Source organism: Lentzea sp. NPDC051208 (genome assembly GCF_040682435.1).
Taxonomy (GTDB): domain Bacteria; phylum Actinomycetota; class Actinomycetes; order Mycobacteriales; family Pseudonocardiaceae; genus Lentzea; species Lentzea kristufekii.
In genome coordinates, this window is record NZ_JBFBAW010000024.1 from 55,785 (window position 1) to 112,200 (window position 56,416).

A 56,416-nucleotide genomic window follows, 5' to 3' on the forward strand; every position below is an offset into this window, starting at 1 on the left:
GACCGTTCGCACCGCTGCAGTTCTTCAGGCCCTTGGGGCCTTCGGCACTCTGCGGCTCGTACTTCGCCTGGCCACAGAGGTCGACGGAGACGTCTCCCCTGGCGCACTGCGCCGAACGACTGGCAGGCGACGACACGTAGCCGTGCGCGCTCGCCGAACCGACCGGCGTGATCAAGACGATGGCAGGGACAGCGGCCATGAGCAGCGCCGCTTTGCGCATGATTTTCATTCGTCCGAACTCCTTGGATCGTTCCCAAACGGGGTGACCCGTAGGCAGGGGGCGGGAACCGGGAGCGCTCTAGATCGCTCACCGATCCAGTTTCGGTCTGTGGTCTAGACCATAAACCGGGATTCGGAAAACGGTCAAGCGATCATCGGGCACGAACGAAAACTGCTTTCTGCCACCGGGTTCACGGCTGTCTGACAACGTTTACTCAGCCATTCGGTTCACCGGATCGGTCCAGCCGGCCCATTGGTACGAACTCCGCACATTGGGTATCCCCGTGCCATGCGCGAATTCGACGAGCCCAGCAGGGCGGCCGGCCCCGGCGTTGTCACCGACGGACCCGCAGGTGCCCCCACTGTCCTCGTGATCGATCCAGCAGGAGAGGCCGTCCACAACGAGATCCCGGCGACCTGGCGGCCGTTGACCGAACACCTGCGGATCGTGTGGCTGCGAGCCCCCGCGGCGCCGACCTGGAAGTCCACAGTGGACACGGTGCTGACCAGGCACCGCGACGAGACGCGGTCCGTGCTGGACGTCGTCACCAGCGGACCGCTCGCGGCCGACGTGATCGACCTCGTGGGAGCTCACCGCGAGCTCGTGCGCTCGGTGCTGCTGGTGGACCCCGAGGTCCAGGTGGACGCCCCGTTCGCCCAGGTCATCCCCCACACCAACACCACTCCGGTCCCGCTCCCGCTCGGCCACCCCGACGTCGTCCAGGGTGTCCTCGCGGCACTCGGCCTCCACCGAACCACTTAGGCCGCCGAACTTTCGCTGAACCGGACACTTCGGCCACCCGTATCCCTCGGCAGGGAACACGAGACGGGAGGCTTCATGCGAGCGCGTCTGCTCATCATCGTGCTGGGGCTGCTTGCGCTGACGGGCTGTTCGTCGGTCGGCGGCAGCAGCTCGGGCGAACCGGCGGCCAACGAGGCGGATGCGACGTTCTCGTTGCGCATGATCCCGCACCACCGCCAGACGATCGAGATCGCCAAGGTCGCGATGCAGAAGTCCAAGGACGAGTTCGTCGTCAACGTGGCCGACAAGATCGCCACGGCCGAGGCGGGCGAGATCGAGCAGATGGCCACCTACCTGCGCAGCTGGAACATCCAGGTGCCCGGCGACGACGCCAACGCCACGCACAAGATGGCGGGCATGATGACCGTCAAGGACGTCGAGGCGCTGAAGTCCGCCACCGGCAAGCAGTACGACGACCTCTTCCTCGCCACCCTCTCCCGGCACCTCCGCAGTGGCGTGGACATGGCGAAGGACGCCCAGGCCAAGGGTGAGCACATCGGTTCCAAGGCGCTGGCGGGCAAGATCATCGTGTCGCAGACCGAGGTGCTGGACCAGATCAGCGCCAAGCAGAAGTCCTGACACCGCAGCAGGACCAGCACGCCCATCACACGTCCACGGCCGCCATGGCAGTGGACGTGTCGGCGTGAGCCCGAAATCCGGTCGGCCCCGGCCCTCACGCTGAATACCCTCCCCGGCATGTACCCACAGGTGGAGCCCTACGCCCAAGGCATGCTCGACGTAGGAGACGGCCAGCGAATCCACTGGGAGGCCAGCGGCAACCCCGGCGGCAAACCGGCGTGCGTGTTCCACGGCGGCCCAGGATCAGGTTCAGACCCCAGATGGCGCGAGGACTTCGACCCGGATCACTGGAACCTGATCCTCTGGGACCAGCGCGGCAGCGGTCGAAGCACGCCCCCGGTCGCAGATCCGGCGACCAGCATGGAACACAACACCACCCAGCACCTGATCGACGACGCCGAGAAGCTCCGCGAACACCTCGGCATCGACAAGTGGCTGCTGGCCGGCGGTTCCTGGGGTTCGACCCTCGTCCTCGCCTACGCCATCCAGCACCCCACCAGGGTCAGCGAGATCATCATCCCGGCGGTGACCACCTCCCGTCCCGAGGAGCACGCGTGGATCACCCGCGGCCTCGGCATGTTCTTCCCGGACCACTTCGACGCGTTCCGCGACGGCGTCCCGGAGGAGGACCGCGACGGCAACCTGGCCCTGGCCTACAACAAGCTCCTCAACTCACCTGACCCGGCGGTCAGGGACAAGGCCGCCTGGGACTGGAGCAAGTGGGACCTGTCCACGATCACGGGTGGCGACAACGACTTCGAAGGCACGAGGTACGCCGACCCCGTCACGCGCTACCGGCTCGCGCGGACCGTGACCCACTACTGGGGCAACGAGGCGTTCCTGGAGCCGAACCACATCTTCGACAACCTCGGCAGGCTCGAGGGCATCCCCGCCGTGCTCATCCACGGCCGCAACGACTTCGGCGGGCCGTTGTACACGGCGTGGGAGGTGGCCAAGCGGTGGCCCGACGCCGAACTGGTCATCCTGAACGACGCCGGGCACGTCATCATGGAGGGCAACAGCATGGACGAGGCCATCACCGCCGCCATCCACAGGTTCCGCTAAGCACTGCTCCGGAAGTCCTGTCTCCGTCGAACGGACCGTTCACCGCTCGGATTTTCCGCACGCGGGGCGCTTTCGTGCGGTGTGACCGCACGAAAGCGCCCCGCGTGCGGAAAATCCGAGCGGTGAACGGTCCGTTCGACGAGAGAGACGGGACTTCCGGAGCAGTGCTTAGACCGGGAGGGGCCTCATCCTGTCCGGCATGTGCGCGCGGAGCGTGTCGTGCAACGCCGACACCTCGTCGGCGTCCAGCAGAACGGACCCCGTCTCGCACGCCAGCACCGCCTCACCGGTGCGCTGGTCGGGCACGTACCGCAGTGCCACGTCCGGCACCGTGCACGACTCCGCCTGACGAATCGCGGTCAGCAACTCCGACACCCGTTCGTACCCCAGCCGCGCGCTCCAGCGCGACGCGGCCGGGGGACGGACGAACAAACGGAGGCCTCCGGTGGAGCGGCGAACCTCGACGCACGACAACACCGTCACGACCTCCTACCCAAGCCTCAGCAGCGAGACTAGTCGGCGATGTCCGGTTTCAGCGTCGAGTGTCACCCGTTCGGTTCATTGGTAGCAGGGCTTCTCGAACTTGAAATCCTTTGCCGTCGAGCCGGTGAAGAAGTCCTCCACCAGCGTCACTCCGGTCGGAGCGGCGTCGTCGGGCCGGTAGAGGGTCGTCTGACGGAACAGTCCGTCCTGGGGCGAAGCGGAGAAGTTACCTGCACCCGAAGGAAGCATGCCCTCGTAGTCCACGGACGTCAGCTGGCGCACGGCGGCGAGCACACCGGCCCGCGTCAGGTCCTTGTTCGCCGCCGCCTTCTCGAGCGCGGCCTTGAGCGGGTACGCCCACACCCAGCCCGCGGTGTAGCCGTCGTTCGGCGTCACGCCGGGCAGTGCCGCGCGCATCGCGGTGTGGCCGACGGACTCGGTGCCCCACGACTTCCACGGCGCGGTCTGCATGTACAGCGCCTTGATCGCGGGAGCGGCCGGCGACTTCAGCAGGCCGGGGTTCCACGTCGGCGAGGTGCCGATGAACTTGCCCTTGAAGCCGCGGGCCGCGGCCTGGCCGATGATCACGGCCGCGTCGGTCGGTCCGGTCGTCAGGATCACCAGGTCCGGCTTCTTGGACACCACGGCGTCGATCGCACCGCCCTGGTTGTCCTGGCCGGCCGTGGTGGTCACGTTCTCGAACGTCAGCCCGCGCTTCTCGGCCGCGATCTTCGTCCCCGCCGCCGCGTCGTCGCCGTAGTCACCGGCGTTGTGCACGGCCATGACGGACTTGACGCCCATCTTCTCGGTGGCGTAGTCGACCGCGTTCATCGACTCGACGCAGTAGTTCGCGCCGGACTCCAGCACGACCTCCTGGTGGCCCCACAACGAGGTCCAGGACGCCGGCACGGAGACCATCGGGGTCTTCTCGAGGTCCGGCAGGATCGCCACGGTGGTGGGCGAGCCCAGCGTCTGCGTCAGCGCGAGGACGCTGCCCTTGATCTCCTGGTAGACCTGGTTGTGGATCTGCGGGTTGTACTTGTTGTCCTTGACGTACTTCGTGACGTCGACCTCGTAGCCGCCGATGCCGCCCTTGTCGTTGACGCGCTTCCAGAACGCCTTCTGCGAGTCCGTGATCGGCACGGCCAGCGTCTTGAACGGGCCCTCGGTGAGGTCCGAGATGGTGCCGAGGTAGATGCAGCCCTTGGACTTGTCGACGGCGTTGGGGCACGCCTCCTTCGTCACGCCGGCGTCGACCTTGATGCCACCCGTGCCCTCCTGCGGCGCGGCCCCGTCCCCACCCCGACACGAGGCGAGAAGCAACGCCCCGACAAATATCACTGCAAGTCTCTTACCAGACATGGAGATTCTCTCCTCAGTACGAGAACGGCCAGGTGCGCCAGTAGTTGCGGACGCGGACCCAGATGCCGAACAACCCGCGTGGCTCGACGATGAGGAACACGATGATGAGCACGCCGTAGAGCACGGCTTCCAGCTGGAAGACCGTGATCACGCCGGTCGCGTCACCACTGATGAACGGCAGCACCGCGGGCAGTTCCCTGGTGATGCGTGGCAGCAGAGTGATGAAGAGCGCGCCCATGATCGCTCCGGAGATGGTGCCCGCGCCGCCGATGAGCACCATCGCGATGTACTGCACTGACAACAGCAGGCTGAACGAGCCGGGATCGAAGAACCCGTTCACCACGAACAACAACGCGCCCGCGACACCCGCGTAGAACGAGGACACCGCGAACGCCAGGACCTTGTACCTGGTCAGGTCCACGCCGATCACCGACGCGGCCAGGTCCCGGTCCCGCACCGCCGCGAACGCACGCCCGACGCGCGAGCGCACGAGGTTCCGCGCCAGCACACCGAAGATCACCAGCAGCACGAACATCAGCAGGTACAACTGCTGTGCCGCCGTGAACAACGCGCTGTCCTGATCCAGCCGCACCCCGAACAGCTCGGGCACGGCCGCGGGCCGGCCGACGCCGGGCCCGCCGGTCAGCGACGTCCACTCCCGGAACACGTGCTCTCCCAGGAAGACCAGCCCCAGCGTCACGATCGCGAGGTAGAGGCCCCGCAACCGCACCGCCACCGGCGCCACCAGGACGCCGAACAACGCGGCCACCAGACCCGAGGCCAGCAGCCAGATCGGCAGCGACGTGATGCCGAACCCGATCACCCGCCCGGTCTCGGGACCGCTGAGAGCCGCGGCCGTGTAGGCACCGATCGCGAGGAAGAACGCGTGGCCCAGCGACACCTGGCCCGCGTACCCCGTCGCGATGTTCAGCCCGATCGCGCCGATCGCCGCCACGAACCCGGTCGCGAGCAGCTGCAACAGGTCGTCGGTGATCATGAACGGCATGACCAGGGCGAGCACGACGAGGCCGCCCGACCACGCGCGTTTGGGACGCGTGTTCAGGAACGCCATGTCCTGCCCGTAGGAGGTGTACAGCTCAGGACGGCCCTTCACAGGCGTTCCACCTCTCTCCTGCCGAACAGTCCGTACGGTCTGACGAGCAAGACCAGCAGCATCAAGGCGTACGGCGCGACGAGCGCGAAGTTCGACCCGAGCCACGGCGCGAGGTCGCCCTGGTAGGTGCCGACGAGCGACTCGACGACGCCGACCGCGAGCCCGCCGACCACCGCGCCGCCCAACGACTCCAGGCCGCCGAGGATGATCGCGGGCAACGCTTTCAGCGCCACGATCCAGAGCTGCTGGTCGACCCCGGCGCCCGTGGCCACGAACACGCCGGCGAGAGCGGCGAGCCCGCCCGCCAGCGCCCACGACAGCGCGAACACCGATCCGACCGAGATGCCCTGTGCCAGCGCGACCTCCTGGTCGTAGGCCACCGCCCGCATGGCGAGCCCGATCCGCGAGTAGCGGAAGAACAGGAAGAGCAGCGTCGTCACGACCGCGGTCGTCGCGATCATCACGAGGTAGCGCTGCTGCACCTCCGCTCCCAGGAAGCTGATCGTGTTCAGCCCCCACGGATCACCGACCTGCCGCACGTCGAGACCGATGAACGCGTTGGTGACCACCCTGACCACGACGTCCACGCCGATGGTGATGATCGCGACCACGAACACCGGTTTGCCGACCATCGGCCGCAGCACCGTGCGTTCCACGCCCAGCGCCAGCACCGCGATCACCACGGCGGCGACGAGAACCGCGCCGACGAACGACACCGCGGGCGAGAGGTACGAGACCAGCACCGCGCCCGCCAGCATGAACGCCGGCTGCGCGAAACTGATCACCTGCGTCGACTTGTAGATGATCACGAAGCCGAGCGCGAGCAGCGAGTAGATCGACCCGGTGCCGAGGCCCCGGATCAACGACTGGAGAAACTCATCCATACATGCTCTCCACGAGGTCGTCGAACATCTTGCCCAGCGCGGATCTCTTGACCTTCTGGGTCGCGGTCAGCTCGCCGTCCTCGTGGTCGAGCTCCTTGGGGAACATCCGGAACTTCTTGATCTGCTCGACCGTGGCGAACCTGCCGTTCACCTCGGTCACGATCTTCTGCACCAGCTCCTGGACCTCGGGCTTCTCCGACAGGTCCCGGTAGGTGGTGTAGGTGATCTTTCGTTGCTGCGCCCAGTGGCCGACCGTCTCGTACTCGATGCCGATCAACGCCACGAGGTAGGCCCGCTGGTCGCCGATCACCACGGCCTCCTTGATGTACGGGGAGGTCTTCAGCGCGTTCTCCAGCTCGGACGGCGAGATGTTCTTGCCGCCCGCGGTGATGATGATGTCCTTCATCCGGTCGGTGATCTTCACGTGCGTGCCGTCGACCCACTCGCCGACGTCGCCGGTGTGCAGCCAGCCGTCGTCCAGCACCCGTTGCGTGGACTCGGGATCACGCCAGTAACCCGCGAACGTGCCGCCGTGCCTGGTGAGGATCTCGCCGGTCTCCTCGTCGATGCGCAGCTCGGTGCCGGGCTGCGGTTCGCCGACCGTGCCGATCTTCACCCGTCCCGGCCGGTTTCCCGTTGCCACGGCGGTGTTCTCGGTCATGCCGTAGACCTCGTGCATCGGCACCCCGATGCCCATGAAGAACTTCAGCACGTCCGGGGCGATCGGCGCGGCACCCGAGGCGGCGTACCGGACGTGCCGCATGCCGATCCTGGCCTTGAGCGCGCGGAAGCAGAACAGCCAGCCCAGTGCGTAGATCAACCGGCTCTTGCCCGTGTGCCTGCCACCGTTGTGCACCAGCGTTTCGCCGATGGCTTCGGCGCGCTTGAGCCAGAACCTCGTCGTCGTGCGCTTGAGCCAGGACGCCGACGACACCCCGATCGTGACGCCGGCCAGCACCTTCTCCCAGATGCGGGGAACGCCGAACAGGATCGTCGGCTGCACCTCGCGCAGGTTCGGCTGCACAGTCTCGATCGACTCGGCGAAGTGCACCTGCACGCCGCTGGCCGCGCTGAACCACGTCGTGAAGATGCGCTCGGCGACGTGGCACAACGGCAGGTAGGACAGCGTGACGTCGGAGGAGGACGGGGGTGGCGAGGTGAATCCGCCGCCCTCCACCAGCACGTGGACGGCGAACTCGACGTTCGCCACGGTGAGCATCGCGCCCTTGGGTGGCCCGGTGGTGCCGGAGGTGTAGATCAACGTCATGACGTCGCCGGGTTCGACGGCCGCCATGCGTTCGGTGAGCTCGTCCGGGAACGCGTCGCGGTGCTGGGCGCCCAGCGCCAGGAAGTCCTCCCAGGCCAGCAGCTTCGGGTTGTCGTAGCGACCTTTGATGCCACGGGGTTCGACGTAGACGATCCACTCCAGGTCGGGGGTGTCCTCCAGCACCAGCAGCGCCTTGTCGACCTGTTCCTGGTCCTCGGCGATCAGGATCCGCGAGCCCGAGTGGGACAGGAGGTAGGCGACCTCCGACGCGGGGTTGGTCGGGTACAGCCCGACGGTGATGCCCCGGGCGGCGACGATGCCGAGGTCGGCGTAGAGCCACTCGCGCCGGTTCTCGGAGTGGATCGCCACCCGCTCCCCCGGTTGCAGGCCCAGTGCCAGCAGCGCGTGGCCGACCAGTTCGACGTTCGCCCAGTAGCCGGACCAGCTGACCTCCTGCCAGATGCCGAAGTCCTTGGCGCGCAGCGCGATCTGGCCGGGCGTGCGCTCGGCGCGGTCCTTCACCCGCGTGACCACGGTCGTGGTCGTCGTCGATGTGGTCATGGCGTCACGCTCTTGTGCTGCTCGCCGAGGTACGCGCGGATGACGTCGGGGTCCTGCTGCACCTCCGCGGGCGTGCCGGTGCGGATCGGGCGGCCGAAGTCCATGACCATCACGCGGTCGGCCAGGTCCATCACGAGACCCATGTCGTGCTCCACCATGATCATCGGGATGTTCAGCTCCTCCCGGACGTCGAGGATGAACCGGGCCATGTCCTCCGTCTCCTCGACGTTCATGCCGGCGACCGGCTCGTCGAGCAGCAGGAGCTTGGGCTCCATGGCGAGCGCCCTGCCGAGTTCGACGCGCTTCTGCACGCCGTAGGGCAGCAGGCCGACCGGGAACCGGCGCCACTGCTCCAGTTCCAGGAAGTCGATGACCTCCTCGACCGCGGCCCTGTTCTTCAGCTCCTCGTCACGGGCCCTGCCGAGCCAGAAGAACGCCGACAGCGCGCCGTACCGCATGTGGTTGTGGCGGCCGAGCATGAGGTTGTCGACGACGGTGAGGTGGGAGAACAGCTCGATGTTCTGGAACGTGCGGGCCATGCCCTGCGCGGCGATGCGGTGCGGCCGCATGCCGATCAGGTCGAGGTCGCGGAACCGCACGGTGCCCTGCTGCGGCCGGTAGACGCCGCTCAGGACGTTGAAGATGGACGTCTTGCCGGCGCCGTTCGGGCCGATGACGGCGAAGAGCTCGCCCTCGCCGACCTCGAACGACACCCCGTCGACCGCCACGACCCCGTCGAACGCGAGCCGGACGTTCTCGACCCGCAGCACGGCGGTGGACGGCGCCTCCGCTGAGGTGCGCACCTCGGCACTCATGACAGCCACCGCTTCCTGCGCTTGTAGTGCTTGACCGCACGGAACGAGGAGGTGCCGAGGCCGAGGTAGAACTCACGGATGTCGTCGTCGGCGAGAAGTGCCTCCGCCGGCTTGTCCATGACGACCTTGCCGGTCTCCAGCACGTAGCCGTGGTCGGCGATGGAGAGCGCCATGCTGGCGTTCTGCTCGACCAGCAGGACCGTGGTGCCCTGTTCGTTGATCTTCACGACGAGGTCGCGGATCTGCTGGACCAGCAGCGGCGCGAGGCCGAGGCTGGGTTCGTCCAGCAGGAGGTAGGACGGCTCCGACATCAGCGCCCGCCCGATCGAGAGCATCTGCTGCTCGCCACCGGACAGGTAGCCCGCGCTCTGTCTTCGCCTTTCGAGCAGCCGCGGGAAGAGCTCGTAGCAGCGGTCCAGGTTCTGCTTGAGCCGCTTGGGTCTCGCGTGGCCACCGACCTTGAGGTTCTCCTCGACGGTCAGTTCGGCCAGGATCCGGCGGCCCTCCAGGGCCTGTTTGATGCCTCGATCAGCGATCTTCGCTGGTGAGAGGCGGTGGATCGGTTCACCGTCGAGCGTGATCGAGCCCTTGGTGACCTTGCCGTCGTGCACGTCGAGCAGGCCGCTGAAGGCCCTCATCAAGGTCGTCTTGCCCGCCCCGTTCGCACCGAGCAGGGCCACGACCTTGCCCTGGGGCACCCGCAGGCTCACGCCGCGGAGCACCAGCATCACGTCGTCGTAGACAACCTCGAGGTTGTTCGCTTCGAGCACCAGCGCCTCCTATGGGCCCCTGACATACCGCGCAGTATGCCGCCCCTGAGACTTGGATCACAGAGCGATTTGACCACTGTGGGTGATTTCGTGATGTGCAGATCGCAAGTGGTTCGACACTCTGCGTGACTGTCCAGAATGGACACAGGTCGGATGTGTAACGCGGCGTCGCTCGGGTACTCACCTTCCGACACCAATCGAAGGAGGAGGTTTCGTGACCACCATTGAGAAGTCGGTGGACGTCCACGTGCCCGTGAGCACGGCTTACAACCAGTGGACCCAGTTCGAATCCTTCCCGGCGTTCATGGACGGGGTCGAGAAGATCGACCAGATCACGCCGACCAGGACCCACTGGACCACGAAGATCGGCGGGGTCGTCCGCGAGTTCGACGCGGAGATCACCGAGCAGCACGCGGACGAGCGAGTCGCGTGGACCACGGTCGACGGGCCGCCGCAGGGTGGCGTGGTGACGTTCCACCGCCTGGACAACGAGACGACTCGGGTGCACCTCCAGATGGAGTACGACCCGGAGACCCTCACCGAGAAGGCCGGAGCGGCGCTGGGCGTCGTCGGCCACCGGGTCGAGGGTGACCTGAAGCGGTTCAAGGAGTTCATCGAGAACCGCGGCACCGAGACCGGCGCTTGGCGAGGCGACGTGACGCCGCCCCCTCAGGTCTGATCGGTGCACGTTGACGCCAGACCAGCACGCGGCGTTCGAGGAACTCGCCCGCACCAGCCGTGACTCGCCGCGTTACTACGTGTTGCGGGACCAACTGGTGCGCGAGTACCTCCCACTCGCCCGGCACATCGCCCGCCGCTTCAGCGAACGCGGCGAGCCCATGGAAGATCTCGCGCAGGTGGCGGCGGTCGGACTGATCAACGCCATCGACCGGTTCGACGTGTCGCGGCAGACGGACTTCCTGTCCTACGCCGTGCCGACGATCACGGGCGAGGTGCGGCGTCACTTCCGTGACCAGTGCTGGGCGGTGCGCGTGCCCCGCAGGTTGAAGGAACTGTGCGACTCCATCGACGGCGCGACCGCCGAGCTCTCGCACAAGACCGGGCGGTCTCCCACTCCCTCCGAGATCGCCCGGCACCTCGGGGTGCCGCTCAGCGACGTCTACGAGGGCCTGCGCATCGAGAAGAACGTGGCGTTCGCGCCTCTCGACTCACTGGAGAGCTCGACCGTCGACGACCCAGCGCTGGAAGGCGTGGAGATCCACGAGGCCCTGCAGCCCATGCTGCGGGGCCTTCCGCGCCGCGAGCGGACCATCGTGGTCCTGCGCTTCTTCGGCCGGTTGACCCAGACGGAGATCGCCCGCCGCGTGGGCATCTCGCAGATGCACGTGTCGCGCCTGCTCACCAAGTCCCTGGAGCAGCTGCGGCACGACTTGCTGGCGGAGGAGTGAAATGAGCGAGCGGGAATGTCGGGTTCTGGCGATACTGAGTTCATGAACCGGTTGCGGTGGCCCCAGAAGCTGGCGATCGGCACCGGGGCGCTGCTCGTGCTCTGGGGCGTGGCGGGGTTCTTCGTGACCGGCTTCTCGAAGTTCGCGGGCGAGGCCGACACCTGGGTCCTCGGGCTGCGCGTCAACCCGCTGCAGAACGTCATCCACCTGGTCTTCGGCGCCGCCCTGCTGTTCGCGGTGCCGCGCCTGAGGGCGCTGAGCGGGACCGGGCTGCTGCTGGCGGTGCTGTTCCTGGTGATGTTCGGGCTCGGCCTGGCGCGCTACGACGACCAGGTCGTGAACTTCCTCAACGTCAACCCCGGTTCGAACGCGCTGCACTTCCTCGCCGGGTTCGCCTCGCTGGCGGCGGCGCAGGGCGCGGCGTGGTGCCGCCAGTGCGACCGCGCCGCTGCCGCCGCCGTCAAGCCTGCTTGAGCAGCTTGCACACGGCCCGTTCGGGGTCACCCGCGCCGATGACGTTGCCGTCCTCGAACGCCTCCACCAGACGCGGGTCCACGTAGGACTTCCTCGCCACTGACGGCGTGTTCCCGAGGTCCTGCGCGACCTCCTTCATGACCGCGCTGATCGCGCGCTTCGACGGCTTGCCCCGTTCACGCAGGGCCTGCGCGAACGCCTGAGCCGCGAAGACCGTGGCGTGCCAGGTGCGCAGGTCCTTCACGCTGAACTCGTCGCCGACCAGTTCGCGGAAGCGTTCGTTGACGTCGTCGGCGGTGAGGTCGAAGACGCGGCAGTCCGGTGTCCGGTCGAGCAGCAACGACCGGACGGCCCTGGCGAGCGCGCGATCGGTGATCTCCTGGTCCACCTCGACACCGTGCTTGGCGGGGAACCGGAAACGGATCCGGTCGCCGGTGACCGAGAGGTGTTCGCAGAGCAGGGTCGCGACGCCGTGCGTGCCGTTCTCCTCGGCGTACTCCTCGTGGCCGACGCGGAAGATGCCGAGGTCGAGCATCCGCAGCGCGATGGCGAGCAGCCGCCTGCGGCCGCGCGACCTCATGTCCTTCTCGATCTGCTCGCGGAACTTCCCGAGCTTCGGGGCGAGCTCCAGCACGCGGGCGAACTTCTCCGTGTCACGGTCGGCCCGCCACTTGTCGTGGTAGAGGTACTGGCGGCGGCCGGCGTCGTCGTACCCGACGGCCTGGATGTGGCCGTTCGGGTGCGGTGAGATCCACACGTCGCGCCAGGCGGGTGGGATGACGAGGGCCTTCACCCGCTCGACGTCGCTCGCGGACAGCGCCCTGCCCTCGGCGTCGAGGTAGCGGAACCCCTTGCCGTGTCTGCGCCGCGTCCAGCCTGGACCTGCGGTGATGCTGCGCCGCAGTCTCATGTGGCCACTCCGGGATTGATCAGCATGGAACGCGGGTACCCGCTCACCGATGAATCACTACACGGTCGGTGTGGAACAGGAGTTCCTCCTCGTGGATCCCGATTCGCGGCGGCCGGTAGCACTGGCACCCCGGGTCAGGGAGATCTCGAGCGCGCCGGGAGACCTCGACGTCCAGGGCGAGCTCACCCCGTTCCAGATCGAGATCGCCACCGGCGTCACCTCCTCGTTCGACGAGCTGTCCGAGCAGGTCCGGCTCGGCCGCCGGGTGCTCGTGGACGCCGCCGAAGAGGCGGGGTGCCGGCTCGTGGCGACGGGCATGCCGCCGATCGGCGAAGCCGGACCCCCTCCCGGATCGGATGACCCCCGCTATCACCGGATCGAGTACTCCCATCGGAGGCTCGTGACCGGAACGGGTGCCTGCGGACTGCACGTCCACGTGGGCGTCTCCTCGGAGTCCGAAGCGCTGGAGGCCTCGAACAAGCTGCGGGCGTGGCTGCCGACGTTGCTGGCGCTGAGCGCGAACTCCCCGTACTACCAGGGAGAGGACACCGGGTACGCCAGCTGGCGGTCGATGGTGTGGTCGCGCTGGCCGGTGAGCGGACCGCCGCCGCACTGGCACGGCCCCGCCGACTACGACCGGACCGTCGAGGCGCTGATCAGCTCGGAAGCGATGATGGACAGGGCGATGGTGTACTGGGACGTCCGCCCGTCGGCCGATCATCCGACCGTCGAGGTGCGCGTCGCGGACATTCCGCAGCTGGCAACGGAAGTCGCGGTCCTCGCCGAGCTGATCCGGGCCCTCGTCGTGACGGAACCCTCCGAACAGCGGGTGGACGATTCCGTGCTGCTGGCGGCATGTTGGCGGGCGTCGCGCGACGGGGTCGACGGATTGGCCGCCGATCCACTCACCGGAAAACTCTCCCCCGCGTTCGACCGGGCGGTGTCGCTCGTGGAGCACGTCTCGGTCGCGCTGCGCGATCGCGACACTCTGTCTACTGTGGAACAGCAGTTGGACTGGTTGCGCCACAACGGCTGCGGTGCCGCGCGGCAACGACGCTGCCCGGACCCCGAGTCCCTTGTGGACATGCTGATCGCCCGAACGCGTGAGGAAACCTGATGCGCCTCCCCGCTCCCCGCGGCCACATGAGTTCAGCCCTGGTCACAGCGCTGCGCCTGCCGCCCTCGCCGCGGCCCGCGCTGCTCGTCAGCGGCGGCACCAGGGAGGCCTGGCAGGACGACGACCTGCAGCTGTCGCTGTGGATCTGCTACGAGCTGCGGATGCGCGGCTTCGACGACGTCGCCACCGGCTGGGAGGACCACCCGGCGCTGGCCCAGTTCCACGCGGCACTGGAAGCCCGCTGGGAGGAGGCGCTGCGGTCGCTGACCGAGGTCACCTCCCCCGCCGCGCTGTCGGACGAGGGACTGGCCGAGCTGGACAGGCACCGCGCGTTCTGGCAGCCGCGCCGCGAGATGCGTTCGGTGCTGCGCGACATCCACGGCGACGCCTACGGCACGCGCTCGGCGCGCACCCATTCGGTGCTGTTCACCGTGACGCTGCGCGACCTGGACCCGTTCGCCGCCGTGGACGAGATGCCCGCCCCGACCCTCGCACTGGCGAACGCGCTGTCGTTGTTCGGCCTGCACCGCCGGCTCGTCGGGGCCCTCGTCGGCTTCCTGACCGCGGTCGACACGATCGGCGGCGACCCGTTCGCGCAACTGCTGCCCGTCCAGTGCCCGCCGGAGGACGTCCGCCTCGGCTTCACCGCGTGCCACGAACTGCACGCCCGCCTCACCCAGCACGTCCAGGCTTCCCTGCGCGCGGGCCACACGTCGCTGAGGGGCCGTCGACCGCAGCTTTCCAGCCGGGCTAACGTGGGGTGCTGACAGCTGACGAAGGAGATCACGTGCCTGACCCCACTGCTCTGGCCACCGTGGTCGTCGACCGGCTCACGCCCGACGTGGTCGTGCTGCGTGTGTCCGGTGAGCTCGACACCACCTCCAGCGGTTCACTGACCGGCCCGCTGGAGAGCCACGTGACGGAAGGCCTGCGGGCCGTCGTAGTGGACCTAGGCGGCGTCCGGTTCCTGGGGTCCGCCGGGCTGGAGGCCCTGGTCCTGGGCCAGCAGCGCGCGTCGAAGACCGGCGTCGAGTTCCTGGTGGTGGCGTCGACCAGGGCCGCGTTGCGTCCCATCGAGGCGACCGGGCTCGACGCGGTGTTCACGATCGTGAGGTCGGTGGACGAGGCGGCGCAGCGCTTCTCGTCCTGATCACCAGGGCGGGTTGCCCGTCGCGTCGAAGTAGGCGCCGGTCGGCCCGTCCTGTCCGATCTGCGCCATCTCCACGATGGCGCCGATGTCCTGTTCGACGGCGTTGATCCGCAGCCGCGGGAACGCCTTCGCGTACTGCACGGTGACGAGGTTGACCGCAGCCGCCGACGGCGAGTCCCGCGGGCCGCTGACGTTCACCACGACGGCGGAGGCGGACCGTTCCAGCAGCGGCAGGTAGGTCTGCAGGACGCGCGCGGTCCCCTCGACGGCGCCCTCGAACGTCTCCTCCCCGGCTCCGCCGGCGTTGACCAGCACGTCGAGCGAGTCCAGGGACTCGGCCGAGGCGCCGTCGGTCGGCGCGAACCGGACGGTGTGACCGGCGAGAACGAGCCGGCGCGCGATCTCCGCGTCCTCGGTCGCGCCGGTGATCAGCACAGCAGCCATGCGGTCACGCTAATCCTGGCCGATGTCCTCGTACCAGAGCTCGGGGCGTTCGGCGATGAACGTCGTCATCAGCTCGATCAGCGCCGGGTCCTCGACGACGGTGATGCCGACGCCGTGCTCCGCCAGCCAGTCGTGGCCGCCGTGGAACGTCGTGGCCTCGCCGATCAGGACGTGCGAGATGCCGAACTGGCGGACCAGGCCGCTGCAGTACCAGCACGGCGACAGGGTCGTGACCATCGTCGTGCCGCGGTAGCTGCGCTGGCGGCCGGCGTTGCGGAAGGCCGAGGTCTCCGCGTGCATCGAGGCGTCGTCGTCCTGCACGCGGCGGTTGTGGCCCCGGCCCAGCAGACGGCCGTCGCCGTCGAAGAGTGCCGCGCCGATGGGGATTCCGCCTTCGGCGAGTCCCGTCCGCGCCTCCTCGACGGCGACGGCCAGCATGTCTTCAGCAGTCATGCATCGACGCTACTTCGTCTTGAACGACTTCACGGTCGTCGACGTGCCGCTCTGGCGGAGAACCTTCAGGCCGGTACCGGCGGCGGTAGCTCACCAGGCCAGCAGGTAGTGGTCCTTGACGACGGCGACCAGGTCCTCCCAGTCGTTCAGCAGCGGCTGCAGCGCCGCGATGTCGCCGTCGTACTCGAGAACGAAGCGCAGCCCGGGTTTCGCAGGATCCGCAAGCAGCAGCCCGCACTCCTCGTCCACCGTGTGCGTACGCGCTTCCACCTCCCGCACGAGACCGAGCACGTACTCCCGCAACGAGGGCAGCGTCTCGGCGTGCGGGACCACGACCACCACGTCAGGTTCCTCGACCAGTGCGAGCTGCCTGGCGACCTCGGGGTCGCCGGGTGGCGCGAAGATCACCCATGCCGACTGGTGCCGCCGCCACAGCAGGAACGGGTGGGTGTGCCTCTCGATGTCGCCCAGCGCGTTCTCGGCCGTGCCCCCGAGGTCGGGGTCGTCGATCAGTTCTTCCAGGCGCCCCAACACCTCCGGCAGCACTGCCCGGTCGAGCCTGCCCACGTGCCCGAGGCAGGTGACCGCGAGCTGGCGGAGGCCCTGGACGGGACCGCGGGTGTGGGCGAGCAGCAGGCGTTGCAGTTGCTCGCGGTCCTGGTCGTGGTGAACCAGGCCGAGCATCGCCCGGTAGGCGTCGTCGCCGCCCGCGCGAAGCTGGTCGTGCCATCGGAGCACGCACTCGGCCAGCACGACGTCGGCGGCCTGCTGGATCGCCCCGGCCAGGTCGTGATCGGCCGGAGTGGCCCAGCCGTCCTCGACGCGCACCCGCGGCACGCCGCTCTCGACGCCGGCGAGCGCGTCACCGTCCCACTCGAACACGACGCCGCCGGGCATCTCGACCTCGCGCATCGGGCCGAACCCGGCCAGCGCCTCCCGGACCCGTTCGAACAGGGTCACTTCGGCGACAGCGCTTCCACGAACTCGCGGCAGCGCGCGATCCAGTCGTCCAGCGCCTCGTCCTCCGCCACGGCCTCCCCGGCGACGACCACCCAGCCGTTCATCGGCCGGCCGGTGAAGTCGAAGACGCGGGCGCCCGGCTGGGCCAGCGCGTCGGCCTGCGCCTCGGGGCCCACCCGCGCGATCAAGTCGGAGTTCAGCACTCCCACCAGCATGTTTCCGCGCCACATGAACACCAGGCTGCCGAACATCCTCTTCGTGCTCAGGTCCGGGAGGTCGCCCAGCGACTCCCCCAGCCGGTGGGCCAGGCCCTCGTCGTACGCCACACGCTGAATACTGTCTCAGCGAGTTGCCAGGCGCCTCTCAGTTTCGTGTGGCTTCATGGACGTACAGGACGAAGGAGGCCATTTTGTTCGGCTTGGTCGGCTGGCTGCTCTATTGGCTCTTGACGCTGTTCATCCTCGTGATGATCGGCCGGATGATCGTGGACTGGGCGGTCACCTTCCAGGCGCGCGGCGACTGGGTGTGGAAGGTGCGCCGGGTGACCCACGGCGTCACCGAGCCGGTGCTGGCGCCGGTGCGCAAGGTGCTGCCGCCGGTGCGGTTCGGCGGGTTCGGGCTCGACCTGGCGTTCACGCTGGTGTTCATCGCGGCGCTGATCCTCAGGTCGGTCGTGGCGTGAGGACACCGGGGTTGAGCAGGCCCTGAGGATCCAGCGCGGCCTTGGCACCGGACAGGGCCGCGCCGAAGACGTCCGGCCGTTGGCGCGTGTACCAGGGCATGTGGTCGCGGCCGACGGCGTGGTGGTGCGTGATCGTGCCGCCTGACGCGAGGAGCGCCTCCGAGACCGCGGCCTTGATCTCGTCCCACTGCGCGGTGAGGCTGCCCCAGCGCCCCGGCGCGTAGATGCCGTAATAGGGCGCGGGGCCGTCCGGGTAGACGTGGGTGAAGCGGCACGTGACGACGCCGATGCCGCACACCTCCCGCAACGCCCTGGTCGCCGCCTCCGTCACCGCCGCGTGCAACTCGGGGAAGCGGTCCCACGTGCAGGCCGTCTCGAACGTCTCGGTGATCATCCCGTGCTGGGCCATCGCGTCACGCTGATAAGGCATGCGCAGGAACGACTTCCGCCACTGCTGCGCCGCGCCCTCGACCACCTCGCCACCACCGCAGAGCTCCAGCGCTCGCGCGAGTTTCGCGTCGACCGGATGGTCCGCGGACTCGAACGCCAGCACCAGCACGGAAGACGGTGCTCCTGCGTTGAGGAACGCCTCCGCCGGGTCCAGCAAACGGCAGTTCGCCGGATGCAAACCGGACTGCGCGATCAGCCGCGTCGCCTCGACGGCCCGTTCCCACGAGGCGAACCGCACCGAGGCCCCCGCTCGGTGCGTCGGCGGCTCCTGGAGGCGCATCCACGCCTCGGTGATCACGCCCAGCGTGCCCTCGGAGCCCAGGAAGAGCCGGTCCGGCGACGGCCCCGCACCCGACCCCGGCAACCGCCGCGACTCGCTGATCCCTTGGGGCGTCACGACCCTGAGCGATTCGGTCAGGTCGTCGACGTGCGTGTAGAGCGTGGCGTAGTGGCCACCGGCGCGGGTGGCGAGCCAGCCCCCGAGCGTCGAGAACTCGAACGACTGCGGAAAGTGCCGCAACGTCAGGCCGTGCGGCTTGAGCTGGGCCTCCAGCGACGGCCCCAGGACCCCCGCCTGGATCTGGGCGGCGCGGCTGGCCGGGTCGACTTCCAGCACCTGGTCCAGGTGTTGCAGGTCCATCGTCACGACGCGATCCAGGTCGCGCGGCTCAACGCCGCCGACCACGGAAGTGCCGCCGCCGAAGGGAATCACCGCCACGTCATTCGACCCGCACCAGTCGAGCACGTCGACGACGTCCTGCTCGGTGCGCGGACGGGCGACGGCATCGGGCAGCGGGCCGACGTCGCCGGCGAGGTTTCGGGTGACGTCGCGGTAGGCCTGGCCGCGGGCGTGCGCGAGCCGGTCGACGGGGTCGGTCGAGTAGATCTCACCCGGCTCGATCCGCGAGGCGGGCAGGTCGAGCGCGGCGGGATCCGGTGGCTCGTGGAACGTCAGGTCCGCGTCCGGCAGCACCGCCCGGACCCGCTCGACCAGCGCACGGCGTTCCTGCGGGGTGACGGCGTCCTCGACGGTGCCCCAGCCCCACCACGACCTCGTTGTCATGGCGAGCAACCATAAGCGAAACTCAGGCGTTCTGGAATGGCCCGAAGTAGTCGCTCTTGGCCGAGGCGAGGAAGGCCTCCCAGCTCAGCGGGGACAGCGGCAGGTGAGCGGAAGGCGACTTGCTGTCCCGGACACCGACTCCCGCACCGATCTCCACGCAGTTGTTGCCGTCAGGGCTGTAGCTGCTCTTGCGCCACACAGTGGCCTCCTCAGGAGACGATGCCGGTGATCAACCTCCTCGATTCTTCCGCATCGAGCGCCACGCCATCCAGCGACTTGAGGATGTCCGTGTAGAGGTCGACAGATGCCTGGTCCTCCATGAAGATCCCCGAGTTCATCGTGTCGGTGTAGACCACGGACGGGATCTTCTTGAACTTCATCAGGCTGAACTCGCCCATCGTTCCGGCGTGCGCGCCGATCGCCGTCGGAACGACCCGGATGGTGATGTACGGCCGCACCGACATCCGCAGGAGGTGGTGGAGCTGGTCCCGCCATACCGCTTCGCCGCCGACCGGCAGCATCAACGCCTGTTCGTGCACGAAGAAGAAGAACTTGCGCCCGCCCTCCAGGATCCGCTGCCTGGCCACCCGCGCCTCGACGCGCAGGTCGATGTCCTTGGCCTTGATCTTCGGCCAGACCACGTACAGGGGCCGGATGTAGTCAGGGATCTGCAACAGGCCCGGCACCAGCGTCAGGTGCCAGCTGTACACCTCGCTCATGACGGCCTCGTGCTCGATGAGCGTCCGCATCTTGATGGGTATGGCGCCCTTGTAGTGCTGCCACCACCCTTTCTCCCGCGACACCTTCAGCAGGGCCATGAGGTGGTCGAACTCCTCCTCACTCACCCTGCACAGGCCCAGCAGCCGGGCGAAGTCGATCTCGCTGACCCCTCCCTTGCCCGTGAGCAGGTCCGAGAGCTTCTGCGGATCCCAGCCCAACAACTCGGCTATGGCGCGGTGCGACATACCCGTCGAATCGACTACTGCGCGGACTCCCGCTCCGAACTCGCGGCCACGCACCGTGGAGGCTCTTGCTGGCATGGCAAGGAAAATAGGGGCGGTTCCGGGTCGTCAAACACCGTTCGGCGCCAAGACCAACCGAAGAGATGGCCGATGGAGGCCCTCCATCACCCCGCACCGAAGCAGACGAACCCGACGGCGGCCGCGTAAGCCGCGTCGTCCACAGCGGCACGCTGCACCGCGGCCAAAGCCTCGGCCGGAGCCATTCCGGCGGCCAGCTTCTGGTGCAGTTCCACCATGACCGGCGCCGTGCCGTCGGTGGGCACCGGCACCACAGGCGCGATCAACGTCCGCGTGCCCAGCCCGAGCAGGGCCGCCGTGAACCCCATCAACTCGTCGCCGGGCCGAACGGCGGACTGCCCGGTGTCGCACGCCGACAGCACCACCCGCGTAGGCGGCCGGCGCAGGCGTTCGATGTCGTAGACGGTCAACGGCCCGTCGGCCAGCTCCAAAGCGGAGAACAGCGGGTTGTCGACGCGGAACGAGCCGTGGGCGGCGATGTGGGCCAGCGCGGCACCGTCCATTGCGGACGCCACGGCGCTCACCGTCGCCTCGCCGCCGACCAGGACGCGGCCCGGCACGTGGGCGCTGATGGCCTTGATCTCGGCGGGGGCCGCGGCCATGCGCGGGCCCGCGGCCAGCACGGACTCGCCCGAGGCGTCCGGCACCGAGGTGGCGCGCAGCCAGACGGACGCGGACGGCGCGACCGTCACCTGGCGGTTCAGGACCGCCCACGGCAGGCCGTTCAGCGCGCCGGTGGGCACCACGACCAGCGGGCGGCCGTCGATGCGGGAGGCCAGCGGGTCCAGCAGGCGGCGGGCCAGCAGCGCGGCGGCGTGGGACGCCGAGGAGCGGGCCACGGCCAGGTTCGGCAGGTCGGGCGGCAGGGTGACCAGGCGGTGCAGGGCGAAGCGGAGCAGGCGGATCTCGCGGACCACGCCCTCCGCCGGTCCCAGGGAGTGCAGGGAGGCGCGGCCGCCGGCCAGGACGACGGCCATCAGCGTGCCGTCGTCCTCCACGAACTCGATCAGCGCCGACGAGCCCAGGGCGGAGACCAGGGACGGGACCGACGGCGGCTTGAAGACGGAGACCTCGCCCGACACCTGGCGGGTCAGGTCGCGGACGCGTTGCTCGGCGCGCACCAGCTGGGCGCGCAGGGCGCCCGCGGGTCTTCCGGCCAGCACGGCGGATTCCACGTCGGCCGCCACCGCGCGCAACGACGCCAGCGCGTCCTCCAGGCGCGGATCGTCCGGTGGGGACACGGACTTCATCCGCAGCGCGCCGGCGCGCCAGCTCTCGGTCCACGACAGCACGCGGGCCGCGTTGCCGGAGGCCACGGCCAGTCGCAGGCCCTCCAGCGCGAGAGCCTGGCCCTGCACGCCCGCCGACGCGCGCAGCTCGGCCGCGCCCAGGGACACCCGGTACTCGTCCAGCAGCCCGATGCCGCGCCGGAGAGCGGACGAAGTCCCTCGGACGTCACCGGAGAGCTTGCGGCGCAACGCTTCCGCGTACCAGCCGCGCACGCGCAGACCGGCCGGGCCGCGCAGCCGCGCACCGGCCGCCACCGACAGCTCCGCGACCGCGCGCACGCGGTGGCCCAGGTCGGCGGCGACCAGACCAGCGTCGATGCGGGCCTCCAGCGCGGGCAGCCGCCAGTCCATCGCGTCCAGCTCGGTGGCGACCCGCGACAGCGCCAGGCGCAACGGACGTGAGCGGTCGCCGCGCAGCACGGCCGCGTGCAGTTCCAGGTAACGCGCGCCCGCCGCCCACAGCAGGCGCTGCTCGCGGCGGAAACGGCGACGCGCCTCGGCGGCGAACGAGTGCGCCGCCGAGGGATCGTCGTCCAGCAGGGCGATCCGGGCGCGGAAGTACAGGGCCTCGGAGACGCCCAGCGGGTTCTTCAGGGTCTTCAGCTCGGTGATCGCGCGGTCGGCCGCGGCGCGGGCCTCGTCCAGCAGCGGCACCGAGACGAGCAGTTCCAACCGGTTGACCAGCAGCACCGGGCGCATCACGTCGAGGCGGCGGTACACCTCCTCCGCCTTGTCGAACAGCGTCAGCGCGGCGGGCACGTCACCGCCGCGCGTCGCCATGATGCCGGCGTTCCAGTGCACGTCGGCGACGCCGAGTTCCTGGCCGAGCTCGCCCAGCAGGGACGCCGCCAGCGAGAAGTCGGCCGACGCCTCACGCATGTTCCCCACGTACGCGCGCACGAGGCCGCGGTTGTTGAGAGCGCGCGCCTCGACCAGCCGGTCCCCGACGCGGCGCGCACCGGCGATGGCCGCCGTGTAGTCGCGCTGCGCGTCGTCGTAGCGGGTCAGGTAGTGGAAGACGACGCCGCGCTGCATCAGCGCGGCCACCGAGTCCGCGCCCGTCAGCTCCGGCATGGCGTCGTCCAGCAACGTCAGCGCGGCCTTCTGCTTGCCCGTGTAGGCGAGCACCCACGCCAGGCTCATCTGGGCCAGCGCGGCCAGCCGGGGCAGCGACGCCTCGGAGGCGATCCTGATCGAGCGGCGGAGGTGCCGGGCCGCGCCGGGGAAGTCGTGCATCTCCCGCAACGCGAGACCGATCGCGCGCTCGGCGATCGACCATTCCGAACGATCTTCCGTCGCGCGAAGGACAGCGCGCGCCATCTCCGCGGCCGCGCGCGGGTTGCGCTGCCTGGCCTCCAGCGCGTCCTCCGCACAAAAGTCGGTCACGGCAACACTTTATCCGCTGTGGTAGCTTGATCAAGCTCGGTCGGGGTGCCCGTCAACGCTGCTTTAGTGAGGCCGTGGTGTCGAAAACGCCAGAAAGCGCGGAGCTTTACCAAAGAGCTTTCCTGCAGCTCATCGCCGAGGACAAGACCATCAGCTTCCACGCCGAACGCGGGCGTGAATTCCTTTATCGACCCGGCCAGCTGCTCGTCGCCGCCGAGGACGAACAACGCGTGGTCGAAAAGCTCCGGGAAAACAACATCATCGCCCGGCCGGGCGAAGGATTCGCCGGTTTGGCACGATTGACGTTGCCGGACAACGCGGAGGACATTCCCCGCATTGTCCGCCTGTTGCGCGACCAGCGGAACTGGCCGAACGAGCGCGTGCCGCTCGTGCAGCCGCACCACGTGATCGTCGGTCACGGCGGCCTGGTCATGGGCAACCCCGGCGACCGGCCCCACCCGGCCGACCCGGTCTCCGCGCCGAAGTTCGACGAGCGCCTCAAGGACGTCCGCGTCGGCATCATCGACACCGGCATCTCCTCGGGCGCCGACAGCGACCACTCCGACTGGTTCGACGGCCGCTACGCCAAGGAGGCCGACGACGTCGACGACGCCTACAGCAGCGGCGACCAGTTCGCGTTGCAGGGCGGGCACGGCACGTTCGTCGCGGGCGTCATCCAGAACGCGGCGCCCGGCGTCACCTTCGACCCGGAGATCGGCCTCGACCCGAACGGCTTCGGCGACGAGGAACGGATCTGCCGCAAGATCACCGAGCTGGGCCGGAAGAAGATCAACCTGCTCAACCTGTCGCTCGGCTGCTTCACCGCGGACGACGTCGCCTCCGAACCGTTGCGGCGCACCATCGAGGCGCTGCCCGACGACATCGTCGTGGTCGCCTCCGCCGGCAACCAGGGCACGCAGCGGCCGAGCTGGCCCGCCGCGCTGTGCGGGGTCACCGCGGTCGCCGCCGCCCAGCAGGAGCGGGACGGGTCGATCGGCCCCGCGTTCTACTCGAACTTCGGCCACTGGGTCGACGCGTGCGCGATCGGCAACCGGGCGTCGACCTACCTCAAGGGCGAGTGGCAGCTGCCCGGCGAGGCCGCGGCCACGCCGTTCGCGCTGTGGGCGTACTGGTACGGCACGTCGTTCGCCGCTCCCCTGGTCACCGGCCGGATCGCCGCCACGATGGTCTCGGACGGCATCGACGCACGTCAGGCGCGTGACAAGCTGCTGTCGGGCCCGGAGTTCCACACCGGCTACGGAGTTTTCGTCAAATAGTTGTATCTGGGAGGCAACCTCCGCCTCCGCCAGTTGTGACCGCAAGGAGTCGACGTGAGTTCTGCATCCCCGATCGCCGCGCTCGTGAGCGCGGCGGCCGAGGGCGATCAGTCGGCGTGGAACGAGATCGTGGACCGTTACACACCGCTGGTGGTGTCGGTGATCTACAAGCACCGGCTGCGCCCAACGGACGCGGCCGACGTGAACCAGACGCTGTGGCTTCGGCTCGTGGAGCAGATCGGACGACTGCGCGAGCCGGAGGCGCTGCCTGGCTGGATCATGACGACCACCCGCAACGAATGCCTGCGCGTGCTGCGCGTGCAGCAGCGGACGCACCTCTACGACCCGTTGTCGGAGTCCGACGCGCTGGAGTCGGAGCAGGCGGACGCGGACGTGGAGGCGGACCTGCTGGCGGTGGAGCGGCGGCAGGCCTTGCGCGACGGGTTCGCCGAGCTCACGGACCAGTGCAAGCGGTTGCTGCAGAAGTTGATGACGGACCCGCCGCCGAGCTACCAGGTCGTGAGCGAAGAGCTCGGGATGCCGGTCGGCAGCATCGGCCCGACGCGGATACGTTGCCTGGAGAAGTTGCGCAAGACCCCTGCGATCTCGGTCTTCCTGGGATCTGCCAAGAAGGGGCCGGCACAGCAGAAGAGAGGAGGTGTGCTGGGTGCGGCACGACTGGGACAGTGACGAAGTACTGCTCGACGCCTTGCGCGACGCGTTGAGCACACCCCAGGACGACGTCCCGCCGGAGTTCGTGGAGGCCGCGAAGGCCGCGTTCACCTGGCGGAACATCGACGAGGAGCTGCTGCTCATCACGTCGTACGACTCCGTGCTGGACGACACGCTGTTCGCCCGTGCGCGGTCCACGGCCACGGCGCGGCAGCTGGTGTTCGACGCGGACGGCGTGATGCTGCAGGTCGAGGTGTCCGCGGCGGGGGTGACCGGTCAGCTGATGCCGGCGACCGGCCCGGTCACGCTGGTGACGCCGAACGGCGACCACGAGACCGCGACGGTCGACGAACTGGGGATGTTCGTGATGGGCGTCGCGCCGCGAGGACCGGTGAAGTTCCGGTTCGCAAGTGGTTGCACCGATTGGTTCATCCTCTGACTGACATTCGTGTGATGGCGCAATTCATTCGTTCGGCCCACATCTGCGGCCAGTAGGGTTGTCGACGCTCAGAATTCGCATCGCGAGAGGTGTGCCGCTGTGGTCGATCGAGTCAGCTGGGTTCCGGAAGGTGTCAACGTCGACGTCCCGAGTTCCGCCCGGATCTACGACTACCTGCTCGGCGGCGGGCACAACTTCGAGGCGGACCGCGCGACGGCGGAAGCCCTGATCAAGGTGCTCCCGGTGCGGGGCATGGCGCGTCTCAACCGCGCGTACCTGCGCCGTGCGGTGCTGGAGCTGACGAGTTTCGGGATCCGGCAGTTCCTCGACCTCGGTTCGGGCATCCCGACCGTCGGCAACGTGCACGAGGTGGCGCACGAGGTCGCTCCCGAGTCGAAGGTCGTGTACGTCGACTTCGAACCCGTCGCGATCACGCACGCCGAACTGATGCTGGCGGGCGAGCCGAACGTGACGGCGCTGCTGGCGGATCTGCGCGAACCGGAGAAGGTCGTGGCGCAGGCCGCGAAGCACCTGGACTTCTCCCAGCCGATCGGGCTGCTCGTCGTCGGTGTCCTGCAGTTCATCCCGGACTCGGACGACCCCTGGGGCGTGTTGTCGCGCTACGTGGAGTCCCTCTCGTCCGGGTCGTACCTGGCGCTGTCGCACTTCACCGCCGACAGCATGCCGGCGGCCATGGCGGCCGGTAGGGAGATCTTCGCGAAGACCGCGGAGCCGATCACGCCCCGTACCAAGGCCCAGGTCGCGGACATGCTGGCGGGCACGGAGATCATCGAGCCCGGCATCGTGTTCACACCGCAGTGGCGGCCGGAGACCCCCGAGGACGTCGGCGACGAGCCGTCGAAGGCGAACCTCTACGCAGCGGTCGGCCGCAAGCCCTGATGTCCGCCTCGCCCCTCGCACAGCGCTGGGCGGCTGTTCTGATCGAGAGCGCGTACTCGCCGATGTCGCGGCGAGAGCTGACGCAGCACCTCGACGAGCACGCCGCCCGGCTGCGTGCTGGGCAGGCAGCGGTGGCCATCGGCGAATGGTTGGTGCGCAAGCGTTTCACCGGGCCCGACTCGTTGCGGTGCACGCTGGAGGTGCTCGGAGGGGAGTTCTCGCCGGAGATCCTCGGCGCGCTGGCGGCGGGGTACGTGCGGGCGACGCGCGACCAGTTGTTCGCCGAGCAGGAGAAGGTCAAGGTCGCGCTGCTGAAGGCCGTCGAGGACGCGCGGCGCGACCTGCACGACAGCGAGGCCCGGTTCGCCCAGGTCTTCGCGACGACGGCGGTGGGCATCGCGATCTTCGACCTGCGGGGCGCGGTCGTGGAGGCGAACGAGGCGCTGGCCGCCATCCTCGGCCACGAGGAGATGCCCAAGGAGCTCTTCGCCGAGCCCGACGCGATCGCGCTGGCCGCCGCCTGCGACCGGATGCTCGCGTCTTCTGTGGACACCGATCGGCGGGAGTGGGAACTGTCCCGCGCCGACGGGGACACGGTGTGGGCGAACGTCGTCCTGTCCGTGCTGCGCGGCTCGGACGGGCTGCCGAAGTTCCACGTCGCGCTGATCGAGGACGTCACCGAGCAGCGCATGCTCCAGGAGTGGCTGCGGCACCAGTCGCTGACGGACCTGCTGACGGGGCTGCCGAACCGGGCGTCGTTCACCGACAAGCTGGAGTCCGCGCTCGCGTCCGGCGAGCCGCACACCCTGGGATACCTCGACGTCGACAGTCTCACGATCGTCAACGACGGCCTCGGTTACGCGGCGGGCGACGCCGTGCTGGTCGAGGTGGCACGACGGTTGCGGTCCGTGCTGCCGGACGCGGTGGTGGCGCGGGTCGGTGGCGACGAGTTCGTGGTGCTGATCCACGGGTCACCCGACGTCGCGGCGCTGGCGGCGATGATCGACGAGGAGCTCTCCGAGCCCGTGTACCTGGAGGGCGCCGGTGTCGCGGTGTCGACGTCGATCGGGTTCGTGCACACCTCCGGTCCCGGTGTGGATCCCACTGCCGTGCTGAGACGCGCGCATTCGACGTTGCGCAGAGCCGAGACCGGCGGCAAGAGGCAGTGGGGCATCTACGACCACGAGGCCGACGCCGCCGACCGCACCCGGTTCGCGCGGATCGCGGCGATGCCCGGGGCCTTCGAGAACGGCGAGATCTCCGTGGAGTACGCGCCGGTGTCGTGGGTCTCGGGAGCAACGGCCTTCGTGGAGGCGTCCCTGCGCTGGGGTGCCACCCGGCACGACGACGTCGTGGCCTACGCCGACGCCCTGGGACTGGCGTCGCGGCTCGGGCAGCTGGTGCTGCAGGACGCGTGTTCACGCGGCGAACCGGTGCTGATCCGGTTGTCCGGGGACCAGTCGCGGGACCCGGACCTCGCCGCGCACGTGCGGTCCACGCTGCGGGCCAGTTCGTTCCCGGTCTCGTCGTTGTTCCTGGCGCTCGACGTCAGGTCGATGCCGGACGGCGAGGAGAACCTCGAGGTGCTGCACGACATGGGCGTGCACGTCCTGCTGCACGAGTTCGGCGGCGGTTTCGCCGGGCTGTCCACCGTGGACCGCAGTCCGGTGTGGGGTGTCCGGCTGGCCAGGCCGCCCTCGGAACGGCTGGCGCGGCAGGGGCTCGCGCTGATGGTGCCGCTGCTGCGGTCGGCCGGCGTGCACGTGATCGGCGGGCCGGGCGATCCGGACGAGCTCCAGGCGCTGGGCGTGGACCTGGTGGTCTCGCCGTGAGTGGTTGTGGCCGTCAGGGAGACCACAACCACTCACCCGCTGCTTAGGCGGCGTCCGCGAAGGTCGTCGGCTGGACGGTCACCATCGTGCGGAAGTTCGCCTCGACCTCGGCCTTCTCCTTGGCGTTCGGGTTGGGGTTCTTGCACGACGTGCCGGCGCTGGCACCGGACATCAGGTCGGTGCACAGGCCCGTGCGGCGGTCGGGCAGACCGAGCAGGTGCCCGAACTCGTGGGACGAGATGCGCACGGTGTCGTGGCCCTCGTTGACCGCCTGGCGGCCCATGACCCAGCTACCGCGGCCAAGGCTCGTCACGTAGGCCCGGGGCCACTGGTTGTCGACGCGCACGGTGATGTTCGCGGTGCCGGTCACCTTGCGCAGCACCACGTTCGTGACGCTGTTGTTCCACACCTGGGCGCCCTTGTCGATCGCGGCCTGGAACTCACCGGTGTTGCTGGAGTTGTAGGTGACGATGCGGGGCGCGGCTTCTGCGGTGCCGATGAGACCGACCGAGAGGGCGGCAGCACTGGCGAGCACAGCAATTGTTTTGCGCAGGGACACAGGAATCTCCTCGCAATGCAGGGTAATTGCACCCCGACTGTATCGCCGACCCGTTGGCGCACAAGAAGGGTCAAGTGTGAACCGGCACTGACACGGTCAAGAGCGTTCGCAGGTGATCAGCCCGCCACCAGGCCCGTCGTGCGACCTGACGAGCGGAAACGGGTCCTACCAACGGGTTTTTCCCGTTCCGCGGCCTCGAACAGGGCGCCGCCGAACGGGCGAATAACTGTTCACACGCGTCTGGATTTGATGGACCAGAAGGCCGAACGCGAACGGGGCCGGTGCGCGTGGCACCGGCCCCGTTCCCGCGGGAAGCGGGAAGGCGTTCTAGGCGAACGAAGGCTGGCGCAGCGCGTGCTCCACCAGCGCGATCAGGATCTGCTTCGTCGACTGCCGGTTCCGCGCGTCGCACGGAATTATCGGCACCGCCGCCGAGATCGTCAGCGCGTCGCGGATCTCCTCGGCCCGGTGGTGCATCAGGCCGTCGAAGCAGTTCACCGCGATCACGTACGGCAGGTCCCGGTCCTCGAAGAAGTCGATGGGCGCGAACGCCTCGTCGATCCTGCGGGTGTCGACCATGACGACGGCACCGATCGCACCGCGGACCAGGTCGTCCCACATGAACCAGAACCGGTGCTGACCGGGCGTGCCGAACAGGTACAGGATCAGGTCGGAGTCCAGCGACACCCGGCCGAAGTCCATGGCCACCGTCGTGGTCACCTTGTCCGGCACCGCTGACAGGTCGTCGACTCCTACCGAGGCCTGGGTCATCACGGCCTCGGTCGTCAGCGGGGTGATCTCGGAGACCGACCCGACGAACGTCGTTTTGCCGACACCGAACCCACCCGCGACGACGATCTTCGACGACATCACGTTCAGGCCCGCCCCAGGTGACCCCGGACGACCCGGAGCACCGTTGCTCATGGGAACTTCTCTCTACTCAGGCTCGCATGGAGACGTGCAGCTGGGCCCGGATCTCCGGCGTCAGCTGGAGACCGACCCGCTCCACCAGGCGGGTCATCGCGTAGCCGATGAGCCCGATGTCGCAGTTGGGTGCGGCGAGTACGGCGAGGCAGGACCCGTCGCTGATGGACATCAGGAAAAGATAGCCCCGTTCCATCTCGACGACGGTCTGTTTGACCTCACCGGCCTCGAAACAGCGTGCCGCGCCGATGTTCAGCGAGACCAGTCCGGACGAGACGGCGGCGAGCTGCTCCGCGCGGTCGTGCGGGAGCCGATCAGACGATGCGAGCAACAGGCCGTCGGCGGAGACGACGATCGCGTGCGCGACACCGGCCACCCTGCTGACGAAGTCCTCGACCAGCCAGCTGAAGTTGTCCAGTTCCTCAGTCGCGGTGGTCACTGGCGTTCCCTTTCTGCGATCACGGGGATGCCTCCGACGGCGGAGTCGAAGAGCGACTCACGGCCCATCTGGACACCCTTCTGGTACGTGGCGAACCGCTGGCGCAACCGGTCGGCCGACCGGCCGGAGATGGCGGTCGCGGTCGCCAGCTGGGGCGCCGGCGATGACGGCTTGGGCAGCGAGCCGGGAACCAGGCGCGCCTTCGGGACGCGCTTGGGCAGACCGTTCTCCGTCGTCTGCGCGGCCGCGCCCTTGTCCAGCGCGCCCGCGGCCTTCCAGCCTTCGTCCGCCGCTCCCCAGTCGGACTCGGCGTAGTCGGCGACCGCGCGTGGCACCGCCGTCGGCGCCTCGATCTTCACGGTGTCCGCCGAACGCTGCCGCTTGGGCAGGCCGTTCACGGTGGCGGGCTCCGCGTCTTCCTCGTCGTGGTGCTCGGCGCGTTCCGGCTCCGCTGGCGGAACTTCCTTGACGGGGGGTTCGGGGGCCGAGGGGGTCTGGAACCACCTCGACAGGTCGTCGTGCGAGATCAGCGGCTCGTCGACGATGGCGGGGAAGATCTCCGTGGCCGGCTCGTTGGGGCGTTCGACCGGCGGCTCGTAGGAGTACCCGTCCTCGGCGGCCTCCTCCGACGCCTCGATCCGCGCGGTGAACAGGCCGTCGGTCGACGTCTGCTCGATGCGGTGGCGCCCGGAGTTCTCGTCCTCGGTGGCGGGCGACGGCACGTGCAGCGGGTGCTCCGGCGTCCACTTCGGAACGCCGGACAGCGCCTCACCGGTGCTGGTGGACTCGGCCGAGGAGGGCAGCGGCGCGGCCGGCAACGGCAGCGCGGGCGCCGATCCCTTGTGCAGCAAGGAGACCGGCAGGATCACCTGTGCGGTGACGCCACCCTCTATGTCGTCGTTGTTCGCCAGCGTCACGCGGATCTCGTGGCGCTTCGCGAGCTGGCCGACCACGTACAGGCCCATCTCGCGGGCCACCGAGACGTCGACCTCCGGCGGCTCGGCGAGCTTCGCGTTGAACTCGACGACGTCGTTCTCCTGCATGCCGACGCCGCGGTCGTGGATGCGGATCGCGACCTCGCCCCTGCGGGTCTCGATCGTGCGCACCGTGACCTTGGTGGTGGGCTTGGAGAACGCCGTGGCGTTGTCGAGCAGCTCGGCGACGAGGTGCGCGAGGTCGTTGACCACGCGGCCCTGCACCATCAGCTCCGGCGTCGGCGCGATCTGGACGCGCGCGTACTTCTCCACCTCGGACACCGCGGCGCCGAGCACCTCGGCGATGGCGACCGGGCGGGTGACGCGGCGGTTGACCGTCGTGCCGGAGAGCACCAGCAGGTTCTCGCTGTTGCGGCGCATCTGCGTGGCGAGGTGGTCGAGCTCGAACAGCGACGCCAGGTGGTCCGGGTCCTGCTCGTCCTGCTCGAGCCGGTCGATCACGCTGATCTGCCGCTCCACCAACGCCTGCGAACGCCGCGACAGGTTGATGAACATGTCGTTGACGTTCGCGCGCAGTGCCACCTGCTCGACGGCGAGGCGGACCGCTTCGCGCTGCACGAGGTCGAACGCCCGTGCCACCTGGCCGACCTCTTCGGTCGTGTTGAGCGGCACCGGGACGATCGCCTCTTCCGCGGCGCGTTCCGGGTCGCGGTGCGAACGGATCCGCTTGATCGCCTCGGGCAGCTGGTTGCGGGCCACGTCGAGCGCGCTGCGGCGCAGCACGCGCAGCGGCCGCAGCATCGACTGCGCGACCATCGCCATCAGACCGAACGCGAGCAGCAGCGAGACGGCGACCAGTGCCGCGTCACGCCAGGCGTCCGACCGGGCGGCGTCGGCGAGACGCGTGGTCGTCGCGTCGGCCTGACCCTCCAGGTCGGCCGCGACCTCGCGAACCAGGTTCGCGGTGTCCTGGCCGATCTTGAGGACCTCGACGTCGGTGATGGACACCGGCTTGCGCTCGAAGTCCTGCGCGAGCGCGAGCCGCACGAGCCGGTTGCGACCGTCCACGGACGAACCGGACACGATGTCCTGGAACTTCTGCCTGTTCGCCGGCGAGGCCGCGTCGTTGAACTCGTTGAACGCGGCGTCCAAACGCGACTGCGCGGCACGCAGTTCGTCCGCGGCACCGGGCGCGAAGCCCCGGCGCAACGCGGTGGACGTCAGCAGCGAGTTCTGCTGGCCGAGCTGCTCCTGCGCCGTGTAGAGCGCCTGCGCGGCGGCCACGAGCGGAACGATCTCCGGCTCGCTCAGGCTGGAGATCGCGGCGCGGTGCACCGTGGCGAGCGAGGCGATGATCTGGTTGTACGCACTGATCACCGCGACGTCGGGGTACTTGGTGCTCAGCAACGTCACGCGCAAACTCGCCAGTCCGTCGAGCGACTGCAGCGACTTGGTGAACGACTCCTGCAAGGGCGCGCTCAAGGCCGTGGCCGTCGCGCCCGAATCCCTGTACTTGCCCAATTCCGTGTCGGTGAGACCCGTCCTGGCGGCGTGCTCGGGGCACGCGTTCTGCCTGCCGGCGGCCACACACTGCACTGCCCAGTCACGTTCGACCTGTAGAGCGTTCTCCACCTTCGCGGCCTGGTGGCTCACGGCGAGCTCGCGCTGGACTTTGCCGAAGAGTTCGACGTCGTCGAGCTGGGTGTTCAGCCGCAGGCCCGCGAGAGTCGCGGTGCTCAGAGCCGGAACTAGCAACACCACTGCGAGCTTGCTCCGCAACCGCCAGTTGCGTAGGCGGAACCGGTCGATGCCTCGCTGGTCCTCACGACCGCGCACCGTCAACACTCCCCGCCCGTTTAATAGCTGCAAACCTGGTGGATCTTGGAGTAAAACGCGCTGTTCTCATACCGCCGTTCGGACGACAAAACGGTGGTTCGAGAATCAACAACTTTGACCTGCGCGGCTAAACGGCCGTCGCACGATAATTCATCTGGTGGAAACGAGTGCGCGGGTGGCCGTGATCACGGCCGGATCACAGCCACCCGCGCTGTTCGTCAACTACCGGAGGGCTGGATGAGCATCGGCTTGACGTCGAGCTCCTTGTCCAGCATCTGGTACCGCTGCATCAGCTGGACGACGCGCTGCAGACGCGTCGCGTCGAGCGTCGTCGGGAAGGCGCCGAAGTGGACAAGACCTGCGGTTTCCTTGTCGACCTTGGCGTACTCGACGAGCAGCGGCTCGACCGTCGGGCGGTCGGTGGCGCCGGCCTGGCCCTTGGCCATCGCGCGCTGGAAGGCGGCGACGGTCTTGGGGTTCTGCTTGGCGAAGGCGCCGGTGGTCGCGTAGCCCGCGATCGGAATGTTGTCGGTCGGCCCGGACGCGGCGTCCAGCACCTTGATCTGACCGGCGGCGCGCTGGGCGCGGGTGATGAACGGCTCGACCATGAAGGCCGCGTCAACGGTCTTGTTCTGGACCGCCGCCTGCATGTCCGGGAACGGCATCTCCTTGAACTTGACCGAGTTCACGTCCACGTTCGCGGCTTCGAGCGTGGCCTTGGCGGTCAGCTCGGCGATGTTCTTGAACGTGTTGATCGCGATGGTCTTGCCGGCGAGGTCGGCAGGACTCTTGATGGCCGAGTCACCGGCCGCCAAGATCAGGAACATGTCGGGTTTCGCCTGGTAGCCGTCGGAGATGAGCTTGATGCCGTCGACCGACTTGGCGATGTCCTTCGACTGGGCGGCGAAGAACGAGACCCAGTTGCCGAACGTGAAGTCCAGCTCCTTGTTGACCAGGCCGGGGATCGCCGCGGCGCCACCCTGGATGACCTTGAGGTCGACCTCGAGACCCTCGGCCTTGAAGTGACCCTGCTTGATCGCCACGTGGACGGAGGCCACGTCGAGGATCGGCAGGACCCCCAGGGTGATCTTGGCCTTCTCGACCGGGCCGCTGCTGTTCGCATCGGCCGGGGGTGCTTGCTCTTTGCCGCCGAGCGCACCACAGCTCGCCACGGTGGCGAGCAGCGTGGCAAGGGCGATGCCACGGATGGCCATACGGCGGACTCTTCGAGTCATCGGGAGCACTCTCCTGTCGGAGCGGTGTCGTCGTTGCGGGGAGGATTCGCGACGGTCAACCACTCAGAGTAATGGCGCTGCTCCAAAAGACCCCAGTTGACCGACACGAGCAGGTTCCAGTCAACTACCTGCGGTGAGCATCTAAGCACAGCAGGCCTAGGGCTAGGAGAACCCCAGTTGAAGCGCTCCGTGACCGTTGTCGGCGCAGGACCGGCCGGTCTGACCTTGGCAAACTTGATCCAGCAGTCAGGTATCGACTGCGTCGTGCTCGAAAAAGCTAGTCGAGCCCAAGTGGAAACACGAGCACGGGCAGGAGTGCTTGAGCATCGCTCCGTGACCATGCTGGAGTCACTCGGTCTGGCAGATCGTTTGCTGATGGAAGCAGACCGTCACGGAACGTGTGAATTCCGCGTGAGCGGCCAGGCGTTCCAGGTGTCGTACAGCGACCTCTATGGCGGCCGCGAACACTACGTGTACCCCCAGCAGGAAGTGGTCAAGGACCTCATCGGGGGATTTCTGGACAGAGGAGGTGACATCCGGTTCTCGGTCAGCGACGTGGAGTTGCGGGAGCTGACGTCCTCTCACCCGTCCGTGGCCTTCACCAGCGCGGACGGGGTCCGGGAGACGATCACGAGCGACTTCGTCGCCGGGTGTGACGGGTTCCACGGCGTGAGCCGTCCGTCCATTCCTGTGGGAGCGCTCTCAGAATTCACGCACCAGCACGGGATCGAGTGGCTGGCCATTCTCGCGGAAGCCCCTCCGTCGACTAAAGCCATCATTTACGCACTGCACGAGGACGGATTCGCGGGACACATGTTGCGGTCCCCGGCGGTATCCCGCTTCTATCTTCAGGTACCGGTCGGGACGAAGGCTTCGGAGTGGTCCGACGAACGTGTCTGGGAAGCTTTGCACAAACGTTTCACACTGCACGACTCGTCGTGGGCGCTGACCGAAGGAAAGATCATCGAGAAGCGCGTTCTCGACATGCGCAGCCATGTGGTCGAGCCGATGTCCTACGGCCGGCTCTACCTGCTGGGTGACGCAGCCCACATCATCACTCCGGTCGGCGCCAAGGGCATGAACCTCGCCATGAACGACGCCGCGACCTTCGGACGTGCGCTTATCGACTTCTACGCCACCGGATCCGAGACCGGTCTCAAGACCTACTCGGAGGACTGCCTGCGCCGCGTCTGGCGGGCACAGGAATTTTCCCAGTGGATGGTGAACATGATCCACACCGACGTGAGCTCGCCGTTCTTCGGACGGTTGGCCCAGGCGAGGCTGGAGCACCTGGCGGAGTCCCCCGCCTACCGGGCCACCTTCGCGGAGAACTACGTCGGCCCCTGATGGGTAAAAATCAGCCCTACAGGGTGAGATCCCCGCTCCCCTAACGAGTGAAGCCGATCCCCTAGGGACCTCATCGCGTCACGATCTGGGGCCAACTCCCGATGCCGGGGGATGTCGTTCATCCATACGGTGCATCACGACATCCCCCGATCCACCTACAGGAGCTTGAGTTCCATGGGCACCCAGCAGACGCTGCACGACTTCACCCTCACCCTGCTCGGCGACCTGGACGCCCGCGAGGCGTTCCAGCTCGACCCGGAGGGCACCCTGCAGGCCGCCGGGCTGGGCGACATCTCTCCGGTCGACGTCCACGAGATCCTGCCCCTGGTGCTCGACAGCGCGTCCGTCGTGAAGATCGACGCGATCGACAAGGTCCTGGTCGAGGCAGGCGACCTGACCGCCGCCGACAGCCTCAAGCTGATCACCGGCGACCTCGAGGGCGTCACGGGCATCGCCGACATCGCCGCCCCCTCCGCGATCACCGCGCTGGTCAAGGACTTCGACGGCATCGGTGACGTGACCGGCACCCTCGACGCCGTGAACGCCAACGAGGTCGTCGCGAACGTCACCGACATCGCCCCCGTGCACGACGTGACCGGCGTGGTCGTCCAGGACCTCGGCACCGACGTGCTGGTGAAGGACGTCGTGGACACCGACGTGCTGGTCAAGGACGTCATCGGATCGGTGGACGTCGACGTCGAGGACGTCCTCGACGTGACGGACAACGTCACCGGCAACGTGGTGCAGGACGTCGCGCAGGTCGGCGACGTGCACACCGACCTCGGCCAGGTCATCGGTGACGTGAAGTTCGGCGACGTCGACGTGCTCGACGGTGGCGTCGGCAACGGTGACATCGACATCCACCTCTGAACACCCCTGTGACCGCACGACGGGCGCTCAGCGCTCTGCCCCCGAGCGCGGGCGTCCGTGTGCTCCACACAGTGCCCACACCCTCCTGCGGGCACTGAGAACGCAGCAGAGCCCCGGACCGCGTCGGTCCGGGGCTCTGCTGCGTCTTGCGACTGTCAGGACGAGACGGTCTCGCTGAGCGATTCCCGTTCCGCCGCAGCCCACTTGTCCACGTCCAGGGTGGGCTTGCCGCCGACGTTCAGCAGCCGGGCCACCTTGGACCGCAGCGCCACGAAGGCCTCGTCCGTCCGCGTCGTCACCTGGTCGCGCTCGGCGGGCAACGGCACCTCCAGGTCCGCCACCAGCTTCGCTGGCGAGCCGGAGAGCACCAGGATGCGGTCACCCAGGTACACCGACTCGTCGATGTCGTGCGTCACCACGAGAACGGTCGTGTCGTGCTCGCGACGCACTCGAAGCAACAGGTCCTCCAGCTCGAACCGGGTCTGCGCGTCGACGGAGGCGAACGGCTCGTCCATCAACAGCAACGCCGGCCGGTACGCCAGAGCGCGCGCGATCGCCACACGCTGTTGCATGCCACCGGAAAGCTGCCACGGCCGCTTCTTGGCGGCCGCCGAGAGACCCACCCACGCCAGGGCCTCGGCGGCGCGGGAGCGGCGTTCGGCGCGCGGCAGGGAGCGCAGCGGGAACTCGACGTTGCCCTGCACCGTGAGCCACGGGAACAGCGAGCGCTGGTAGTCCTGGAACACCACCGCGAGGTGGGAACCGTGCAGGGACACGTCACCGCGGGAGGGCGCGATGAGTCCCGAGATCGTGCGCAGCAGTGTGGACTTGCCGCACCCGGAGGGTCCGACCACGCACACCAGCTCGCCGACGCGGACGTTGAACGTGAGGCCGCCGATGGCCTCGTAGTCGCCGTAGGTGTGGCCTAGGTCGGCCACCTCAAGCATGTTGCTCATCCCTGCTCCTCGGTTGCCAAGCCAAAGCCCTGCGTTCCACCGCCAGAAGCGCGGTGTTCAGTCCGTAGCCCAGCACGCCCAGCAGGACGATGCCGGCCCACATGCGCGTGTAGTCGAACTCGCGCTGTGCCGTCATGAGTTGTGAACCGATGCCGTTGTCCGTGCCCACGAGCTCGGAGATGACCATCAGCACCAGGGAGAGCGACAGCGACACCCGCAGCCCGGCGAAGATCTTCGGTGAGGCCGCGGGCAGCACCACCCCGAGAACCCACTGGTGGCGAGGGATCCGGAAGACCGCGGAAGTGTCCACTTTGGTCACGTCGACGGAACGGGCACCGTCCACGGTGTTGAGCAGCACCGGCCAGATCACGCCGAAGACGATGGTCGCGAGCTGCATCGACGTGCCGCCCCTGAACAGCAACAGGAACACCGGCACCAGCGCGGGCGGCGGGATCGAGCGCAGGAACACCAGCAGCGGTCCCGCGTACTCCATCGCCCGGTCGGAGCGGCCGAGCAGCAGGCCCAACGCCACGCCGATGACCGAGGCGATCGCCCAGCCCGACAGCAGCCGGCCGATCGACGGCAGGACGTGCTCGGTGACGTTCTGCGGCTCCAGGACCCACCACTCCCAGGCCGCCGTCAGGATGTCGGACGGTGGTGGGAAGAACGGGTCGTCGGCCGCCATGCCGGCCAACTGCCAGACGACGATCAGACCGGCGAACACGGTCCACCGTTGAAGGAACTTGTTCACCAGGCCACCCAACGCCGGCGGACCCGCTCGAGACCGCTGTTCAGCAGGACGCCGATCGCGCCCGCGACCACGGTGCCGACGAGCACCTGGTCCATCCGGCCAGGCCCGCTGCGGGCCTCCATGATGAAGTAGCCGAGACCGATCTGGCTGCCCGCCATGAGCTCCACGCTCACCATCACGATCAGCGCCGTCGTCGCCGCGAGCCTGATTCCGGTGAGGACGAACGGCAACGCGCTCGGCAGCGCCACGCGGAACAGCACGCCGACCCGTCCGGTGCCGAAAACCCGTGACGTCTCAACGAGCAGCGGGTCCAGCTCGTCCAGCGCGTAGATGGTGTTGAACAGGATCGGCCACAGTGCCGCGTAGACCGCGAGCGTGATCTTCGTTTCCGGACCGAAGCCCAGCACCACGAGCGCGAGCGGAATCAGTGCCACAGAAGGGATGGGACGGAGGAACTCGATGACCGCCCTGGTCGCGTGGCGCACGGCCGGAATGCTGCCGAGGACGAGTCCACTCGGCACCGCGATGGCGATGGCGATCGCGATGGCGATCAGCACCGCCAGAACCGTTGCCACGACATGACTGACGAACTCGGGGGATGTCAGCTGCACGACCAGCTCACCGAACACGAGGGACGGTGGAGGCAGCGCATCCGCAGGTAGAAGGGGAGAGCGTCCTAAGAGCTCCCAGAGCGCGAGGAACCCGGCAATGCCGATGAGTCCCCTTGTGAACGCACGCACTCGGTCACCCTAGAGAGTGGATCTCCAGTTCACAATGCGTGCACGCTCAACTCCGGGTTGTTTGCCCCACATCGCGGCGGTTCAGCAGACCTCCACGCGCGCCACTTCGCCGAAGCTCTTCACCCATTCGGAGTCAGTGAGCCTCGCTCCGTCTTTTTCACACATCCTCTTGATGATGCGGCCGGTGTCGAGGTCGTACGGCAGCAGCTCCGGATCCTGGCCCCCGCTGCGCCCGAGGAAGTCGCGGTTCTGCGGCCGGTACACCGCGCGCGTGGAGTTGCCGTGCCCGACGACGTACACGAGCCGGTCCGCCGGACGGTCGCTCGGGTAGAGCTGGTGGACCTCGAAGACGTTGTCGCGGACGACGGCCACGCGGCCGTCGTCGGAGAACGTGACCCGGGCTCCGGCCCGCAACGCCGTGTCGAGCCGTGCGCGCAGCACGGGCGTGCCGCTCGGTACGCGTTGCCAGACCTCGACGATCGACTCGGGCGCGGAGTGCTCGACGGCGAGCCAGCGCCCGTCGCCGCTGTAGGTGATGCTGCGGGCGTAGGCGTGCTGGGAGATCGGCGGGCCCGCGGACTCGGCGGTGCCGCCGATGCTCCAGAACTCGATGGTCGTGGTGCCGGTGACCGAGTCCCAGACACCGGTCGCGAGCTCGCGGCCGTCCTGGCTCAGCGCGACGGTGCCGGGGTTGTTCACGGGCATCGGGAGCTTGCGCGGGTTGCGCGGGTCGCTCAGGTCGTAGAGCTCCGCGTACTCGGACTCGTCCGGCGTCGGGAGCCCGATCTCGACCGAGCTGCCGACCTTGCCGACGAGCCGGGACCCGTCCGGGCTGAGGTCGAGCGTGCGGAACCGGCTGGGCAGCGCTGTCAGGTAGGTGATGTCGTTCGCGTCGTTGACGGCCCACAGGTGTTCCTGGCCGTTGAAGTCCTTCGTGACGGCACGGCGTTCGGCGAGCTTCACGACCCGATGGCGGTCGGCGAACTTCTTGCCGGGCGACGCCTTGCCGTCGTCGATGCCCCACATCCGGTCGGTGCCGTCCTCGTCGGTGACCGCCGCCATCTCCCCGCGCGGGGCGACCACCACGTCCGCGTCGTCCTTCGGCGTGCCGGTGAACGGGATGCCGCTCGCGACCGCGTTGGCGAGCCGCAGCACCTTCTCGGCCTCGGCGGACGGGCTGACCTCGTAGCCGACCAGCGCGTACTTGTCGGCGTACGGCCGGCGTTGCTCCAGCAGCGCCTCGGACTGCGACAGCGCCTTGCCGCCCAGCGCCCTGTCGTTCATCTCGGTGAGCTTGCGTTCGTTCGAGAGCGCGTAGACGGCGGCGCCGGGCACCAGCGCGAGCAGCACGGCCATGACCGCGATCAACGCCGTCGAGCGGCGCGTCTCCCGTCTGGTGCTCATGTCGACGAACCGGCGCTCCTGGACCGTCAGGAACTCGCCGAGTTCCTTGGCCTTGCGCAGCCGCACGCCCCGGTAGAGCGCCAGCGGGTCGCGGTCGCTCGCCTCCCACAGCTCGATCGCGGTGACGAGCTGCTGGTGCGTCCTGAGGTTCTCGCGCTCCTCGTCGATCCACCTCGCGAGCCTCGGCCAGCGCAGCACGGCGTCGTGGGTCAGCTCGACGCCGTCCTCGGTGAGCGTCACCAGCCTCGCCTGCACGAGGAGGCCGAGCAGGCGGGCGTCGACGTCCAGCAGGCGGTTGCGGCGTTGTGCGATCCCGTTGCGCGGCACCGAGACGAGCCTCAGGAACAGCTGCCTGGCCGCGCGCTGGCCGGCCTCGTCGAGACCCGCGAAGAAGGTCTCCGCGGACCGGGCGACGACGTGTTCGATGCCGCCGGACTCCTCGAACCCGGCGAGTGACAGCGTCATGCCGCGCTTGCGCCGCCACGTCTCGACGAGGGCCTGCTGCACCAGCGGCAGCGCGTGCTGGTTCGCGGCGTCGGCGACCAGTCGCGCGATCACCGCGGTCTCGACGGTGGCACCGATCTTGGCCGCGGGTTCGGTGATCGCGCGGCGCACCTGGTCCGCGCTCATCGGCTCGATGGTGATCTCGGCGCCGCCGACGCCCTTGTCGTGCCAGCGCCGCCGCTCGTCGGCGCGCACGGAGAGCACGACGTGGGGGCAGCGGGTCACGGCGGCGACGAAGTCGTCCGCGTCCAGTGCCCGCTCGAAGTCGTCGACGAGGAGCACGAGGCCGGGGCGGTGCTGGCGGATCCGCAGCCTGAGGTGGTCGGGGTCCTCCCGGAACTCCTCGGCCAACCGGCTCGCGGTCGTGTTCTCGAAGACCTCGGCCAGGGCCTCGGCGAGGTCCCGGATCGGGTCCTGGCCCGGCGTGATCACCACGGCGTCGTCCAGGGCGGGCAGCAGACCGGCCCGCAGCAGCGACGTCCGGCCCGATCCCGAGGCGCCGAAGACGACGGTGACGGGCGTGGCCCTGACCGACTCGACGACCTGCTCGACGAGGCACTCACGCCCGAAGAACCGCTTCGCGTCGGCCTCGGTGAACGGCTCGCCGCCGGGGTACGGCGTGTTCGGGTGCAACGGCTGGGTGTGCTCGGCGGCGAGTTCACGCCATCGCTTGGTCCAGGAGGCGGGATCGGCGTCGCAGGCCCGCACGAAGGCGAGCGTCAGCGCGAGTGACGGCAGCTTGCGTCCACCGGCCGCGTCGGACAACGCGGTCGGCGAGTAGTTCGCGCGCCGGGCCAGTTCGCGATAGCTCGGTTTGCCTGCCTGGTCACGCAGTCTGCGCAGGTCACCGGCGAACCGCAGCAGCGCGGTGTCCTCCGGGCCCAGCGGACGTTCCCCTCTTGGCATGCCGCCTCCTGGCCGGATTGTCCACCAAGGGTTCGCCTGCCGTCTAACGGCCCGCTAATCGCTCACCATCCGGGCGTGCGCTTCGTGATCGTTCCACCACTCCAATGCTGGGACTTCAGTCGCGGCACGGCGGGGTGAAGTCCAGATCGCCGAAGTACTGCTCCCACTCCTCGCGGCTCATCCGCGGAACGGCCTGCTCACAGATCCTGACGGCCGGGTCGCGCGGGTCGGCGTTCCACAGCCGCACCGCCCGGTCCGCACCGCCCGTCACGACCTCGTCACCCGCGGGTGTGAGGCCGACCGCGGTGACCGGCCCGGTGTGCCCGCGCAGCAGGGCCTGCTCGACCGGTTCGCCGTCTCCGAGCCGCCAGAGCCGCACCAGGCCGTCGTCGGTGGCGACCGCGACCTGTCCGGCGGCGAGCCAGGCCGACGTGACCTCGCCGCCGCCGGACCGGATCGCGGCGCGCAGTACCGGGTCACGCGGGTCGGTGGTGTCCCAGAGGTGCACGGCCCTGCCGGCGGTGGTCAGGAGGCGGTCCGCGCCGGCGAACTGGGCGCCGCGGGCGAACTCCCTGGTCAGCGACAGGAGCTTGACGTCGCGCGGGTCGGTGACGTCGACCAGGTGCACGGCGTGGCCGGTGGTGACGGCGGCCAGGACGTGGCCGTCCGGGCGGAACGACATGCCCGCCAGCGGTCCCAGGCCGGGCTGGACGGTGGTGAGGAGCCTCGGGCGTTCGCGGCGCAGGTCCGTCCAGAAGCTCAGGGCGCCGTCCGCGCCCGTGGTGACGAGAGTGCCGCCCTGCCAGGCGATCGCGGTGGCACGCACGGGCAGCGGGGCCAGTTCGCGCGGTCTGCCGAGGGAGACGTCGACGACGTGCACGGTGCCGTCCTCGGCGGCGGACGCGACGAGACCGCCGGTCGCGTCCATCGCGAGCGCGGTGACGGCCCCGGAGTGCCTCGTGGCGTCGTAGGAGGTGCGCGGGGACGGCAGGTCGTCCAGCGCCGTCAGCACGACCGTGCCGTCCCGGTGCCCGGTCGCGACCTGCTGCTGGGTCGGGCCGACCACCAGCGCCGTGATCTCGGACTGCGCTTCGCGCAGCACCTGGGACGGCACGTCCTCCTGCCTCAACCCGTTGCGCGCCTGGGGCAACGGCACGAGCCGGTAGGCGGCGAGCGCGACCTGTTGCGCCAGGGCGGGGTTCGTGGAACGCAGGGCGGCGGCCTCCCCCACGGCTCTCAGCACGGCCGCGTGGGCGCGTTGCTCCTCGGCGGCGATGCCCGCGCGCAAAGCGAAGACGGTCGAGCTGGCGGCGATGACCACGAGTGCCACGAGTGCGGCGAGCAGCTGGCGTTGACGGCGGGTGCGTCTTCGGGCGCTCGCCGAGACCTCCTCCTCCGCGGCCAGGCTCGCCGCGAGGAAGGCGCGTTCACCGGCGTTCAACGAGAGTCCTTCGGGGACGTTCACCAGGCGGCGTCCCCGCCACAGCACGCCGGGATCGCGGTCGAGCGACTCCCAGGTCCGCGTGGCGTGCGTGAGTTCGCGCTGCGCCCTGATGTTCTCGCGGTCCTCCTCGATCCAGCGCTGGAACGTGGGCCAGCCGCGGATCAACGCCTCGTGCGCCAGTTCGACGCCGTCGCGGTCGATCACGACGAGCCGCGCCGCGGCCAGCGCGAACAGCACCTCGTCGTCCGCTTCGAGTTCGGACTGGTGCGCGCGGCGTTTGGTGTCGTCGGCGGTGACGAGCCGCAGCAGGATCTGCCTCGCCTGCTCCTGCCCTGCCGGGGACAGTCCGTCGAACACCTCCTGCGCGGTGCGGGCGACGGCGTGTTCGAGACCGCCGACCTCCTCGTAACCGGCGAGGGTCAGCGTCATGCCGCGCCGGTGCTGCCAGGTCTCCGCGAGCGCGTGCGACAGCAACGGCAACACGGCCGCCTGCCCGACCGCGTCGGCCATGAGCCTCGCCAGCAACGCGGTCTCGACCTTGGCCCCCACGGCCGCGGCGGGTTCGGTGATGGCGAGACGGAGCTCGTCGGGCGTCATCGGACCGAGGAGGAGCTGCGCGCCTTCCAGGGCGTCGACCAGATCGGGATGCTGCGCGCAGTGGCCGTAGTAGTCGGCGCGCACTCCGATGACGACCTTCGGGCAGCCCAGGAGCGCCTCGATCAGCCACCGGCGGAGCTCTTCGTTGCGGCACAACGTGAACAGCTCCTCGAACTGGTCGACGACCACGAGGTGCGGATGCCGGCGGCAGAGTTCCCGGGGGTCCTCCAGTGCGCCGGCGAGCGCGGCCGCCTCCCCGCCGGTGAGCCGGGCGAGCGCTATCGCGCACTCCTCCACGGGGTTCGCGCCGGGCGTGAACAACAGCACCGGCTCGCGGGTGCGGGCGATGAGACCGGCCCGCAGCAACGACGACTTGCCCACACCGGACGGTCCGAAGACGCCGGTGAACCGGTTCCCGGTGGTGAGCAGTTCGGCCGTCATCCGCTCGCGCCCGAAGAACTTCGGCGCGTCATCGGGCTGGAACATCGCGAGCCCCACGTACGGATTGTCGTTCGCCTCACGGGGTTCGGACTCGACGACCGAGCGCCACCGCCGCGCCCACTCCTCCGGATCGGCGTCGCAGGCCTTCGCGTACGCCTTGGTCACCGCGAGGCTCGGCAGCTTCCGCCCACCGGCCGCCTCCGACAACGCCGCCGCCGAGTAGTGCGCCCGCCGGCTCAGTTCCCGGTAGGTGGGGCTGCCCGCACGCTCCCGCAGCCGGCGCAGATCCGCCGCGAACCGCAGGAGACCGCTCTCGCCCTCGTCGAGAGGGCGTTCCCGTCTCGGCATCCCGTCATTGTTCAGAGAACTTTGTTCAGCGGCCAACACATGACCGTGAACAACCCGTTCGCCCTAACGTCGAGGCGGACACATCTACGGGGAAGACCCGGTGCTCGCGCCCCGAACCGGCGCCGGAGTGGCCGTGGGTGGCCCGCGCACGTGCCACCCACGGCTCACGCACTCAGCACACAGGCACCCTTGCCACATCAGGGAAGTAGCGCCGCCACTCGTCGTCGGTCAGCGTGACGGCCCGTTCCCGGCAGAGCCCGTTGCGGACCTTCTCCAGGTCGGTGCCCAAAGTCCAGGTGGACTGGCCGCCGTCGATGACGGCGAAGGCCTTCTCCCGCGTCCGGTACCGCAGTGCGTCCGGGCCCCGGAACGCGCCGAAGGATCCAGCGTTGACCGCCTCGCCCTCGCCGCCGACGTCCCAGATCTCGACCGCGTTCTTGCCCAGCACGGCGATCTGCCGGTCGTCGGCACCGAAGGCGAACTGCGCGGTGAAGTCCCCCGGCACCCGCGGCACCGTCACCCGCACCTGTGGTGGCTCGACCACCACGTCCCAGACGTCGATCCTGCTCGCGGACCGCAGTGCCAGCCGTCGCCCGTCATTGCTGATCGCGACCTCGACGAACTCGCCGGGGACCCGAATGGTCCTGCCCCGGCGCGGATCCCCGTCGCCGACGTCCCAGATCTGCAGCGTCTTGTTCCCGGTGCTCTCGTCCCGTTCCAGCAAGGTGAGCCTCCGGCCGTCCGGGGACACCTCGACGTGCGCCACCCGGTCCGACGGCAGCTCGAACTCCCGGGGACTCTCCGGGTCTCGCAGGTCCCAGATGGCCGCACGCGTGCCGGGACTGGCGGAGTCCTGCGGCTTCGTGGTGACCAGCCGCGTGCCGTCGCGGTTGACGTCGGCCCAGACGTCACCCCAGCCGAACGGCAGCACACCGACCCGCTTCGGGTGCGCGGGATCCGCGACGTCCCAGATGCCCGTCACGCCGGACCTCTCGAACGTGAAGACCCGCCGGTCGTCGGCGGTGAGCACGGCCCGCACGACGTCGGCGCCGATCGCCGAACCCGGTGTCCTCGCGTCGTACCTGCTCACGATCTTGGCCGGACCCGACATCCCGGTCAGGACGAACAACTCGCCGTCCGTCTGCATCGAGAGGTACCCGTGAGGGAGTGCGGCTCCGGACGACATGGTCCGCGCCTGCCTGGCGGCGTCGGCGTTGAGCACCGCGTCGCGGGTCGCCTGGCCGGGCGTCACCGCGTACGCGGCGAGAGCGAGGCGTGCGGCCTGCAGCGGATCAGCCGGGATCAGCCGCATGACCTCCGTCGCGGCCCGGCCGGCCAGCGCGTCGTTGCGCTGCTGCGTCGCCTCCCCTGCCTTGGTGGCGGCGAACACCGCCGTGCCGGCCAGCAGCAGCACCAGGACCGACAGGACGCTGATGACCGCGCGGGCCCGGCGGGTGCGGCGGCGGCCGGCGGCCTGGCTCGCGGCGAGAAAGGCGCGTTCGGGTTCGGTCAGGTCGGTGGTGTCGAGGTCGGCCGTCTGAGCCAGCCGCGCGCCCTTGTAGAGGAGGTCGCGATCGCCGTCCCACCCGGCGGCGGCCTCGGTGAGCCGGTGGTGGACGCGCAGCTTCTCGCGGTCCTCGGCGATCCAGTCGCGCAGCCTCGGCCAGGAGCGGATCAACGCCTCGTGCGTGAGTTCGGCGTGCTGTTCGGTCAGCGTCACCAGACGCGCGTTGGCGAGCCGGTCGAGGACCTCGGCGTCGAGGTCCTCGCGGTTCGCGCGGCGCTTGGTGTCCTCGGTGCCCTCGCCGAGCGCGATCAGGCGCAGGAACGTGCGACGGGCGGTCTGCTGCTGCTCTTCCGTGAGCTGCTCGTACACGGCCTCGGCGGTGCGGGCGATGGCGTGCTCGACGCCGCCCGCCTCCTCGTAGCCGACGAGCGACAGGGTCATGCCGCGGCGGCGGTGCCAGGTCTCCACCAGCGCGTGCTGGACGAGCGGCAGGGCGGCCGCCTGGCCCGCGACGTCCGCGACCAGGCGGGTGACCAGGGCGGACTCGACGGTGGCGCCGACGTGCCGGGCCGGTTCGACGATGGCCCGGCGCAGTTCGTCGGTGGTCAGCGGGCCGACGAGGAACTGGGCGCCTTCGAGCGCCTCGACCAGTTCGGGGTGGCGGCCGATGTGACCGTAGAAGTCGGCGCGGACGCCGATGACCACGTGCGGTGCCGCGACGAGGGCCTGGACGAACCAGTCGCGTTGCTCGGGACTCGCCAGCGTGAAGACCTCCTCGAACTGGTCGATGACCAGGACGAGGTTCTCGTCGTGCTGCCTGATGAGCAGGCCCAGTGCCGCGGGATCGGTGAGCTCGCTGTGCAGGACCACCGCGGAGTGCCCGGTGAGCTGGGCGAGCCGGACGGCGCACTCGTCGAGCGGCTGCACGCCGGGGGTGAAGATCAACGCCTGGTCGAGCCGCGGCAGCAGGCCCGCGCGCAGCAGTGACGACTTGCCCGAGCCACTGGCGCCGAAGACACCGACGAACGGACGCGTTGCCGTGAGTTCGAGGAGCTTCGCGGTGAGTTTCTCGCGGCCGTGGAAACGCTCGGCGTCTTCCTTCTGGAAAGCCTTGAGACCCACGTACGGGGCCTCAGCCGTGGGCTGCGGCGGAGCGGCGATGTCGCGCCAGCGCTGTTCCCACTCCTGCACGTCGCCACCGCAGGCCTTCACGTAGGCGAGCGTGACCGCGAGGCTCGGGAGTTTCCTGCCCCCGGCGGCGTCGGACAGCGTCGCCGCCGAGTAATGCGCGCGTGAGGCGAGTGCGCGATAGGACGGTGTGCCCGCCTTGTCGCGGAGTTTCCTCAGATCGGCCGCGAACTGGCCGAGCTCGGTGTCCGCGCTCTCCAGCGGGCGTTCGGTGCGTGGCATGTCGATCTCCCCCTGAGATCGATTGTCCACACCCTGTTGTTCAATCCGCACTTCCGACCCCTTACAACGTCGTCGCCGTAGCGTTCTCGTCGCAAGGTGAATGGGGATTCACCGCAGGTCGTCCCTCCGGCGTTCGGGGGCCGGAGGGACGAGCGGGGTTCAGATTCTGATCAGAGACCGACGAGCTTGTAAAGCCCGCCGACCTCCTGGCGGTTCAGCACCCGCATGGAACCGGGACGCTGGTTGCCGAGCGACACGTCACCGACCGCGACGCGGACCAGCGACTGCACCGGGTACCCGGCGGTCTCCATGAGGCGGCGGACGATGTGCTTGCGACCCTCGTGCAGCACGATCTCGACCAGCGCCTTGCCGGGCACGGCGCTGATGAGCTTGAAGGAGTCGACCTTGGCCGGTCCGTCCTCCAGCTCGATGCCCGCCTTGAGCTTCTTGTTGAGACCCTTCTCGACCGGGCCGGGGACCTCGGCGAGATAGGTCTTCTTGACGTTGTAGCTCGGGTGCATCAGCCGGTGCGCGAGCTCGCCGTCGTTCGTGAGGAGCAGCAGCCCCTCGGTCTCGGCGTCGAGGCGCCCGACGTGGAACAGCCGCTCCTTGCGGTTGCGCACCAGGTCGCCCACGCACGGCCGGCCCAGGTCGTCCTCCATCGTGGAGAGCATCCCGAACGGCTTGTTCAGGGCGATCGTGACGACGTCCTCGCGGATCTGCACCCGCAGTCCGTCGACGTGCACGACCGCGGTCTCGGGGTCGATCCGCCGACCCTGCTCGCGCACGACCTGGCCGTCGACCTGCACCCGCCCCTGCTCGATCAGCTCTTCGGAAGCGCGGCGCGAGGCGATCCCCGCTTGCGCGAGCACCTTCTGCAGGCGCACGCCCTCGTTCTCAGACATCGTCGATCGCATCCACTTCGGGCAGCAGCGGGGCGATTGGCGGCAAGTCGGCAAGTGACGACAGCCCCAACCGCTCCAGGAACAGTTCGGTCGTGCGGTACAGGATCCCACCCGTGTCGCTGTCGGTGCCCGTCTCCTCGATGAGCCCCCGTGCGACCAGGGTCCGGATCACACCGTCCACGTTGACGCCCCGGACCGCCGCGATCCGCGCCCTCGTCACGGGCTGCCGGTAGGCGATCACCGCAAGCGTCTCCAGAGCCGCGCGGGTGAGTTTCGCGCGCTGGCCGTCGAGCAACAGCTTCTCCACGAACGGAGCGAACCGGTCTCGCGTGTAGAACCGCCAGCCGTCCCCCGCCCTGCGCAGGTCGATGCCGCTGCCGGACTCGGTGTACCGGGTGGAGAGTCTACGGAGTGCCTGCTTGATCCGCTTCACCGGCTGCTCGAGAGCACTGCTGAGGGCGTCTTCGCCGATCGGGCTGTCGACCACCAGGAGGACGGACTCCAGTGCCGCCTCGAAGGTGGCGTCGTCGGTGAGGTCGGGCAGGCCGCTGTCCTCGATCGCCTCTTCCGGGGCCGCGGCGAGGAGTTGTGCTTCGAGGGTGGCGGCATCCTCGGTGTCGGCCGGGTCGGGCTCCTGGACCTGGGGCTCCTCCAGCACGACAGCGGCGGGGGCGGCGTCGTCGAGCGCGGCGTCGGGCTCGGCTTCCGGTCCGGACCGGGTGTCGCCCGGCTCGGCCTCGGCCTCGGCGGAGGGCGTGGGCACCTCCAGCTCGGCAGCGGCGGGAGCGGCGTCGTCCAGTGCGGCGTCAGGCTCGGGCCCGGCACCGTCGAACGCCGGCCCCGGCTTCTCGATCTCCGCCGCGTCCGGCCCCACCAGTGGCTCGCTCATCAGCCGTAGTCCTCATCCTCGTCGCCGGCGTGCACCTGCGCCTGCGCGTCCTCCAACGTCCCGCCGACCCACGTCACCTGCAGCGGACCGAGCGGGTCCTCCTGCTCGAAGGCCAGCGACTTCTCGCGGTACAGCTCCAGCAGTGCCAGGAACCGCGCCACGACCTCCATGGTCTCGGTGCACTCGGCGACGATCTCCGAGAACGACGCGGTGCCCTTCTCGATCAGCATCGCCCGCAGGACGTCCGCGGTCTCGCGGATCGACACGCGGTGCTGGTGGATGTGCGCGACGGACAGGGTCCGCTTCTGCTTCGGGCGGAAGGCCGAGGCCGCGATCAGGGCGAACTTGTCGGGGGTGACGCCGAGCATCACCTCGGGCAGCAGGCCCTCGAAGCGCGGTTCCAGTGCCACCGAGCGCGGGTAGCGCCGGTACGCGCCCTGCTCCAGCTCGGCGAACAGGGCCGCGACCTGCTTGTAGGCGCGGTACTGCAGCAGCCGGGCGAACAGGAGGTCGCGTGCCTCCAGCAACGCCAGGTCGTCCTCGTCCTCGACGTCACCGGTGGGCAGCAGCCGGGCGGCCTTCAGGTCCAGCAGGGTCGCCGCGATGACCAGGAACTCGGTGGTCTCGTCGAGGTCCCACTTCTCGCCCATGCCGCGGAGGTGCGCGATGAAGTCGTCGGTGACCGTGTGCAGCGCCACCTCGGTCACGTCGAGCGTGTGCTGGGAGATCAGCTGCAGCAGCAGGTCGAACGGGCCTTCGAAGTTCGTGAGCCGAACCTTGAACTTGCCGTCGTCAACCGGGGTCTCAGCAGGGGCTTGCTCTGTCACTGCTCGCGCAACCTGCGTACCAGCAACGACGCGTCACCGTGCGTTTCGAGGTCGTCCAGCACGATGGCGATCGCCTCACGCACCACGCGGCCGCGGTCGACGCCCAGCGAGTGCGAGCCGCGCAGCACGAGCCGCGCCTGTTCGAGGGCGAGCAGTTCCTCGTCGGACACGTAGACCGTGATCTTCGTGGTGTGCTTGGTGCGGCCGGAACCTCGGCGTTGCTGCGGAGCGTCCTCGGACGAGGAGACCTCGGTGGAGGAGACCTCGGTGGAGGGCGCGGCAGCGGTCAGCCTGAACAGTTCCGCGGCCCCCGGTAGCGTCGGGCGGCGGTTCACCGGGCGATCACCTCGCGTGCCAGCGCGCGGTAGGCGTTGGCGCCGGACGAGCGCGGTGCCCAGCGCGTGATCGGCTCACCGGCGACCGTGGTCTCCGGGAAGCGCACGGTGCGGTTGATGACCGCGTCGAACACGATCTCGCCGAACGCCTCCACGACGCGGGCCATGACCTCGCGCGAGTGCAGCGTGCGCGGGTCGTACATCGTGGCGAGGATGCCGGTGATGTCGAGCTTGGGGTTCAAGCGTTCCTTGACCTTCTCGATGGTGTCGATGAGCAGCGCCACCCCGCGCAGCGAGAAGAACTCGCACTCCAGCGGGATCAGCACACCGTCCGCGGCCGCGAGGGCGTTCACCGTGAGCAGGCCGAGCGAGGGCTGGCAGTCGACCAGGACGTAGTCGTAGTGGTCGATGACGGGACGAAGGGTGCGCACGAGCGTGTGCTCGCGGCCCACCTCCGACACGAGCTGGATCTCTGCGGCCGAGAGGTCGATGTTGCTCGGCAGCAGGTCCATCCCGTCGATCATGGTCTTGCGGATGACGTCGGGAACGGCGGTGTCGTTCTCCATGATGACGTTGTAGATCGTGGTTTCCAGCTGGTGCGGGTGCACGCCGAGACCCACCGAGAGCGCGCCCTGGGGGTCGAAGTCGACGAGCAGCACCCGTCTGTCGTGCTCGGCCAGCGCGGCGCCCAGGTTGATGGTCGTCGTCGTCTTGCCGACGCCGCCCTTCTGGTTGCAGATGGCCAGGATCTTCGCCGGGCCGTGGTGCAGCAGCGGCGGCGGATCCGGGATGCTGCGGCGCGTGCGGCCTGTCGGACCGATCCCGTCGACCTGCTCGTGAGCGACGTCGTCCACCGGCGCGGCGTGCGGGGCCATGTTCAGATCGGCACGGGGCGCGAAAGCGTGCTCCGGTGTCGACATGGCTGGCGTTCCCTCACTGGTCGTAGTCGTCTCTCGGGGCGCAGCCTAGGCCGCACCCGTGCGAGCGGCAACGCGCCTCGCCGGGACCGGAGGGGGCGGGAACCACGTTTCGGGGGTCGGCAGGTCACAGTCGAGACTGAGTTAGACGGAGACATCCGTCCGTGTTCGCCTGTCTGCGGCGGACAGGACCACGTCCAGCAGGCCCGGGAACAGAAGATCCAGGTCATCGCGACGCAGTGACACCCAGCGCTGGTTGCCCCGGCAGCGTGTTCGGGTGATGCCCGCTTCGCGCAGCACGCGCAGGTGCTGGGAGAGGGTCGACTTCGCCACGTCCACCTCGAAGGCCCCGCACAGCCTCTCGCCGCTCGACTGGATCTGGCGCACGACCGCGAGCCTCGTCGGGTCACTCAGCGCGTGCAGCACAGCGGCTAGATCGATGGCCTGCGGGGACGGCTCGTCCAAGTTCGGCACCTGCCCACCGTACCCGTGGAAGCCTCATGTTCCAGTGGCCCGAGGGTGTGCAGTTGCGTAGACCTCCCTCAAAGTCGTAACGGTTACCAGTGTGTACACCTGAGTGGTCGTAACGGATGCGTGCCCGAGGAGCTCCTGCACCACCCGAACGTCAGCACCCCCTTCGAGCAGATGGGTGGCGAACGAATGCCGCAACGTGTGAGGGGACACCACCGAGGTGATCCCCGCCTGTTCCGCCGCGGTCTTCAGAACGGTCCACGCGCTCTGCCGGGAAAGCCTTCCGCCACGCGCGTTCAAGAACAACGCGGGCGTGCCACGTCCTTTGGCCGCCAACTCGGGACGTGCTCGAACCAGGTAGGCGTCGACCGCCGCCAACGCCGGCCGCCCGACCGGAACCAGCCGTTGTTTCCCGCCCTTGCCGTCGAGCAGGACCGTCCGCTCGGAAGCGTCGATGTCGTCGACGTCCAGCCCGACGACCTCGGAGATGCGCGCTCCCGTCGAGTACAGCAGCTCCAGCAGCGCTTTGTCCCTGAGGTTTCCCACAGTGTCCAAGAGGGTGAGAACCTCATTGATCGGTAAAGCTTTCGGCAGCCTCTTCGGCGGCGACGGCGGGTGCACGGCCCGTGCGGCGTCATGTGGCACAACGCCTTCGCGGTGCGCGAAGCGGTGCAACCCGCGCACGGCGACCAACGTCCGTGCGGCAGACGACGCCGCGAGCCCGCTTTCGCGCAGCACAGCCAGGAACTCACTCACCTGCAGTTCCGTCACCGCGGCCAAGTCCGTGACACCTATGGACTCCAGGTGTTCGGTGTAGCGGCGCAGGTCGCGGGTGTAGGAGTCGAGCGTGTTGCGGGCGGTGCCACGTTCCACGGCGAGGTGGTCGAGATAGGTCGCCACCAGATCGGCGATCACTCCAGCCCTTCCAACACGATCTCCCCAGCACGCGCGTTGACACCCTTGGCGAGCGCCGGATCATCCGCGACAGCACGATCAAAACCCTTGTCCGCCAACGCGATGACGTACGGCAGCGTCACGTTCGTGAGCGCGTACGTCGACGTGTTCGGCACGGCACCGGGCATGTTCGCGACGCAGTAGAACACGGAGTCGTGCACGCGGTACGTCGGCGCGTCGTGCGTGGTCGGCCGCGAGTCCTCGAAACACCCGCCCTGATCGACCGCGATGTCGACGAGCACGCTGCCGGGCCGCATCCGCGACACCAGGTCGTTGCTGACGAGCTTCGGCGCCTTCGCACCCGGCACCAGCACCGCGCCGACCACCAGATCGGCCCACTGGCAGGCCTTCTCGACCTCGTAGACGTTCGAGACGATCGTCTGCAGGTGCCCGCGGTAGGTGAAGTCGATCTGCCGCAACCGGTTGACGTTCTTGTCCAGCACGACCACCTCGGCCTGCATGCCCACGGCCATCGTCGCCGCGTTCATCCCCGCCACGCCCGCGCCGATCACCGCGACCTTGCCCGCCGCCACTCCGGGCGCCCCGCCGAGCAACACACCGCGCCCGCCTTGGGCCCGTTCCAAGCAGTGCGCGCCGACCTGGGCGGCCATCCGCCCGGCGATCTCGCTCATCGGCGCCAGCAACGGCAACGACCCGTCGGGCAGCTGCACGGTCTCGTAGGCGATGGCCGTGATGCCGGAGGCCGCGATCGCCGCGGTGCACGCCGGCGAGGCCGCGAGGTGCAGGTAGGTGAACAGCACCTGGTCGCGGCGCATGCGGTGGTACTCGGGCTCGATCGGTTCCTTGACCTTGAGAACCAGGTCCGCGGACCCCCACACCTCGTCGGCCGACGAGGCGATCCGCGCGCCCGCCGCCACGTACTCGTGGTCGGGGAACGACGAACCCGCACCGGCGTCGTGCTCGACGACGACCTCGTGCCCGCGGCTCACCAGCTCGACCACTCCGGCGGGTGTGATCGCGACGCGGTACTCGTGGTTCTTGATCTCCTTTGGGACACCGACCAGCATCGTCGCAGCGTATTCCCGATATCGATCTGCTGCATCGGATACCGTGCGAGCCGTGTCAGAAGCATTCGGGCCTGAGCGGCAACGCATCGGCAACCAGCAGCGCGAAGAGGCGATCACCGCGCTCAACGACCACTTCGCGATGGCGCGGCTCGACATCGGTGAGTACCAGGAACGCGTGAACCGCGCGTCCGCCGCGCAGAGCTACGCCGAGCTCGCGGAGCTGTTCCGCGACCTGCCGCAGCCCCACCCGCCGTTCCTCGCGCCGCCGTCGGTGCCGTTCGCCGTGCCCCCGGCCGCGCCCGGCTACCCGCCCCAGCCGACCCAGCCGTACTACCCGCCGCCCACGGGCCCGCAGCCGCAGTACGCGGTCCCGCCGCCCCCGCCCGGCATGCTCCCGCCCGGCTACGGCGCCCCCGGCGCCCCGTACGGCTACGACGCGATGACCGGCGTGCCGCTGTCGGACAAGTCGAAGGTCGTCGCCGGCTTGCTGCAGCTGTTCCTGGGCAACCTGGGCATCGGCCGCTTCTACACCGGTCACACCGGCATCGCCGTCGCCCAGCTGCTGACCTGCGGTGGCTGCGGCATCTGGTCGCTGATCGACGGAATCATCATCCTGGTCAACGGCGGCACGGACGCGGAGGGCCGCAAGCTCAGGGACTAGATCCCTGCGAGATTTCTACCCACGGCCCACAGGGCGGTAACGACGAGAACGGCGACACCGACCGATTTCGGCACGGATCGCCGTTCGCCGTTCCACCGGTCGCGCGTCCAGCGCGCGAACAGCCACACGGCCAGAGGCACGCCCAACGCGAGCAACACGGCGTTGAAGTGGAACGCGCTGACGACATCCCCGTGCAGCAACGCGTGCACCATGCGCGTGGCACCACACGCAGGGCAGTTCAGCCCGGTCAGCCAGTTGATCGGGCACTTCGGCAGCAGGTTGCCCGGCTCGTTCGGATCGACGAACAGCAGCAGCACCGCGCCCGCGCCACCCAGTGCGAGAACGCCGAAGGGTGCCTTCATCCGTGCGAAGGCACCCTTCAACGTCTGCATGAGTCCAACCTACTTCTTGCGCGCGGCGAACCGGGTCGGCTTGTCGCGGAACGGTGCGTCGGCCGGACGCGGCTCCGCCCGGCCGTCCAGCACCTCGCGCGCCGCGAGCAGCCCGGCGACCGTCGACGAGTTCACGATCTCGCCCGAGAGCACCATCCGGACGGCCTCGTCGAGAGGGAAGCGGTGGATCTCCAGATCCGCCTCCTCCTCGCCCTGCACCTCACGGTCCACTTCGGACAGTTCGCGCGCCAGGAACACCCGCACGACCTCGTCGGTGAACCCGGGAGACGCGGCCGTGTCGACCAGCGCGTCCCAGCGCGCCGCGTCGAGCCCGACCTCCTCGGCCAGCTCCCGGCGCGCGCCGATGACCGGCTCCTCGCCGTCGTGGTCGAGCAGCCCGGCCGGCAGCTCCCAGAGGTGCCGGCCCAGCGCGTGCCGGTACTGGTGGATCAGCACGACCTCACCGGCGTCGTCGACGGCCACGACCGCGACGGCGCCCATGTGCTCGACGATCTCGCGCTTGGCCGTGCCGCCACCGGGCATCTCGACCTCGTCGACCCGCAGCGCGACGACCTTCCCGACGTGCACGTCCTCGCTGGACACCGTCCGGAAGTCGTGCCGGGTCACTTGGTGGCCCCCGCGGTCAGGGGGAGGCGGTCGGCCACCCGGTAGTCGATCGCGGCCTTCACGAACGCCGCGAACAGCGGGTGCGGCTTCGTGGGACGCGACTTGAGCTCCGGGTGCGCCTGCGTGCCCGCGTAGAACGGGTGCACGTCCGCCGGCAGCTCGACGAACTCGACCAGGCGGCCGTCGGGCGACGTGCCCGAGAAGACCAGACCGGCGTCGGCGAGCTTGCCCCGGTACGCGTTGTTGACCTCGTAGCGGTGGCGGTGCCGCTCGGACACCTCGGTCGTGCCGTACGCCTGGGCGACGACCGACCCCGGGGTGAGCTTCGCGACGTACGCGCCGAGGCGCATCGTGCCGCCCATGTCGCGCTGACCTGCCACGACGTCCTGCTGGTCGGCCATCGTGGAGATGACCGGCGTGCCGCCCTCTTCGAACTCGCTGGAGTTCGCGTCCTCGATGCCCGCGAGGTTCCGCGCGGCCTCGATCACCATGCACTGCAGGCCGAGGCACAGGCCCAGCGTCGGCACACCGCGCGTGCGGGTGTACTTCAGCGCGCCGAGCTTGCCCTCGATGCCGCGCACGCCGAACCCGCCGGGGATCAGCACCGCGTCCATGCCGGACAACGCCCGCGCCGCGCCCTCGGGCGTCTGGCACTCGTCCGACGGCACCCACTTGATCTCGACCTTGGCGTGGTGCGCGAAACCGCCCGCGCGCAGCGCCTCGGTGACCGAGAGGTACGCGTCCGGCAGGTCGACGTACTTGCCGACGAGCGCGATCTTCACCGTCTCGGACGGGTTGTGCACACGCTCCAGCAGGTCGCCCCACACCGTCCAGTCGACGTCGCGGAACGGCAGGTCGAGGCGGCGCACGACGTAGGCGTCGAGGCCCTCGGCGTGCAGGACCTTCGGGATGTCGTAGATCGACCGGGCGTCCACGGCCGCGACGACGGCGTCGGTGTCGACGTCGCACATCAGGCCGATCTTGCGCTTCAGCGCGTCCGGGATCTCCCTGTCCGCACGGCACACGATCGCGTCGGGCTGGATGCCGATGTTGCGCAGCGCCGCAACGGAGTGCTGCGTCGGCTTGGTCTTCAGCTCGCCGCTCGGCGCCAGGTACGGCACGAGGCTGACGTGCAGGAAGAAGACGTTGTCGCGGCCGACGTCGTGACGCACCTGGCGGCACGCCTCCAGGAACGGCAGCGACTCGATGTCGCCGACCGTGCCGCCGACCTCGGTGATGACCACGTCCGGCGTGACGCCGTCGGCGTCCGGCTCGGCCATCGCCCGGATGCGGCGCTTGATCTCGTCGGTGATGTGCGGGATGACCTGGACCGTGTCGCCCAGGTACTCACCACGCCGCTCCTTGGCGATGACCTCGGAGTACACCTGA

Annotated in this window: 58 protein-coding genes (2 of these 58 only partly in view); 18 read left to right on the plus strand and 40 right to left on the minus strand. The window is 69.1% G+C overall.

Annotated elements, in window-relative coordinates; all coding sequences use genetic code 11:
* Positions 1–229 carry the 5' portion of a lytic polysaccharide monooxygenase gene (locus AB0M48_RS39360; protein WP_363852459.1) on the minus strand. It extends 521 nt beyond the left edge of the window, so 229 of the gene's 750 nt are visible here — the first part of the coding sequence; the start codon lies at positions 227–229; its stop codon lies off the left edge, out of view.
* A 279-nt stretch (positions 230–508) separates the two neighbouring features.
* Between AB0M48_RS39360 and AB0M48_RS39365 the strand changes: the two genes are divergently transcribed.
* From AB0M48_RS39365 to pip, 3 genes are all read left to right on the plus strand, one after another.
* Positions 509–982 (plus strand): hypothetical protein, encoded by a 474-nt coding sequence (locus AB0M48_RS39365; RefSeq protein WP_363852461.1) that lies wholly within the window; start codon positions 509–511, stop codon positions 980–982.
* 75 nt (positions 983–1,057) lie between these two features.
* Complete coding sequence (locus tag AB0M48_RS39370; RefSeq protein WP_363852464.1) at positions 1,058–1,600, plus strand: DUF305 domain-containing protein; 543 nt, start codon at positions 1,058–1,060, stop codon at positions 1,598–1,600.
* A gap of 117 nt (positions 1,601–1,717) precedes the next feature.
* Positions 1,718–2,665, plus strand: coding sequence for a prolyl aminopeptidase (gene pip, locus AB0M48_RS39375; protein ID WP_363852467.1), 948 nt, complete (start codon positions 1,718–1,720; stop codon positions 2,663–2,665).
* A gap of 168 nt (positions 2,666–2,833) precedes the next feature.
* On the opposite strand, the gene AB0M48_RS39380 is transcribed toward pip, so the two are convergent.
* The 7 genes from AB0M48_RS39380 to AB0M48_RS39410 all read right to left on the minus strand — a co-directional run bounded on the left by AB0M48_RS39380 (position 2,834) and on the right by AB0M48_RS39410 (position 9,921).
* Positions 2,834–3,148: a hypothetical protein gene (locus AB0M48_RS39380; protein ID WP_319989270.1), complete on the minus strand. Its 315-nt coding sequence runs from the start codon at positions 3,146–3,148 to the stop codon at positions 2,834–2,836.
* A 75-nt stretch (positions 3,149–3,223) separates the two neighbouring features.
* Positions 3,224–4,393, minus strand: a complete 1,170-nt coding sequence (locus tag AB0M48_RS39385; protein WP_363852471.1) for an ABC transporter substrate-binding protein — start codon at positions 4,391–4,393, stop codon at positions 3,224–3,226.
* 130 nt (positions 4,394–4,523) lie between these two features.
* On the minus strand, positions 4,524–5,624 hold the full coding sequence (locus AB0M48_RS39390) for a branched-chain amino acid ABC transporter permease (protein WP_363852474.1): 1,101 nt from the start codon (positions 5,622–5,624) through the stop codon (positions 4,524–4,526).
* Positions 5,621–6,508 carry a branched-chain amino acid ABC transporter permease gene (locus AB0M48_RS39395; protein ID WP_363852477.1) on the minus strand — a complete coding sequence of 296 codons (888 nt, stop codon included), beginning with the start codon at positions 6,506–6,508 and terminating at the stop codon, positions 5,621–5,623. Before AB0M48_RS39395 ends, AB0M48_RS39390 begins: the two co-directional genes overlap by 4 nt.
* Complete coding sequence (locus tag AB0M48_RS39400) at positions 6,501–8,336, minus strand: AMP-binding protein (protein WP_363852480.1); 1,836 nt, start codon at positions 8,334–8,336, stop codon at positions 6,501–6,503. The genes AB0M48_RS39395 and AB0M48_RS39400 overlap by 8 nt, the downstream gene beginning before the upstream one ends.
* A complete protein-coding gene (locus AB0M48_RS39405) occupies positions 8,333–9,151 on the minus strand; it encodes an ABC transporter ATP-binding protein (protein ID WP_363852483.1) in 819 nt (272 codons plus the stop codon). Before AB0M48_RS39405 ends, AB0M48_RS39400 begins: the two co-directional genes overlap by 4 nt.
* Positions 9,148–9,921, minus strand: coding sequence for an ABC transporter ATP-binding protein (locus AB0M48_RS39410; protein WP_363852485.1), 774 nt, complete (start codon positions 9,919–9,921; stop codon positions 9,148–9,150). Before AB0M48_RS39410 ends, AB0M48_RS39405 begins: the two co-directional genes overlap by 4 nt.
* A gap of 214 nt (positions 9,922–10,135) precedes the next feature.
* On the opposite strand from AB0M48_RS39410, the gene AB0M48_RS39415 reads away from it, so the two are divergent.
* From AB0M48_RS39415 to AB0M48_RS39425, 3 genes are read left to right on the plus strand one after another with little or no spacing between them, the layout of a single operon-like run.
* On the plus strand, positions 10,136–10,600 hold the full coding sequence (locus AB0M48_RS39415; protein WP_363852488.1) for an SRPBCC family protein: 465 nt from the start codon (positions 10,136–10,138) through the stop codon (positions 10,598–10,600).
* Positions 10,601–10,610: 10 nt separating this feature from the next.
* Positions 10,611–11,330 carry a SigB/SigF/SigG family RNA polymerase sigma factor gene (locus AB0M48_RS39420; protein WP_363852491.1) on the plus strand — a complete coding sequence of 240 codons (720 nt, stop codon included), beginning with the start codon at positions 10,611–10,613 and terminating at the stop codon, positions 11,328–11,330.
* A gap of 42 nt (positions 11,331–11,372) precedes the next feature.
* Positions 11,373–11,804, plus strand: a complete 432-nt coding sequence (locus AB0M48_RS39425; RefSeq protein ID WP_363852494.1) for a DUF4383 domain-containing protein — start codon at positions 11,373–11,375, stop codon at positions 11,802–11,804.
* On the opposite strand, the gene AB0M48_RS39430 is transcribed toward AB0M48_RS39425, so the two are convergent.
* Positions 11,791–12,714, minus strand: a complete 924-nt coding sequence (locus AB0M48_RS39430; RefSeq protein ID WP_363852497.1) for a DNA topoisomerase IB — start codon at positions 12,712–12,714, stop codon at positions 11,791–11,793. The two genes, AB0M48_RS39425 and AB0M48_RS39430, sit on opposite strands and share 14 nt — an antisense overlap.
* A 49-nt stretch (positions 12,715–12,763) precedes the next feature.
* Between AB0M48_RS39430 and AB0M48_RS39435 the strand changes: the two genes are divergently transcribed.
* The 3 genes from AB0M48_RS39435 to AB0M48_RS39445 are packed head-to-tail and all read left to right on the plus strand — an operon-like array spanning position 12,764 to position 14,981.
* Positions 12,764–13,831, plus strand: coding sequence for a glutamate--cysteine ligase (locus AB0M48_RS39435; RefSeq protein WP_363852499.1), 1,068 nt, complete (start codon positions 12,764–12,766; stop codon positions 13,829–13,831).
* Positions 13,831–14,598 (plus strand): iron-containing redox enzyme family protein, encoded by a 768-nt coding sequence (locus AB0M48_RS39440; RefSeq protein WP_363852502.1) that lies wholly within the window; start codon positions 13,831–13,833, stop codon positions 14,596–14,598. The genes AB0M48_RS39435 and AB0M48_RS39440 overlap by 1 nt, the downstream gene beginning before the upstream one ends.
* Before the next feature lie 20 nt (positions 14,599–14,618).
* Positions 14,619–14,981 carry an STAS domain-containing protein gene (locus AB0M48_RS39445; RefSeq protein WP_363852504.1) on the plus strand — a complete coding sequence of 121 codons (363 nt, stop codon included), beginning with the start codon at positions 14,619–14,621 and terminating at the stop codon, positions 14,979–14,981.
* Here the strand turns inward: AB0M48_RS39445 and AB0M48_RS39450 are convergent, their stop codons facing one another.
* The 4 genes from AB0M48_RS39450 to AB0M48_RS39465 form a co-directional block, all read right to left on the minus strand.
* Complete coding sequence (locus tag AB0M48_RS39450) at positions 14,982–15,425, minus strand: hypothetical protein (RefSeq protein ID WP_363852507.1); 444 nt, start codon at positions 15,423–15,425, stop codon at positions 14,982–14,984.
* A gap of 9 nt (positions 15,426–15,434) precedes the next feature.
* Complete coding sequence (locus AB0M48_RS39455; RefSeq protein WP_363852510.1) at positions 15,435–15,878, minus strand: nucleoside deaminase; 444 nt, start codon at positions 15,876–15,878, stop codon at positions 15,435–15,437.
* A 90-nt stretch (positions 15,879–15,968) separates the two neighbouring features.
* Positions 15,969–16,838 carry a hypothetical protein gene (locus AB0M48_RS39460; RefSeq protein WP_363852513.1) on the minus strand — a complete coding sequence of 290 codons (870 nt, stop codon included), beginning with the start codon at positions 16,836–16,838 and terminating at the stop codon, positions 15,969–15,971.
* A complete protein-coding gene (locus AB0M48_RS39465; protein ID WP_363852516.1) occupies positions 16,835–17,164 on the minus strand; it encodes a TfoX/Sxy family protein in 330 nt (109 codons plus the stop codon). The genes AB0M48_RS39460 and AB0M48_RS39465 overlap by 4 nt, the downstream gene beginning before the upstream one ends.
* Positions 17,165–17,247: 83 nt before the next feature.
* On the opposite strand from AB0M48_RS39465, the gene AB0M48_RS39470 reads away from it, so the two are divergent.
* Complete coding sequence (locus AB0M48_RS39470; protein WP_319989253.1) at positions 17,248–17,520, plus strand: YggT family protein; 273 nt, start codon at positions 17,248–17,250, stop codon at positions 17,518–17,520.
* Here the strand turns inward: AB0M48_RS39470 and AB0M48_RS39475 are convergent.
* The 5 genes from AB0M48_RS39475 to AB0M48_RS39495 all read right to left on the minus strand — a co-directional run bounded on the left by AB0M48_RS39475 (position 17,501) and on the right by AB0M48_RS39495 (position 23,167).
* Positions 17,501–19,033: an FAD-binding oxidoreductase gene (locus tag AB0M48_RS39475; RefSeq protein WP_363852520.1), complete on the minus strand. Its 1,533-nt coding sequence runs from the start codon at positions 19,031–19,033 to the stop codon at positions 17,501–17,503. The genes AB0M48_RS39470 and AB0M48_RS39475 overlap by 20 nt on opposite strands.
* Positions 19,034–19,055: 22 nt before the next feature.
* Positions 19,056–19,232, minus strand: a complete 177-nt coding sequence (locus tag AB0M48_RS39480) for a DUF397 domain-containing protein (protein ID WP_363852523.1) — start codon at positions 19,230–19,232, stop codon at positions 19,056–19,058.
* 10 nt (positions 19,233–19,242) lie between these two features.
* Positions 19,243–20,073, minus strand: coding sequence for a helix-turn-helix transcriptional regulator (locus AB0M48_RS39485; protein WP_363852525.1), 831 nt, complete (start codon positions 20,071–20,073; stop codon positions 19,243–19,245).
* A gap of 86 nt (positions 20,074–20,159) precedes the next feature.
* The gene (locus AB0M48_RS39490) at positions 20,160–22,748 is read right to left on the minus strand and encodes a CHAT domain-containing protein (RefSeq protein WP_363852528.1); all 2,589 of its coding nucleotides are present in this window, start codon (positions 22,746–22,748) and stop codon (positions 20,160–20,162) included.
* A complete protein-coding gene (locus tag AB0M48_RS39495; RefSeq protein WP_363852531.1) occupies positions 22,745–23,167 on the minus strand; it encodes a hypothetical protein in 423 nt (140 codons plus the stop codon). Before AB0M48_RS39495 ends, AB0M48_RS39490 begins: the two co-directional genes overlap by 4 nt.
* Between AB0M48_RS39495 and AB0M48_RS39500 the strand changes: the two genes are divergently transcribed.
* From AB0M48_RS39500 to AB0M48_RS39520, 5 genes are all read left to right on the plus strand, one after another.
* Positions 23,153–24,025, plus strand: coding sequence for a S8 family serine peptidase (locus tag AB0M48_RS39500; protein ID WP_363852534.1), 873 nt, complete (start codon positions 23,153–23,155; stop codon positions 24,023–24,025). The two genes, AB0M48_RS39495 and AB0M48_RS39500, sit on opposite strands and share 15 nt — an antisense overlap.
* A gap of 54 nt (positions 24,026–24,079) precedes the next feature.
* Complete coding sequence (locus AB0M48_RS39505; RefSeq protein ID WP_363852538.1) at positions 24,080–24,715, plus strand: sigma-70 family RNA polymerase sigma factor; 636 nt, start codon at positions 24,080–24,082, stop codon at positions 24,713–24,715.
* Complete coding sequence (locus AB0M48_RS39510) at positions 24,693–25,136, plus strand: hypothetical protein (RefSeq protein ID WP_363852541.1); 444 nt, start codon at positions 24,693–24,695, stop codon at positions 25,134–25,136. Before AB0M48_RS39505 ends, AB0M48_RS39510 begins: the two co-directional genes overlap by 23 nt.
* Positions 25,137–25,235: 99 nt before the next feature.
* Positions 25,236–26,036: an SAM-dependent methyltransferase gene (locus AB0M48_RS39515; protein WP_363852544.1), complete on the plus strand. Its 801-nt coding sequence runs from the start codon at positions 25,236–25,238 to the stop codon at positions 26,034–26,036.
* Positions 26,036–27,868, plus strand: coding sequence for a diguanylate cyclase (locus AB0M48_RS39520; protein WP_363852547.1), 1,833 nt, complete (start codon positions 26,036–26,038; stop codon positions 27,866–27,868). The genes AB0M48_RS39515 and AB0M48_RS39520 overlap by 1 nt, the downstream gene beginning before the upstream one ends.
* 43 nt (positions 27,869–27,911) lie before the next feature.
* Here the strand turns inward: AB0M48_RS39520 and AB0M48_RS39525 are convergent, their stop codons facing one another.
* The 5 genes from AB0M48_RS39525 to AB0M48_RS39545 form a co-directional block, all read right to left on the minus strand.
* A complete protein-coding gene (locus tag AB0M48_RS39525) occupies positions 27,912–28,427 on the minus strand; it encodes a snapalysin family zinc-dependent metalloprotease (RefSeq protein ID WP_363852550.1) in 516 nt (171 codons plus the stop codon).
* Between the two features lie 327 nt (positions 28,428–28,754).
* Positions 28,755–29,351 (minus strand): ATP/GTP-binding protein, encoded by a 597-nt coding sequence (locus AB0M48_RS39530; protein WP_363852553.1) that lies wholly within the window; start codon positions 29,349–29,351, stop codon positions 28,755–28,757.
* A 16-nt stretch (positions 29,352–29,367) separates the two neighbouring features.
* Positions 29,368–29,790 carry a roadblock/LC7 domain-containing protein gene (locus tag AB0M48_RS39535; protein ID WP_090074083.1) on the minus strand — a complete coding sequence of 141 codons (423 nt, stop codon included), beginning with the start codon at positions 29,788–29,790 and terminating at the stop codon, positions 29,368–29,370.
* Positions 29,787–32,561 carry a nitrate- and nitrite sensing domain-containing protein gene (locus AB0M48_RS39540; RefSeq protein ID WP_363852557.1) on the minus strand — a complete coding sequence of 925 codons (2,775 nt, stop codon included), beginning with the start codon at positions 32,559–32,561 and terminating at the stop codon, positions 29,787–29,789. Before AB0M48_RS39540 ends, AB0M48_RS39535 begins: the two co-directional genes overlap by 4 nt.
* A 218-nt stretch (positions 32,562–32,779) precedes the next feature.
* Positions 32,780–33,775, minus strand: coding sequence for an ABC transporter substrate-binding protein (locus tag AB0M48_RS39545; protein ID WP_363852560.1), 996 nt, complete (start codon positions 33,773–33,775; stop codon positions 32,780–32,782).
* 198 nt (positions 33,776–33,973) lie between these two features.
* Between AB0M48_RS39545 and AB0M48_RS39550 the strand changes: the two genes are divergently transcribed.
* Both AB0M48_RS39550 and AB0M48_RS39555 read left to right on the plus strand, forming a co-directional pair.
* Complete coding sequence (locus AB0M48_RS39550; RefSeq protein WP_363852563.1) at positions 33,974–35,143, plus strand: 4-hydroxybenzoate 3-monooxygenase; 1,170 nt, start codon at positions 33,974–33,976, stop codon at positions 35,141–35,143.
* A gap of 174 nt (positions 35,144–35,317) precedes the next feature.
* Entirely contained in the window at positions 35,318–36,013 is a 696-nt protein-coding gene (locus tag AB0M48_RS39555; RefSeq protein ID WP_363852566.1) for an IniB N-terminal domain-containing protein, read from the plus strand.
* 155 nt (positions 36,014–36,168) lie between these two features.
* Here AB0M48_RS39555 and AB0M48_RS39560 read toward each other — a convergent pair whose 3' ends face one another.
* The 14 genes from AB0M48_RS39560 to ald form a co-directional block, all read right to left on the minus strand.
* Positions 36,169–36,969, minus strand: coding sequence for an ABC transporter ATP-binding protein (locus tag AB0M48_RS39560; RefSeq protein WP_363852569.1), 801 nt, complete (start codon positions 36,967–36,969; stop codon positions 36,169–36,171).
* Positions 36,953–37,720, minus strand: coding sequence for an ABC transporter permease (locus AB0M48_RS39565; RefSeq protein ID WP_363852572.1), 768 nt, complete (start codon positions 37,718–37,720; stop codon positions 36,953–36,955). The genes AB0M48_RS39560 and AB0M48_RS39565 overlap by 17 nt, the downstream gene beginning before the upstream one ends.
* Positions 37,717–38,460: an ABC transporter permease gene (locus AB0M48_RS39570; RefSeq protein WP_363852575.1), complete on the minus strand. Its 744-nt coding sequence runs from the start codon at positions 38,458–38,460 to the stop codon at positions 37,717–37,719. Before AB0M48_RS39570 ends, AB0M48_RS39565 begins: the two co-directional genes overlap by 4 nt.
* 81 nt (positions 38,461–38,541) lie before the next feature.
* On the minus strand, positions 38,542–41,274 hold the full coding sequence (locus tag AB0M48_RS39575) for a helix-turn-helix domain-containing protein (protein WP_363852578.1): 2,733 nt from the start codon (positions 41,272–41,274) through the stop codon (positions 38,542–38,544).
* A 115-nt stretch (positions 41,275–41,389) separates the two neighbouring features.
* The gene (locus AB0M48_RS39580; RefSeq protein ID WP_363852581.1) at positions 41,390–44,104 is read right to left on the minus strand and encodes a helix-turn-helix domain-containing protein; all 2,715 of its coding nucleotides are present in this window, start codon (positions 44,102–44,104) and stop codon (positions 41,390–41,392) included.
* 172 nt (positions 44,105–44,276) lie between these two features.
* Positions 44,277–47,021, minus strand: coding sequence for a hypothetical protein (locus AB0M48_RS39585; RefSeq protein WP_363852584.1), 2,745 nt, complete (start codon positions 47,019–47,021; stop codon positions 44,277–44,279).
* A gap of 170 nt (positions 47,022–47,191) precedes the next feature.
* Positions 47,192–47,926 (minus strand): pseudouridine synthase, encoded by a 735-nt coding sequence (locus tag AB0M48_RS39590; protein ID WP_319989230.1) that lies wholly within the window; start codon positions 47,924–47,926, stop codon positions 47,192–47,194.
* The gene (scpB, locus tag AB0M48_RS39595) at positions 47,919–48,815 is read right to left on the minus strand and encodes an SMC-Scp complex subunit ScpB (protein ID WP_363852589.1); all 897 of its coding nucleotides are present in this window, start codon (positions 48,813–48,815) and stop codon (positions 47,919–47,921) included. Before scpB ends, AB0M48_RS39590 begins: the two co-directional genes overlap by 8 nt.
* Positions 48,815–49,642: a segregation/condensation protein A gene (locus AB0M48_RS39600; RefSeq protein ID WP_363852592.1), complete on the minus strand. Its 828-nt coding sequence runs from the start codon at positions 49,640–49,642 to the stop codon at positions 48,815–48,817. Before AB0M48_RS39600 ends, scpB begins: the two co-directional genes overlap by 1 nt.
* The gene (locus tag AB0M48_RS39605) at positions 49,639–49,977 is read right to left on the minus strand and encodes a hypothetical protein (RefSeq protein ID WP_363852595.1); all 339 of its coding nucleotides are present in this window, start codon (positions 49,975–49,977) and stop codon (positions 49,639–49,641) included. The genes AB0M48_RS39600 and AB0M48_RS39605 overlap by 4 nt, the downstream gene beginning before the upstream one ends.
* A complete protein-coding gene (locus AB0M48_RS39610; protein ID WP_319989305.1) occupies positions 49,974–50,852 on the minus strand; it encodes a ParA family protein in 879 nt (292 codons plus the stop codon). Before AB0M48_RS39610 ends, AB0M48_RS39605 begins: the two co-directional genes overlap by 4 nt.
* Before the next feature lie 186 nt (positions 50,853–51,038).
* Complete coding sequence (locus AB0M48_RS39615) at positions 51,039–51,368, minus strand: helix-turn-helix domain-containing protein (RefSeq protein ID WP_266040824.1); 330 nt, start codon at positions 51,366–51,368, stop codon at positions 51,039–51,041.
* 24 nt (positions 51,369–51,392) lie between these two features.
* Positions 51,393–52,277 carry a site-specific tyrosine recombinase XerD gene (gene xerD / locus AB0M48_RS39620; RefSeq protein WP_266040850.1) on the minus strand — a complete coding sequence of 295 codons (885 nt, stop codon included), beginning with the start codon at positions 52,275–52,277 and terminating at the stop codon, positions 51,393–51,395.
* Complete coding sequence (gene ald, locus AB0M48_RS39625; RefSeq protein ID WP_363852599.1) at positions 52,277–53,347, minus strand: alanine dehydrogenase; 1,071 nt, start codon at positions 53,345–53,347, stop codon at positions 52,277–52,279. The genes xerD and ald overlap by 1 nt, the downstream gene beginning before the upstream one ends.
* Before the next feature lie 52 nt (positions 53,348–53,399).
* Here ald and AB0M48_RS39630 point away from each other — a divergent pair, with 52 nt between their 5' ends.
* Positions 53,400–54,008, plus strand: a complete 609-nt coding sequence (locus tag AB0M48_RS39630) for an NINE protein (RefSeq protein WP_363852602.1) — start codon at positions 53,400–53,402, stop codon at positions 54,006–54,008.
* Here AB0M48_RS39630 and AB0M48_RS39635 read toward each other — a convergent pair.
* The 3 genes in view from AB0M48_RS39635 to AB0M48_RS39645 are tightly spaced (at most 9 nt apart) and all read right to left on the minus strand, a layout consistent with a single transcriptional unit that may run on beyond the window.
* The gene (locus tag AB0M48_RS39635; RefSeq protein WP_363852605.1) at positions 54,005–54,400 is read right to left on the minus strand and encodes a DUF2752 domain-containing protein; all 396 of its coding nucleotides are present in this window, start codon (positions 54,398–54,400) and stop codon (positions 54,005–54,007) included. The genes AB0M48_RS39630 and AB0M48_RS39635 overlap by 4 nt on opposite strands.
* Positions 54,401–54,409: 9 nt before the next feature.
* On the minus strand, positions 54,410–55,027 hold the full coding sequence (locus AB0M48_RS39640) for an NUDIX hydrolase (protein ID WP_363852608.1): 618 nt from the start codon (positions 55,025–55,027) through the stop codon (positions 54,410–54,412).
* Positions 55,024–56,416, minus strand: partial view of a CTP synthase gene (locus AB0M48_RS39645; RefSeq protein WP_363852611.1) — the 3' portion only. The gene runs 293 nt beyond the window's last position; 1,393 of the gene's 1,686 nt are visible here — the last part of the coding sequence; its start codon lies off the right edge, out of view — the gene reads right to left on this strand; its stop codon occupies positions 55,024–55,026. Before AB0M48_RS39645 ends, AB0M48_RS39640 begins: the two co-directional genes overlap by 4 nt.

What these genes read in the sequence shown, in the direction of transcription:
- AB0M48_RS39520 (WP_363852547.1), top strand. Translation starts at nt 26,036, where the DNA reads ATGTCCGCCTCGCCCCTCGCACAGCGCTGGGCGGCTGTTCTGATCGAG.
- AB0M48_RS39455 (WP_363852510.1), bottom strand. Translation starts at nt 15,878, where the DNA reads ATGACTGCTGAAGACATGCTGGCCGTCGCCGTCGAGGAGGCGCGGACG.
- pip (WP_363852467.1), top strand. Translation starts at nt 1,718, where the DNA reads ATGTACCCACAGGTGGAGCCCTACGCCCAAGGCATGCTCGACGTAGGA.
- AB0M48_RS39585 (WP_363852584.1), bottom strand. Translation starts at nt 47,021, where the DNA reads ATGCCACGCACCGAACGCCCGCTGGAGAGCGCGGACACCGAGCTCGGC.
- AB0M48_RS39395 (WP_363852477.1), bottom strand. Translation starts at nt 6,508, where the DNA reads ATGGATGAGTTTCTCCAGTCGTTGATCCGGGGCCTCGGCACCGGGTCG.
- AB0M48_RS39475 (WP_363852520.1), bottom strand. Translation starts at nt 19,033, where the DNA reads ATGACAACGAGGTCGTGGTGGGGCTGGGGCACCGTCGAGGACGCCGTC.
- AB0M48_RS39610 (WP_319989305.1), bottom strand. Translation starts at nt 50,852, where the DNA reads ATGGCCCCGCACGCCGCGCCGGTGGACGACGTCGCTCACGAGCAGGTC.
- AB0M48_RS39450 (WP_363852507.1), bottom strand. Translation starts at nt 15,425, where the DNA reads ATGGCTGCTGTGCTGATCACCGGCGCGACCGAGGACGCGGAGATCGCG.
- AB0M48_RS39405 (WP_363852483.1), bottom strand. Translation starts at nt 9,151, where the DNA reads ATGAGTGCCGAGGTGCGCACCTCAGCGGAGGCGCCGTCCACCGCCGTG.
- AB0M48_RS39575 (WP_363852578.1), bottom strand. Translation starts at nt 41,274, where the DNA reads ATGCCAAGAGGGGAACGTCCGCTGGGCCCGGAGGACACCGCGCTGCTG.
- AB0M48_RS39365 (WP_363852461.1), top strand. Translation starts at nt 509, where the DNA reads ATGCGCGAATTCGACGAGCCCAGCAGGGCGGCCGGCCCCGGCGTTGTC.
- AB0M48_RS39485 (WP_363852525.1), bottom strand. Translation starts at nt 20,073, where the DNA reads ATGCCAGCAAGAGCCTCCACGGTGCGTGGCCGCGAGTTCGGAGCGGGA.
- AB0M48_RS39435 (WP_363852499.1), top strand. Translation starts at nt 12,764, where the DNA reads ATGAATCACTACACGGTCGGTGTGGAACAGGAGTTCCTCCTCGTGGAT.
- AB0M48_RS39545 (WP_363852560.1), bottom strand. Translation starts at nt 33,775, where the DNA reads ATGGCCATCCGTGGCATCGCCCTTGCCACGCTGCTCGCCACCGTGGCG.
- AB0M48_RS39440 (WP_363852502.1), top strand. Translation starts at nt 13,831, where the DNA reads ATGCGCCTCCCCGCTCCCCGCGGCCACATGAGTTCAGCCCTGGTCACA.
- AB0M48_RS39400 (WP_363852480.1), bottom strand. Translation starts at nt 8,336, where the DNA reads ATGACCACATCGACGACGACCACGACCGTGGTCACGCGGGTGAAGGAC.
- AB0M48_RS39635 (WP_363852605.1), bottom strand. Translation starts at nt 54,400, where the DNA reads ATGCAGACGTTGAAGGGTGCCTTCGCACGGATGAAGGCACCCTTCGGC.
- ald (WP_363852599.1), bottom strand. Translation starts at nt 53,347, where the DNA reads ATGCTGGTCGGTGTCCCAAAGGAGATCAAGAACCACGAGTACCGCGTC.
- AB0M48_RS39370 (WP_363852464.1), top strand. Translation starts at nt 1,058, where the DNA reads ATGCGAGCGCGTCTGCTCATCATCGTGCTGGGGCTGCTTGCGCTGACG.
- AB0M48_RS39555 (WP_363852566.1), top strand. Translation starts at nt 35,318, where the DNA reads ATGGGCACCCAGCAGACGCTGCACGACTTCACCCTCACCCTGCTCGGC.
- AB0M48_RS39530 (WP_363852553.1), bottom strand. Translation starts at nt 29,351, where the DNA reads ATGAGCAACGGTGCTCCGGGTCGTCCGGGGTCACCTGGGGCGGGCCTG.
- AB0M48_RS39560 (WP_363852569.1), bottom strand. Translation starts at nt 36,969, where the DNA reads ATGAGCAACATGCTTGAGGTGGCCGACCTAGGCCACACCTACGGCGAC.
- scpB (WP_363852589.1), bottom strand. Translation starts at nt 48,815, where the DNA reads ATGAGCGAGCCACTGGTGGGGCCGGACGCGGCGGAGATCGAGAAGCCG.
- AB0M48_RS39430 (WP_363852497.1), bottom strand. Translation starts at nt 12,714, where the DNA reads ATGAGACTGCGGCGCAGCATCACCGCAGGTCCAGGCTGGACGCGGCGC.
- AB0M48_RS39425 (WP_363852494.1), top strand. Translation starts at nt 11,373, where the DNA reads ATGAACCGGTTGCGGTGGCCCCAGAAGCTGGCGATCGGCACCGGGGCG.
- AB0M48_RS39580 (WP_363852581.1), bottom strand. Translation starts at nt 44,104, where the DNA reads ATGCCGAGACGGGAACGCCCTCTCGACGAGGGCGAGAGCGGTCTCCTG.
- AB0M48_RS39590 (WP_319989230.1), bottom strand. Translation starts at nt 47,926, where the DNA reads ATGTCTGAGAACGAGGGCGTGCGCCTGCAGAAGGTGCTCGCGCAAGCG.